The organism is Dactylosporangium sp. NPDC049742 (assembly GCF_040674675.1).
In the GTDB taxonomy this organism is placed as follows: Bacteria; Actinomycetota; Actinomycetes; order Mycobacteriales; family Micromonosporaceae; genus Dactylosporangium; species Dactylosporangium maewongense.
In genome coordinates this window covers 173015-230685 of the sequence record NZ_JBFANF010000012.1, presented here as the reverse complement: position 1 = coordinate 230685, position 57671 = coordinate 173015, and the positions used below count along the sequence as shown (strand labels likewise).

Here is a 57671-nt window from a genome sequence, read left to right as displayed (position 1 = left end):
TGTTGGCGGCGCTCGCGCTGTACACCGAACGCGGCTACGAACAGACCACCGTCGCCGACATCGCCCAGCGCGCCGGCGTCACGGAGCGCACGTTCTTCCGCCACTTCGCCGACAAGCGCGAGGTCCTCTTCGACGGCTCCGGGATGTTGCAGGACACGGTGGTCGCCGCGATCGCCGCGTATAAGGAGGCCCCGCCGCTCGACGTCGTCGGTGCCGCCATGGAACGCGCGGCCGTTGCGATGCAGGACCGCCGCGACTTCGCCCGCCAGCGGGCCGCCATCATCGCCGCCACCCCCAGCCTGCACGAGCGTGAGCTGCTGAAACTCGCCACCCTCGGTACCGCGGCCGCCGCAGCGCTCCGAGACCGGGGCGTGCCGCCCGTTGCCGCCGCCCTCGCCGCCGAGCTCGGTGTGGCGGTCTTCAAGGTGGCGTTCGAGCAGTGGATCACCTGCCAGTTGGACTTCCCGGCGTGCATCCGCGCCACCCTCGACGAGCTCAGCGCACTGCACAGCCCATCGCCCGCGCCGCGACCGTGACGAACGCCCGCGCCAGCCGCACCAGGTCCTCGGTGGTCGCCACGATGTGAGGCTGAACGAACCATTTGGCGGCGCACCTAGGATGGGCCGGTGAATGAGCCTCAGCAGGGCTTCGCGATCGGCGTCGACCTCGGCACGTCCAACACGGTGGCCGTGGTGCGCTGGCCCGACGGCCGCACGCGGCCGCTGTTGGTCGACGGCGCGCCGATCATGCCGTCCGGGGTGTACGTCGACGAGCACGGCCGGCTGCACGTCGGCCGCGACGCGGCCCGGCTCGCGGGGCTCGACCCGTCGCGCTTCGAGCCCAACCCGAAGCGCCGCATCGACGAGCCGACCGTCCTGCTCGGCGACCGCGAGATCCCGACCGTCGACCTGCTCGCCGCCATCCTCGCCGCCGTCGCCCGCGCGGCCGTGGAGGCGGTCGGGTTCCTGCCCACCGCGGTCCTGACCTACCCGGCCGCGTGGGGCACCCTCCGCCGCGACACCCTCGCCACCGCCGCCCGGCGCGCGGGCTGGCCACCCGTCATGCTGGTCCCGGAGCCGGTGGCCGCCGCCCGCTATTTCGCCGATGTACTGCGCCGCCCCGTTCCTGTGGGCTCCGCCCTCGCCGTGTTCGACTTCGGCGGCGGCACGCTCGACATCGCCGTCGTCCGCAACGACAACGGCCGCTTCACCGTCATCGGCTCCGGCGGCGTCGAGGACCTCGGCGGCCTCGACATCGACGCCGCGCTGGTCGAGCACCTCGGCCAGGTCATCGCCGGGTTCGCCCCCGCGACCTGGGACGCGCTGCGCAACCCGATGACGACGACGCAGCGCCGGGACCGCCGGCTCTTCTGGGACGACATCCGCGGCGCGAAGGAGATGCTGTCCCGCTCCACCGTCGCGCCGATCACCGTGCCCGGCGCGGACCAGGCGATCCACCTCACGCGCGAGGAGCTGGACCGGGTCGTCGGGCCGCTGATCCACCGTGCTGTCTGGGAGACCGGATCGGTGATCGCGTCCGCGGGCCTGCGGGGCGACCAGCTTGCCGGCCTGTTCCTGGTCGGGGGATCGTCCCGGCTGCCGCTGGCGGCGAGGCAGTTGCATGCTCAGTTGGGGATTGCGCCGACTGTACTGGAGCAGCCGGAGCTTCCCGTCGCCGAAGGGGCGCTGGCCGAGGTGGCGCCCCCTGCACAGGTGGGCTTTGGCGGTGCCGAGGTGACCTCCGCGACCGGCTACGGCGCCAGCCCGACGGGTTTCACTGCCGGCTCTCCGGCGCATCCTTCGACTGGTGCCTTCAGCGGTTCGCCGGTTGCCCCGGTCTCGCCCGGGTTCGGGGCGCCGACGTCGGGTGGCGCGCCCACGTCCGGCTTGCCGATGTCGGCGGCGCAGGTCATCCCGCCCGGCCAGTACGGTGCCAGCGCTCCGCCGACCGGGTCGATCCCCGTCCCCCCGCCCGCTGCGCCGCAGCGTTCCCGCCGCGGCCTGCTCGTCGCCGGGATCGCCGCGGTCGTCGTGCTCGCCCTCGTGGCGGCCGGCGGCTGGTTCTGGTTCTTCCGCGACGGCAACACCGCCGTCGACTTCGCCACCCTGAAGGCCGAGAAGTCGTTCGAGATGGACGACCCCTCGAAGATCGACGCCACGCTGTCGGTCACGCTCAACGAGCGCGCCGTCATCGGCTGGCAGGTCGACAAGCAGTTCTTCGTCCAGGCCATCGACCTCGACGGCATGAAGGCCGCCTGGTCGAAGGTCACCCTCGACGGCAACTACAGCAAGTGGAGCCTCGCGGCGTACCAGGGCGGCATCGTCGTCACCGCCACCGGCTCGGACCCCGGCAAGATGTTCCTGCTGGACTGGAAGAGCGGCAAGAAGCTCTGGGACGCCCCGTTCAACTCCTACGACGAGCTCTATGGTCTCGGCCCGGTGCTGGCGATCCACCGGTACGAGGGGAAGAAACTCGAAACGGTCACCTGGGCCGGCAAGGACAGCTGGAGCCGGCCCGACAACGCCAAGGGCTCCGCCATCTACAGCCAGACCAGGAACACTGATCTCCGCGGCCCGAGCAACTTCTCAGGCGGGCCCGCCGTCCGCGACATGAAGGCCCGCGACGACCTCGTCAGCGTCGACGGCGACGACACGATCCGCCTCATCAAGGCCTCCGACGGTACCGAGATCCGCAGCTGGAACAACATCGGCGACTACGGCGCCAAGTACCTCGCCCACGAGGACAAGCTGTTCGTCGCGGGCGGCAGCACCAAGTACAAGGTCAGCGTCTACGACCTGACCGCTTCCGGTCAGCCGGCGCAGATCTACAGCTTCTCCAACGACAAGGTCCAGATCGTCGACATGGCGCCGTGCGCCGACGACCGGCTGTGCCTCATCGACGGCCCGTCCGGCGGCAAGGAGAACAAGGTCCGCGCCATCTCCGTCGCCGAGAAGAAGCAGGTCTGGGAGGCTCCCGCCCCTGGCTCGACGGTGCTCATCCCCGCCGGTCGCCAGGTGTTCGCCACCGACTGGGACAAGCCCGCCAGCGTGCTGCTCTCGCTCGACGGCAAGCAGCTGCTGCGCGACGAGGACAAGGCCTCCTACGGCGTCCGCGTGACGGCCGGCAGCCTGATGTTCTTCACCGGCACCCTGAGCGCTTCCTCCGCCTACGACGTCTCGCTCGTCGGCGTCACGTCGTCCTCCGGCGAGCGGATCGCCCTGGGTCCGCTGTCCTCGAAGGTGGCCGGCCTGAGCTGCTCGTGGAACGCCTCCGTGATCCTGTGCGCGTCGGAGGGCAAGTTCCAGGTGTGGCGGTTCGCCGCCTCCTAATGAAAGAGGCCGCCTCCGTGGAGGCGGCCTCTTTGTGGCTAGCTCAGATGCGCAGGCCCGTCGCGGCGTTGAACGCGTGGTGCGTGTTGACGTGCGGGCGGACGTACACGATCTCCGTCAGGCGCGGCGTGCGGCGCGGGTCGGCCCGGACGACGAAGCGCTCGTCCTGGCCGTCGAGCGCGACGGTGCCGTGCACGTACGCGTCCGAGCCCAGCTCCTCGACCAGGTCGACGGTGATCGGGATGCCACCGTCGTTGGGGCCGACCAGGTCCGTGTCCTCGGGCCGGAACCCGACCGTGACGCGGTTGCCGCCACCGTCGGCCTGCGCCGCGGAGATCTGCTGCGGGGTCAGCGGCAGCGTGACGTCGCCGAAGCGGCCGCCCTTCTCCGTCAGCGGCACCGTCTTGATGTTCATCGCCGGCGAGCCCATGAAGCCCGCGACGAAGACGTTGGCCGGGCGGTCGTACAGCGCACGCGGGCTGTCGACCTGCTGCAGCACGCCATCCAGCAGGACGGCGACCCGGTGACCCATGGTCATGGCCTCGACCTGGTCGTGCGTGACGTACACCGTGGTGATGCCGAGCTTCGCCTGCAGCGTGGCGATCTGCGAACGCGTCTGCACACGCAGCTTCGCGTCGAGGTTCGACAGCGGCTCATCCATGAGGAAGACCTGCGGCTCACGCACGATCGCGCGACCCATGGCGACACGCTGCCGCTGACCACCGGACAGCGCCTTCGGCTTACGGCCGAGGTAGTCCTCCAGCTGCAGCATCGCCGCGGCTTCCTTCACCCGCCGGTCGATCTCGTGCTTCGGCGTCTTGCGCAGCTTCAGCGCGAACGCCATGTTCTCGTACACCGTCATGTGCGGGTACAGCGCGTAGTTCTGGAACACCATCGCGATGTCACGAGCCTTGGGCGGCAGGTGCGTGACGTTGCGGTCGTTGATCAGGATGTCGCCCGCGTCCACGTCCTCCAGACCGGCGAGCATGCGCAGCGAGGTCGACTTCCCGCAGCCCGACGGGCCGACGAGGACGAGGAACTCCCCGTCACCGATCTCGAGGTTGAGCTGGTCGACCGCGGGACGCGGCGTCCCCGGGTAGATCCGGGACGCTTTCGCGTACGTGACCGTAGCCATGACAGAGTGCCACCTTCCACCGGCAGGAACGTGCCGGACGATCCGAGTAGAAGCCCCAGGCAGCGTCACTGCACACCCAGAGTTCCCGTAACACTAGGCGCCGTTCACCGCTCTGCCAAGGTCGCCAGCCCCTTTTGCCCACTTTGCTGCCAACCCGCCCGACCCGTATGTCGGAGGCGCCCCACCCAGCCCGCCCGGTAGGATCAGTCCCACCAGCCGACGTGGCGCAATTGGTAGCGCACCCGACTTGTAATCGGAAGGTTGCGGGTTCAAGTCCCGCCGTCGGCTCTCGTTCTACCCCTGCTGGTCTGCGGCTTCTCCGGCTGGATCGCGTTCGTCGCTGCCCCAGTTGCATGATCAGGTGCAGAATTGCCCGGAGTTGGCGTCCGGCGAGCTGGAGTTCACGCATGTCGATGGTGTCATCGGATCCGTGTCGGTGAGTGTCTACGCGGCGATGAGTGCGGGGGTCACCGCGTCGTCGTCGGTGTCGAGGCCCAGCGCGGGGCCTTCGCCCCAGCAGTACAGGTGTGTGTTGCGGATGCCGCAGGTGTGGCCGAACCCGGCGGACAGGCCGGTCCACGGGCCGTCGAACACGGCCGAGGGGGTCGTCCGGGTCGCCAGGTCACCGACGCCGAGCCCGGGGGCGCCGAGCCCCCAGCAGTAGCGGACGCCGGCCGCCTGGCCGCAGGCGTGCCGGCCGCCGGTCGCCATCGCGACGCGGGTCCAGCTGGTGCGGCTGCTCACCATGACCGGGGTGAGCCGGTCGGTGGCCGTGCTGTCGCCGGTGCCGAGCTGAAACCAGGAGTTGTCGCCCCAGCACCACAGTGTCCCGTCGGTGCGGATGCCGCACCCCGTCGGGTAGCCGTTGGTGATGGTGCGCCACGCGGGTTCACCGACCACCCGCCGCGGCGCGGTGCGGCCGGTCGTGTCGCCGATGCCGAGCTGCCCCGTGTCGTTGGCGCCCCAGCAGTACCGGGTGCCGTCGGTCTTGAGCGCGCAGGCCATGTTCTCGGCGGTGGACACCATCGCCCAGTTCGCCTGCGTGCCGACCTGCGCGGGCCGGGTGCGGCCGGTGGTGTCGCCGACGCCGAGCTGCCCGTCGGTGTTGCGCCCCCAGCACCAAAGCGTGGCGTCGGTACGGATCCCGCAGGTGGCGTACGTCGTGGCGGACACCGACAGCCAGGCGGCCTCGCCGATGACCCGGCGCGGTTCGTCGCGGGTGGTGGTGTCGCCGAGCCCCAGCTGGCCGTCGGCGTTGCGGCCCCAGCAGTACCGGGTGCCGTCGGTCTTGAGCGCGCAGGTGTGGTCCAGTCCCGTGTCGACCGACGCCCAGGCGGCGCCGCCGACCTGCGTGGGCACCCGCCGGTCGGTGGTGTCGCCGACGCCCAGCTGCCCGCTGCTGTTGGCGCCCCAGCACCACAGCGTGGCGTCGGACCGCACCGCGCACGTGTGCCAGCTGCCGGCGGACACTTGCGTCCAGCCGGTCACCGCCGCCGCGGCCGGTGCCGTGGGGGCCACCGCCAGCCCGGTCGTCACGGCCAGTGCTGCGAACCCGCGCCACCACGAACTCCGCATGAGCACTCCTCCGCCTCCGCGGCCCGCCGCCGGCCGACCGACGAGGTGCCGATGTGCCGATGACGCGCCGACCCTGGGGAGCCGGGCGCGCCGAGGATGCTGAGCCGGGACCGGCCCCGTCAAAGACCGCCGACGCACGCGCCACTGACCTGGCGGCCGCCATGAAAGTTTCGCGCCCGACCGTGAGCGTCCGCTCCGTGAGCGCCCGGCCCCGCAAGCGCCCCATCCCGGGACCGCGTTCCGGGAGCCGGCTGCGGGTTCAAGTCCCGCCGTCGGCTCTCCTGATCAAGCCCTGAGCCGGACGGCCGCCGCCGGTCAGGGCGCCTCACGGGCTGGTTCGCGGACGAAGTCGCCCGGCGTGTGCTCGTAGATGATGTTGATGTCGAGCCCGGTCAAGAGATCGACGAGATCCTGCTTCGGGCGGGTCGGTAAGAGCACGGCCCGGGAGCGGGGCCGGACGAAGCGGGCGTAGTCGTAGAGCTGGCCGATGGCGTGGCGGATGTGTTCGCGGCCGGCGGTGGACTTGGCCTCCACAAGCTCTTCGACGTCAATCTCGAAGACGTCCGTGAAGAACGTGTCCAGGCCGCCCGGCAGGGTGATCAGGTTCCGGACCGCTCGGCGGCCGAGGCCGGCCAGGTAGGCCTCGTAACGCGTCACCAGGTCGGCCTCCCGGCGGGTGGAGCTGCGGGACTCGCCCGGGCGGCGGACGAAGGTCCGGGTCATGTTCCGCTCCAGCGCGATGGTGCGGACGACCGCACCGGTGGCCAGTGGCTGGTCAGGCATGATCGGCTCCGGGTCGGCCAGCGGCGGTCCGAGCACCGGCCACCCTTTCTGCAGGGCCGAGTGACGGATCGCTCGAATGGCGTCTTCGGACAGGTCGGACGCCGGGATCGGCCCGAAGGTGTCGTCCGGTTCGTCGGGCTCGAGCGTGACGCGGTACGGGTACAGGTCGTCGGGCCAGACCGGTTTGACGTGGTCCACGTACAGCGGGGCGCGCAGGAGCCGCTGGGTCACCGAGCGGAAGGTCGCGCCCGTCCAGGCATCGAAGTCCTCCTCACGGGTGCGCGGCCAGCCCTTCGGCGCCGGACGCGGCGGCTCGATGCCGCGAACGAAGATGATCCACGTCGGTTCGTCCCGGTCCGGGTCGCGAAGCCACTGTTCGGCCTGGGCGACCAGCGGCCCACCGCCGTCGAAGGTCTTCCACCCCCAGATGTTGCCGCTCATACCGATCTTGAAGTTGCCGTCAGCACGCTCGCCGACGTACACATACGCGCTGCGGCTCATGCGGGACGGCCCTCGATCGGCGGGAAGCGCTGCTCATTGCGGGCGATCTTCGCGGCCACGGCCTCCGCCACGTCGACGCCTGCGACATCGGCGAAGCGCAGCAGATAGATGAGGACGTCTGCCACCTCTTCCGCGACGCGGTCCATGGGCGGCGGCTCCGGCGGGTCCCACTGGTACAGCTCGGCGAGTTCGCCAACTTCACCAACCAGCGCGAGAATCAGGTTGCGCGGAGTGTGATACCGCGGCCAATCACGGGCTTCAGCGAAGCGGCGCAGCTCCCGCTGCACCTGCGCCGGCCAGTCGTCAGGCAGTTCGTCGTTCGACATCGCCGCCAGTCGATCAGCGCAACGACCGCAGCGAAGCGATGGCCTTAAGGCCGTCAGTCCCGCTTGAGATCGAGTGGCCTTCAAGCGCCTTGAGGGCGACCTCACGGTCCGCTCGCATGATCGGTCGCCGCCATGGGTTGCTCGGTAAATGTCATCTCTTGCGGGCAGCTTCGCGAGTGAGTGCCCGGGCAGTCGGAGAAGGCGAAACCCACACCTTCGACGCTCGCCTGCTGGACGTGGCTACCGATCGTGGTGGGGAGGCAGCCCTTCGCCGGCAACCGAACTGCCAGATGTTGTTCCGTTGAAGACCTAGCGATACTGCTCTCGATCGCCGCGCCCGGTCACCCGCGACTCCGCACGGCGTCCCGTAATCAGTGGCCGGATGCTGGCGGGGTGGTGCTGTCCGTAGTGGCGGCGACGTAGCGTTGGCGGAGCACCGCTGTTGTTGGCTCTCTTGCGTTGACGTACGCCAGAGGAGGACACCATGCCCTTGGACAAGATGATGGAGTCCGCCAAGCGTGGCCTGGCGACGAGTCGGGCCCGGATTGATGAGACACGGGCCCAGCGGCAGCGTGACAAGCTGCTGTACGAGCTCGGTAAGGCCAGCTACGCCGAACACGCCGGCCATGCGACGCATGAGGCCGTGGCACGGAAGCTCCGCGCTCTGGATGACCATGAGCAGGCGCTTCGCGCGAAGTACGAGCGGCGGGCGAGAGACATCATGCACCCGGGAGCCGAGTGCGTTAACGAGGGCGAGAGCGTCGCGGCCGCCGCGCGGAAGATGCGCGATCTCGGGGTCGGCTCCCTGCCGATCTGCGGTGGGGACGACCGGCTGCACGGCATCATCACCGACCGCGACATCGTCGTGCGGTGCATCGCTGAGGGCCAGGATCCCGGTCAGGTCAGCGTGCGCGACCTGACCAGTGGTGAGCTGGTCTGGGTCGATGCGGGCGCCGGTGTCGACGAGGTGCTGCATCAGATGGAGGACCGCCAGGTCAAGCGGCTGCCGGTCATCGAGAACCACCGCCTGGTCGGCATGATCAGCGAGGCCGACCTGGCTCGCAACCTTGACGAACGCCGACTGGCCGAGTTCGTGGGGAAGGTCTACGCGACGTCCGACGTCCCCTGACCCTAGGCCGACGGGCTGGGCGGCCCAGCCGACGCGGGGGAAGGCAGGTTCGCCCCGAGCTGGTCGGCCGGGGTGAGGACCGCCGTGTACCCGGTGTCGGTGAGTGTGCCGTTCCGGTGCAGCTCGTTGAGCCGGGCGCGCAGACCGGCCAGCTCCATTGCGGCGAGGTCGTTGTTGCCGCGCGCGAGTTGGCCGGCGAGGTTGTCGAACCGGCGGTTCAGCTCACGCGCGGTCTCGCGGTCCAGGCCGCCGCCACCGGCCTGGGCCTGAACGGCGGCGCGAGCCGCAGCCAGCGTCGCCTCGACCGGGTCGTTCGTCGGGTCGCTCGGGGTGCCGGTCGGCGTTGGGCTCGGGGTGTCGGTCGGCGGGTCACTCGGCGCGGTGCTCGGGGTTTCCGTGGACGGCGTTTCCGTGGACGGCAGGGAGCGGGTCGTCTCTGCGGGGGTGGTGGGCGCCGCGGCCGGGTGGCCGGATCGGTCCGGGAGGACACCGAGCGCAAACACGGCGACGGCCGCCGCACCGAGCGCCGTCATGGCGATCCCGGTCGAACGACCCCGCCGCCGGGCAGCCGGTTCGGGTGGCTCGCCGAGCGCGGGCAGGCTCCGCGTTGCCGGCCGCACCTGGGCGCGGCCGCGGATCGGCGCCACGCCTGGTCCTTCATTACGTGCGAGCACAGCCGTTCCGGTCCCGCCGGCGGTGCCGGACAGCGCCGCGCGGACCTGCGCCGCACTTGCCGGCCGGTCCCTCGCACGCTTGGCCAGCAGCGCGCCGACCAGCCCGGCGAGCTGCGGCGGCAGGCCGGGCCGCAGTACCGTCACCGGAACCGCTGCCTGGTGAATCTGCTGCCAGGCGATCTGCACCGGCGAACCTTCGGTGAACGGCGGACGGCCGGTGAGCATCGCGTACAGCACACAGCCCAGCGCGTACAGGTCGGTCCGGGCGTCGACAGGCTCGCCGAGGACCTGCTCCGGCGCCATGTAGGAGCTGGTGCCGACCACGGTGGCCGGCGCGGTCAGCGCTGCCTGTGCCCGGTCGGTGATGCGGGCGATGCCGAAGTCGCAGACCTTCACCCGGCCCTCGTCGCTGATGAGGATGTTGGCCGGCTTCACGTCCCGGTGTACGACTCCGGCGTCGTGCGCGGCTGCCAGGGCGTCGCACACCTGCTCCGCGATGTGCACCGCACGCCGCGGGTCCAGCGGGCCCTTGGCCAGCTCGTCGGCGAGGCTGTGCCCTTGGACCAGCTCCATCACGAGGTACGGCGTACCGCCGTCGACCCCGACGTCGTACACAGCGACGATGCTCGGATGTGACAGCCGCGCAGCGGTGTGCGCCTCGCGCTCGAACCGCTCCGGTATCGACGGATCCGCGCCGCCCTGGTCGTGCAGCATCTTCACGGCCACGGGCCGGTCCAGCCGCCCGTCGACGGCCAGCCACACATCGGCCATACCGCCCCGGCCGATGACCGATCGCAGCTCGTACCGGCCGTTCAACAGACGCCCCACCATGGTGGTTAACCTTGACACAATCGTCCGAATCACCCCAAAGGGGCGTCACGACACGTCACGGTGGCCGGACGCTCGGCGTCGTCCTGCCCTGGCCGGACAGCCGGGTGGCCGCGGATGCTTGAAGCCGTAGAGATCGACGATCATCGGCGCGTGCCCGCCGCTGGTGACGCCGTTCAGGCGTCCTCCAAGTCCTCCGGGAGCAGGGTGGTCAGTGCCTCCCTGTCCATGTTGGCGGTGCCGCGCAGGCGCATCGCTTGGCGGCCGGTCATCGACTCCAGGAGCTGCCGGGCGGCGCGGGCGTTGCCGAAGGAGTCGTCGGGTTCGCTGGTGTCCGACGTGCGGGCGGCGAGCGCTGCCTGTACAGCTGCCAGGGTCTGCGGCGGGCACTGGTAGTGCTGCTCGGACGCCATCTGGTGGAAGATGGCGACCAGCTCGTCGACGGTGTACTGGGCGAATTCGATCCGCCGGCCGAACCTGCTGCGCAGGCCCGGGTTGGTGATCAGGAAGCGGTCCATCTCGGCCGGGTAGCCGGCGACCACGACGACGACCTCGTCCCGGTGGTCCTCCATCAGCTTCACGAGCGTGTCGACCGCTTCCCGGCCGAAGTCGTGGCCGGGGCCGTTGTGTGCGGAGAGCGTGTACGCCTCGTCGATGAAGAGGACGCCGCCGCGGGCCTCCTCGAACCGTGAGGTCGTCTTGAGCGCGGTCTGGCCGACGAACCCGGCGACCAGGTCGGCCCGGCTGACCTCCACCATGCCGCCGTCGGCGAGGACGCCGAGCGCGGCGAGCAGGCGCCCGTACAGGCGGGCGACCGAGGTCTTGCCGGTGCCCGGCGGGCCTACGAAGATCAGGTGCCGGCTCAGCGGCTGCGCCGGCAACCCGAGCGCGGCGCGGTGCTGGGCCATCTCGACCTGCGCGACGAGCGTTGCCACTTCCCGCTTGACCGCGCTGAGGCCGACCATCGCGTCGAGTTCGGCGAGGAGCCGCTGCGTCTCCTCCTGGTCGGCGACCCCCACCCCAGCGGCGATGCCAGAGGCTGCTCGGGCCGCCGTCACGTCCTCGGGCAGCAACGTCGTCAACGCCGCCACGTCATAGGCGTCGTTGCGGGCTGAACGGCGGGCCAGGTTCTCCCGCATAGCTTGGAACAGCATCCGGGCCGCCCGGCCGTTGCCGAAGTTGGCGGCGCGGCTGAGCTGGATCATCGTCGCGGTCAACGCGGCGCGGGTCTCGGCGGGCATGACGTAGTCCTCGTCCACCGCGAACTTCTCGACGATCTCGACGAGCTCCTCGACCGTGTAGTGCGGGAAGTTGATCGTCGTGGTGAACCGGCTGCGCAGGCCGGGATTGACGTCCAGGAGCTTGCGCATCTCGTTCGGGTAACCGGCCATGATGACGATGACCTCGTCCCGGCGGTCCTCCATCAGCTTGATGAGCGTGTCGATCGCCAGCCGGCCGAAGTCGTTGCTGTCCTCGTTGCCGGATGCGGGCGCGAGCGCGTAGGCCTCGTCGATGAAGAGGACCCCACCCCGAGCCCGCTCGAACGCGGCGAGCGTGCGCTTCTCCGTCTCGCCGATGTGCGAGCCGACCAGCTTCGCCCGGTCCGCTTCCTCGACGTGGTCGCGCGCGATGAGGCCGAGGGCGGAGGCGATCGCCGCATAGCGCCGCGCCACCTCGGTCTTGCCGGTGCCCGGCGGTCCCGTGAAGATCAGGTGCCGCTCCAACGACACCGGTGTCAGCCCACGCTCGGCCCGGCGCCGCTGGTAGTCGGCGAAGTCGACCAGCTTGCGCACCTCCTCCTTGACCCGCCCCAGGCCGATCATCGCGTCGAGCGCAGCGAGTGCCGTGTCGAGCCGGGGGCCCTGCTCCGCGGGCGTGGCCTGGTCCGAGTTCTGTGTCGCCGCTGTACTGGTGGTGTCGCTGCGCGTGGCCTGTCGTTGATCGGTGACCGGGCCCTCGCCGGCGGGCGCCGACATGCGGGCACCCTCGGGCAACGGGCCGACATGACGTGCGAACGTGACCGGTTCGCCGCCCCTGAGCCAGACGTCGTCCTCGGCGTTGCCGGTGGCGGTGCAGTCGGTCACCTGCATCTCGCCGCACGCGTCGAACTGGATGCCGTCGCGGCGGTTACCGGTGGTGGCGCAACGGATCAGCTCGCCGCTCGTGCCGGCTCCGACGTAGATGCCCACGATGCTGTCGGTGACGCTGACACCGGTCAGCGTGGCGCGCGCGTTGCTCAGGGCGATACCCGTCTGCCCGCCGGAGTTGATCCGTACGTCGCTGGCGACCAGCCGGGCACCCTGAACGACGATGCCGGACCCCTCGGCCCGCTCGATGCTCACGCCCGACATGGTCGCGGCGCCCTGGGAAAGGACGACGCCGACGCCGACATCGCGCAAGGCCAGGGTGTCCAGCCACACCTCGGTCGTAGGCCCCTGGATGCCGATCGCCGGCACGCTCTTGTCCGCGACGTCGCGGACCGTCCAGTGGGAGTACCTTCCCTTGGCGTTGGTCACGCCCAACGCCTGGGACGCGACCGACTCCATGGTCACGTGCTGCATCACAGGTGCCGCGTCGCCGCTCACCTGTACCCCCAGGCCGTTGATGCGCCGCAGCTGGACGTGCTCGAACCGGGGCGTCGCGCCCGCTTCGACCGCGATCGCGCTGGCTCCATCGACCTGCTCGACGGTGCACTCCTCGAACGTGCCGGCAGCGCCGCGGACCACGATCGCCTGCGCGGCGAGCTCACGCAGCCGCGCCCGCCGCACGACCGGCCTGGCGCCGTTCGCCACCATGATGGCCGGCATCTTGCTTCCGGTGACGGTCACATCGACGCACTCGCCGGACGCGCCGTTATGCCAGTACAGACCATTGCCGGACGCACCGGTGACGGTGCACGCGGACACCGCGACCGCCGCGTTGTCGGCCACGATCCCGCTCACCCCGACGGGGCCGATCATGCACCGCTCGATGACACCCTTCCCGTCGCGAACCTGAATGCCGTCCGCCGCAATCGAACGCAGCGAGCACCCACGCACGGTGGCCGCGCCACCCCGCACGAAAACCGCCGAAGCGACGCCCTCCAACTGGCTGTCTTCGACGAGGATCTCGCCGGCGTCAACCAGCACCGTGGCGAAGTCTCGGTCATCACCAGCGATCGACAGCCCACTCAGTACCGACGAACCACCGCGGACGTGAACAGCCGCTCCCCGCGCCGAGCGCCACCGAACAGAACCTGCACCGTCGCGGGCCATGATCCGAACCGCCCGGGTCAGCACCACCGACTCCTGGTAATCACCCGGAGAGACGAGGACCGTCGCACCTGCCGGCGCCGCGGCCGTCGCCGCCGCGATCGACGGATACCCACCCGGCCACCCACGCGCGACTTGCAGCGCCACACTCATCTGTGCTCTCCCGTGCGCTGCACTGTACCGGGACGGGCCACCCGTGGCCGCCACCGGAAGACGGGCGCGGACCAGCTCATGCACGAAACCCGCGATCCACTCACCTCGGAACGAGCAGCGCGACGGCAGTACTGAACGGCGCGCCACGAAGCCGAAGAGCCGCAACACCGTGAAGAGCGGCAGCACCTACCGCACCGGCCTTTCGCGGTTGGCCTTGGTGGAAACCGTTTGGGTGGCACCCCGCGGCGACAGTCGTCGACGCTGCGGGGTGCGATCTCTGCAGGAGTTACGGGTTGACCCAGTAGGCGAGGGTCTCGAACGCCGGGGCGAACTGCACCTGCGCGCCCTTCGTCTGTGCCGCGCTGCCCTCGAAGACGAGGTTGCCGGTGACCGTCTGGCCGGCCCCGATGGTGCCGGAGTTGAGCTGGTTCTTCACGCCGATGTCAAAGCCGGTGTCGAGCTTGGTGCCGTCGCCGGCCAGCATCGACCAGTGGAAGGTGTTGTAGTCCATCGATCCGGTCTTGCAGGTGATCGAAACGGCCGCAACGATCACCTTGCCCTGCAGCTTCACACTCTTGACGACGACTTCGCCGGTCGAGCCGTCCGACATCGACAGGACGCCCACCTCGCCGACGGCGAACTTCTTCGGGCCTTCCGGCGCGGCGGCAGCGGTGTTCTGCGCGGCGTTGGCGGCGGGCGCGCCTGAGCCGGTCACGGCGGGCGCCTTGCTCACGGTGTCGCTCTTCGGGGCGGCCCCGCACGCGATGACAAACAGCGCCAGCGTGGCGGCCAACCCGGTAATGATCTTGCGCATGATGCGACTGCTCCTTTAAGGGGTGGAAGCCGGGCGCACCCGCCCCGGCAATGAGTCACATGGCGCTCAGACCTGGGGTCACATCAGACCCGAGCTCTGTGACGATGTCAATGAGAGCATTGTCTGTGAACTCTGTCAACGGAGAAAACTCGTGACACCCTTGACGCCAGGTTGCGGGTGCAGATGAATTGACCATCGAGGCGGCAGAGATTGCCCGGCTGGCCGGGGTCGGTCGCGCCGCCGCCAGCAACTGGTGCAAGCGGCATGCCGACTTCCCGCCCAGGTCGGTGGGACTTCGACGGGTCGGGCGTTCGCCCTGACCGATGTTGAGCGCTGGCTGCGTCAGCAGGACAAGCTGATTGAGGTATCGGCGGTGGACAAGCTCTGACGGCGAATCCTCGCGGCGGCCGACAATCCCGCGGCCGCTATGGCCTCGTCGGCGCCATCCTGGTGGCTCTCCAGCGGGGCGAGCAGCTTCCCGCCCGGCAAGACGTTCAGCACCTGCTGCGAGAGATCCAGAATCTGGCCGACGAGTTGGGACCCGAGCGGCTTTCACTGGCGACGGTCTTCCGACTCTTCGGCCGGTTGCCTGCGAGTGACGCCGGATGAGCTGGCCGACCTCATGGTCAGCCTGGCCCAGGTCGACGGTGGCACGGTTCTCGACCCAACCGCCGGTGCGGGTGGCACCCTGCGGGCCGTCGCTTGCGCGGGGTGCAGCGCAGCGTTCGGGCAGGAGTTGCGCGAGCCATTCGCCCGGCTCGCGACCCCCTGGCTGGCGCTGTGCGATGTACCGGGCGAGGTCATGACCGGCGACTCGCTGCGGTCCGATGCGTTCTCCGAGCGCCATTTCGACGCGGTCGTCTGTCACCCGCCGTTCGTGGTCACCAGCTGGGGCCAGGACAACGCATTGGCAGCGGACGAAGGCTATGGAGGCGGTGTGAATCCTGGAAGGCAGCTGTGAAGGATTTTCCAGCGTAAGGGGGCGCGGAATATATCGATGGTGACGGCCGGAACTGGGGAGGCCATCCCTGGCCCGGTGACCGGCGCGTGTCGCTGGAGCTACCGCCCTTACCGGGAATCGGGAAGTGGGTGGTGGGTCGGGAGGGCGTCGGAGACGGCAGTGGCGCCGGTTGAGTCGAGCGGACAACACAACCGCTGGTGAGGGAAGGGCCACTACTTCATCGCGTCCCGCAGAGACTCAGAACCTCATCCGCGGTACCGGCAGAACTGTTGCTGTGTTCATCAATCCGACCAGAGCCCTCTCGCCCCGATGGACGAGGCCGACATGCGGCCGGCGGAGGGTCATCAATCACTGCCCTGGCTGGGTAACGTCGGAGCCGGCACCACCGGATCCCTCGGCCGTGCGCGCCGCCACAGCGATCCCTCGATCTCGGTGTGCGGCTCCTCGTCGCCGGGCTCCCATGGGTGTAATCGGATGCTGACGAACCTGCCCAGCGTGGGCACCGGGAGTTGGAGTTCCGCGGCCATCCGAGGATGCGGCGCGTAGTGGCCGAGGATCACGATGCCCTCGGGCTGGAGTTTCCTCCGGGCGTCTCGCACTCGCTTGGCGCTGTCGACCTGCTGGGCGGCTGTGAGTACGGTCGCTCGGTTGATCAGCTCGCCGGTCAGCTCTCTGAACAGGTTCGTGACCGCCGTCTGCCCGTGCGTGGCGTATGCGATGATCTTGAGCTTCCTCGGGTCGCTGATGTGCAGAAGGGTGTTCTTGACCAGATCCGCGCCGGGATGGATCCAGAGAATGCGGTCTCGGCCTCGATCGTTCAGCCGGCGCTTGCCGTCACGCTGTCTCCCCAATGGGCGGAGCACCTCCTCGCTGATTCGGATGAGGCCCGACGCCCAGCGGGCGGTGTACTCGTTCGCCCAGACCACGAGGGCGATCTTGTCGCCCCGGCTGTTCATCTCCTGAGGGATCTCCCAGTCGTACAGATTCAGTGACCATTTGCAGTCCACGTCGACGCTGGCAATTCGGTAGTCGAGTTCCTCGCCGTCGTCGAACCCGAACTCCCGCTGTAGCCAGATCTCGACGAGAGTGCCGACGTGCGTCTTCTCCGTCTTCAGCAGCTGTGTGTAGTCCCACCGCCCGGTGCGCTGGCCGTCGTAGATCTGGTCGAGCGCTTCCCGAATGGCGTATCCCGTCCGGACGCCGTCGGGATCGAGCGACCGAATCACTGAATGGACCGCCCAGATCTCGGGATCCTCCTCAGGCGACGGCGGTCGAGCGTCGGTGTGGAACGGCGATGGCCCGGTCATCATCCGCGGCCTGCTGGCAGTCGACGGCCGGACCGGCAGAATCCGGCTGCGGTGGACGCGCAGCGTGCGTGGAAGTCCGGCCGAGATCTCATCGTCTTCGAATAACTCACCCTGGACCATCGACACGTGGGCAGGGTGTCAGAGGGACCAACCGTCGGTCAACAGCGAGGTACCCGAATGCCGCTGCCGCGCCGGCGGGTCAGTCCAGGTAGTTCTTGAGGTGTTTCGCGATGGCCGCGGCGAGACCCGAAGGAACTGCGTTGCCGATCTGCTTAGCGATCTCCGTCTTGGATCCGCACCACTTGTAGTCCTTTGGGAAGTCCTGCAGCAGCGACGCCTCGTAGTGGGTGATGACCCGGTTCACTCGCCGCGCCGGGCGGTCCGGTTCCCATTGCGGGTGCAGGTATTGGCCCTTCTCCGGCTTGAAGAACTCGGTACGGATCGTCAATGACGGCGCATCCCAGCGCATACGACCCATGACGTCGGTCGTGCCGGTCTTCTTCTCCCGCCAGCATCGCGACAGCAGGTGATCCGGCAGGTTGAACCGGCCGCCGCCGGGAGGGATGTGGTCGTAGCGCTCGAGCGACATCGGGGTCGGCTGCCGTCCGAAGTGGATGTCATATCCCGAGAAGTCGCCTCGGATACTCTGTTCGAAGAACACCGTATCCTTCTGCGGGAGTTCGGTGGTCGCCGGGTGTTCGTCGACCCACCCGATCGCGTCTCGTACTGTCCTCCACGGCTTCAGATCCCCGGTGGGAACCTTCGCGTGCGTCGGTTTCGGGAGCGGGATCTCCCCGATCCGGGACCCGATGACGATGGTGCGCGGCCGGCGTTGCGAGACGCCGTAGTCGGCCGCCAGCAGGACGCCGGCGGTGAGTTTGTAGCCTTTGAGGATGCCGTGGTCGGCCTCTTCCATCAACAGCTGGAACTCGTTGGTACGCGAGAACCGTTCGACGTTCTCGATCACGAATACCTGCGGATTCGCCTTGACGACGAAGCGTAGGTACTGCTTCCACAGCTTGTTGCGTGGGTCCTCGACCGACTTGGTCCCGAGGTTGGAGAAGCCCTGGCACGGCGGTCCACCGATGATGACATCCGCATCGGGGATCTCGTCATCCTCGATCTTCTCGATGTCCTCCCACCGCGTGTGCTCCCTACCGAAGTTCGCGGCGTAGGTGGAGGCCGCGGCACGATCCCACTCGACCGAGAGAATCGGACGGAAGCCCTCATTATGGAAGCCGACGGTCATGCCGCCGCACCCCGCGAAGAGGTCGATCATGCTCAAGCGATCACTCACCTGCGACATGATAGTGGGCCTCCCGTCTGCGACAAGCCAGCCGCGCCGGTGAGGTAGAACGCATGTCCGAAAAATCTTGGGCGTCCTCGATCGGCGTACGCAAGTCGATGCAGGCCAACACCGGTCGCGACACCAAGCCCGAGCTGGCGCTGCGGCGTGCCGTCCACGCGCTGGGTCTGCGCTACTACGTCAATCGCCGGCCGATCAAGGCGGTGCGACGTACCGCAGACCTGCTGTTTCCGAAGCTCAAGCTGGCGGTGTTCCTCGACGGCTGCTTCTGGCATGGATGCCCCGAACATCACACCGTCGCCAAGACCAATGCGCCGTTCTGGGCGGAGAAGGTCGCCACGAATCGCCGCCGCGACGCCGACACGAACGAGCGACTGGCCACCCAGGGCTGGACCGTCATCCGGATCTGGGAGCACGAACCGATCGGCGAGGCTGCAGCCCGGATCGCTGAGACGGTTACCGCGATGCGTAGCGTCTCCTCGCATCGTTGACATCGACTCTCCTCCCGGGTCGGCATGGCCTTCTGCGCCGCCATCGGTCCGACGACTTTCCGTGGCCGCGCTGCCGCCAAGGCGTTCACGCTCTCGGCGTCTGGGTGACCAAGTCGGAACCCTGACCCTGTGGAGGCAGGGATCGACATCCCGATCTGCGGTCTTGGGAGGAGGCGTGGAGCGATCGGAACGGGAGGTGAGTCTCTCGGCGGATCGCGGTTTGCTCTGGTTACCGGCGTCGGTGACCCGTGTCTGCTGACAAGCCGTCGCATCGATGTGTCGGTTCCCGCGAGTTCGGACCGGGTCGTGCAGCTCCGGTGAGTGTGAGCGTGGTGTAGGCGGGCAGGTCGAAGACGGGTTCGCCCTGCTGATGTCATCGAGGTTGATCTCTTCGAAAAGCAGCTGGCTCTCGCCGTTGGCGTCTATCGCCGTGGAGCTTGGAGGAGTGCTCCCACCGCCGAGTCCGATCGGCATGAGGGCGACAGCGCTGCCAGCGATCCAGGGCCAACTCGGCTTGCGCTTGGTGGAGGCGGCAGGTGTGAAGTTCTGGGAATCGGTCATGGAACACTCACGGTGCGATAACGGTGTTCACGATGTGTTGAGCGGCGCAACGCCAACGGTTAAAAATTGCACGAGATCTGCGTCAACGGACGAGTGGCTTGACGGCAATGTACACTCGTGCCGTGCATCAGAGAGCGAGAGTCACCGCGGCTGACATCGCTCGTCTCGCCGGGGTAGGGCGGGCGGCGGTCAGCAACTGGCGCAAGCGGTACGACAACTTCCCGGTGCCGGTGGGTGGGACCGCCGCGTCCCCTCAGTTCGATCTCGAACAGGTCGAGGAGTGGCTCGCTGGTCAGGGCAAGGCTCCCTCGGTCGCGGACGAGGACCGGCTCTGGCGCAATCTGCTGACCGCAGCCGCCGACTCCGCGGGGGCGCTCGCCGCAGCCGGTGAGCACCTACTCGGCCGACGAGCGCTGCCGTACGACTTCCTGCGGCCGGAACTCGACGATCTCGCGAAGGTTCATGGGCCGGAGGCGACTTTCGACGAGCTGTGGTATCGCTACGCCGCCCTACCCGCGCAACGTTCTGTGGCTACCCCCGACGATCTGGCCGACCTGATGGCCAAGGTGGCGGGTGCCGCCGGAGGGAGCGTGTTCGATCCGGCTTGTGGTAATGGTGGCATGCTGCGTGCCGCCGCCCGGTCCGGTGCCGCACACCTGTTCGGGCAGGACAACGACTCCACCTTGACCCGCCTTGCCGACCTCTGGCTCGCCCTCAACGGGAAGTCCGGCGAGATCCGCACAGGTGACTCTCTACGCGCGGATGCCTTCGCCGGCCTCGCCGTGGACGTCGTCCTGTCGAATCTACCGTTCGGCCAGACCAACTGGGGACATGAGGAGTTGAGCCACGCACCTTGGGAGTTCGGGCTGCCGCCTCGCACCGAACCGGAACTGGCCTGGGCGCAGCACGCGATCGCTCACCTGAGACCGGGAGGGCTCGCCGTGCTGCTCATGCCGCCGTCGGTGGCGGGGCGGCGTGCGGGGCGCCGCATCCGCGCCAACATGTTGCGCCGCGGCGCCCTGCGCGCGGTGATCGCAATGCCACCCGGCGCCGCACCACCGCATGCGGTGCCGCTGCACCTCTGGATCCTGCAGAAGGCGAACCGGGCGACTGCGGAGGTGTTGCTGCTCGACACCACCGACTACGAACTCGACGAGGCCTACCGGTGCATCGCTGAAACCGTCACGGCGCTCCTGAGTTCCGGAGACCGTTCGGAACGCGTCGAAGCGCACACGGTCCCAGTGCTTGACCTGCTCGACGAGGAGGTCGACCTGTCGCCCGGGCGTCGCCACCTCGGCGACGCCGACGAGGCCGACGTGGGACCACGACTGGCCGATGCCAGCCGGCGTCTGAAGAAGTCCTCCGAACGGATACCCGGCCTGCTGACCGATCTGGTGGACGGTTCGGTCGAGGCCGGTGCCTCTCCGGTCACCGTCGGCGACCTGCTTCGCAGCGGATCGCTCCAGATCCTTGGACCCGTTCGTGGTGGTGAGGGAGAACGGGCCGAAGGAGTCACCCTCACCGTGCAGGACCTGACGGCCGGCAGGCCTGCCTCGGGAACGGCGGACAATCGACTCACCCCGCGGATGGTTCTGCAGCCGGGGGACGTGGTGTTGTCTGTCAGCGAACGACGACTCGTCGCCCGGGTCAACACCGAGTCAGGTCCGCTGCTCGGCAGACACCTCTGGCTGCTGCGCCCGGACCCGCAGGCTCTCGACTCCTGGTTCCTCGCCGGCCACCTGCGTACCACGGTCAACGAGAGACTGGCCGGCAGCCTGTTGGGCACGTCGCGTTTCGATGTGCGCCGGATACAACTGCCGAGGGCGGCACTCGGCGAGCAGCGGCGACAGGGCGAGGTCTTCCGCCGCCTGAATGAATTGAACGAGACGATCCGCGAGGCAACGACCCTCAGCGCCGACATCACCCGGCTCACGGCGGACGGTCTGGCCTCGGGCAGGTTGCGGCCGATCTGAGGCCGTACAACCGAACCTCGTCCTCGCGGCGTCTCCGGTGTGAGGACGGGTCAGCCGCGTGCGCCCCGCGCGGGTGGACCGTAGCGACGTACGGGTGCACGTACGAGCATCAGCGCGTCGACGGTCGCGAAAACCTGTTCGCCGTCGACGTGTGCCGCATCGCGCAGGTCCGCGAGCAGCTCTGTCAGGACTGCTTCGGCCCCGACCCTGTCGCCCGCGCCTGCCTGAATGATCGCAAGCTCGCGTGTGGCGGTCGCCCGTTCGGAACGCGTCGACGCCTGCCCGTCGAGATCTTTCGCGACCGCGGCGTACAGGCTAGCGGCCGTCGTAATGTCACCGCTGCAGGCATGCAGCCGGGCCAGCTTCAGACGCAGGGAAAGGACTGCGGGGTGGTCCGCAGGAAGCTGGTGGGCCATGACAGCCAGCGCGTCGTCGCAGGCACGTACGGCTTCGCCGGTCTCACCGGCCTCGACCTGTAGGTTTGCGAGATCACGGCGGACGTCCATGAGGGCGTCCCCCGATGCGTGGCGGTCGTCGAGAATGCTGCGCAGCAGATCGATCGCCCGGGCAGGTCGGCCGTGCTCGGCGTGCTCGGCGGCGGCGGCGCGCATCCGTCGTACCTCCGCCGCGGTCCACTCAAGGTGGCCGGTCTGACCGCGACGGGAGGCGCCGCCGGCCAGAGTGGTGGTGATCTCGGCGTAGCCCTCGGGTGCCGTGGCCGTGACGAAGCCCGGCAGCGGTGACGGACGGCGCAGCAGAGGCGTCAGTCGCGCGAGGACGTCGGTGGCGTCCTTGGGCCTGCCCTGAGGGTGGTCCTGGGTGAGCTCGCCGGCCAACTCCCATAGGATGTCGTCGGCGGGTGTCTCCTCGAGCAACTCCTCGAGGATGCGACCGACGGCGTACAGGTCGGTGCGTGACGACACCATGCCCAGGTCACATTCGGGTGCCCGATAGCGCCAGTCGCCGGTCACCACTCCAGGCGGAGTCAGGTGGGTCGAGCTGCTGTCGGTGACGATCGCCAACCCGAAGTCCACGACCTTCACCGTGCCGTCAGCGCACAGCAGCACGTTGTCCGGCCTCAGGTCACGGTGCACTAGCGACAACTCGTGCGCGCGGGCCAGCACGGCACAGATCTGCGCGATGACGTATACCACCCAGTCCCGGGGGACCGGTTGCACCTCGTCGATCAGATTGCGCAGCGTCGCACCATCCACGTACTCCATCACAAGGAACGGTCGACCGTCGTCTTCTCCGGTGTCGAACACCGCAGGCGTCCCGGGATGCCGCATCCTGGCCAGCAGCCTTGCCTCGCGGCGGAAACGGCGCACGAGTTCGGTGTGCTGGTCACCGTCGGCCAGGTCGGCGCGCACGACCTTGACCGCGACCTCACGGTCCAGGGACAGGTCGTAGGCCCGATAGACCTCGCCCATGCTGCCGCGCAGCGGGGGGCCTGACAACTCGTAGCGCTGCGCGATCGTCTGCGGGCGTGTCAACGGTATCCTCGCCTGACCGGATGGCGTAACGCTCATGCGCCGGTGACCTGACGGTGGGTCAGGAACGGGCTTGGGGTGGCGTGCCACGAGATCACCAGGTCGTCACGGGCGCGGGTCGCGGCCACGAACAGCAGGGAGCGGTAGCGCTGTCGTTCCCGCTGGTAGCGGGTGGGGTCCGACTCCCGGAAGCCGTTGATGCGCTGGTGCGGGACCAGACCCTCGCGGATTCCAGCGATGATCATCCGGCGATACTCCAGGCCCTTGAACCGGTGCATCGTGCCCAGGTGCACTCCGCCTGTACGGACGGGACCGTCCGAGCCGACCTCGACGACGTCCACGCCGTCGGCGGTCAGGCGGGCCGCCAGATCGGCGGCCAGTTCGTGGGTGGGTACACATATGGCGACCGAGCCGTCGGACTCGTCGCCCCAGGCCTTGAGCTGTCGCCGGATCAGGTCCGTCTCCTGCGGCCAGTCGGCTGCTCGGCGCAGGGCCGGGCGTCCACCACTGAGCACGGAGCGGTAGCCGTCGAGCGTGTCGGTCGACCCGTTCATGTCGTCGTACTGTTCGCCGCTCATCAGTTCCAGAGCCGTGGCGAGGATCTGACGGGTCGTGCGGTAGTTGAGGGTGAGGCGATGCGAACGGCCGCGGATGTCGATGCCCAACCGGGACAGACTGACCCGGTTGTCGTAGATGCGCTGGTGGGTGTCGCCGACGAGGAACAGGTCGTCGGGTCCGACCGGTGCCATGCAACGCAGCAGGCGCCAGTGCGCGGTGCTGAGGTCCTGGGCCTCGTCCACGACGATGTGGCGGTAGCGGGCGGTCGTGCCGGGCCGTCGCATGCGTGCCTGCTCGGCGCGGGCGGCGTGTACGGCGATCTGCGGATGCGTCCAGATGCCCTGCTCGGCGGTCCAATCCTCGAAGCACCGACAGAGCTCCCAGATCCTGGCCCGGTCCGGTCGGCTCAGCGGACGTCCGCGTCCCGGCCGGCGTGCGATGGCGTACTCGTCGCCGCTGTCGAGCATCTGTCCGAGCACGACCTGGGTCCACTCGGCGGACAGGAACTCGGGCGTCCAGCCGGGATCCTCGCGGCCGAGGAAGGCCCGCCAGTAGTCGACGATGCGATGGTCGTCGACAAGGGTGCGCCCAGCGTCGACCGGAGGCTCGGTTGCGATCCTCCTCGCTAGCCGGTCGATATTGATCACGTCGACGTGCTGCAGCGCCTCGACGCTGGTCAGGGTCTCAAGGCGGTTGCGTAGATCGACGGCGAGGTTCCGGCTGAAGGTGGTCAGCAGGATCCGATCGTCGCCCGGCTTGAGCTCGGCGGCCAGGTGCGCAACGCGGTGCAGGGCCACGATGGTCTTGCCGGTGCCGGGCCCACCGCTGACGCGGGTGGGCCCGCTGGTCACCCGGTCGACGAGCCTGCTTTGGGTGGGGTGCAGGAACACTTGCCACGACTCGAACGACTCGGACAGCACGGCCTGCAACGCCTTGTCGTCTGAGGTCACCTGCGTGGCGGGGCGTACCAGCGCAGCGGCGAGGTCGTCGGGGTCGACCTGCTCAGTGACGCGCACGGGCTCGGTGATCAGCCGTCGCACGTCCTCGACGTGCATGCCGTCGTAGAGCGAGAGCAGCACGTCCGCGGTCAGTTGCGGTGCGCCCTCGACGAGCTCCAACAGTTCGTCCTCGGTGCACAGGGAGCGGATCCGTGGCAGTAGTGGTTCGGCGACACCGAGGTCCAGCAGCACGGTGTCAGCGTGGTCGTTGAACAGTGGGGGCGCCTCGGGCGGCAGGACGTCGACGAGCACGGTGTCGGGCACGGGTTCGAGGTCGACCACCTCGAGGGCACCAGTGACCCGGTTGACCCGGTAGGCGTAGCGGTCCAGCTCCTCGTAGACCTCGCCGCGGTGTTTGACGTCGACCAGCAGGTACTCGCGTTCGACGATGTGCAGCAGGATAGCGCGCAGGTCGGCGTTGACTCGGGCCGACCATAACCGGTCGCCGCCCCTGAGCTGTTTGAGGCGCAGTCCGGGGTTGTCGGGGTTGGAACGGAACTTGTGTTGGAACTCGTAGACGGCACCGACATCCGCCCGGGAGAGTTTGAGGATCTCCTTCTCGGCGCTCTGTAACACGCGCAGTCGTCCCCCTGCGGTCATGGGCTGCTCCTTCGACGGCGTGGGCGATCTGTGGTGCACGGTCGTGCGAGGTGCCCGGACTGGCGTACGGGTGATGACTAGTTCGGTGGGTCCCTCCGGCCACGGGTCGGTCTCGTCGGTGAAAGCGACGGACCGAAGCGACTCGGGAATCGGTTCGGCGGGAGTGTGAGCCTGCAGTCGGCGACGTACGGCGGCGAACCCGCCTGGTTGGGCCTCGACGATGCGGGAGAATTCGGTGATGAGGTCGGCGACGCCGGGGCGGGCGCCGGGATGGTGCGCCAGCATGGCGGTCAGCAGCGGGCCGAGATCGCGGGGCACTCCGGTCAGGTCGGGGGCGTGCGCGGGATCAGTGATCCAACCGGCGAGCACGACGGGGGTGGCGTGCGGATAGGGGTGGCGTCGGGTGCTTGCATACAACAGTGTGGCGCCGAGGGCGTAGACGTCGACCGCCTCGGTCAGCTCGGTCTCTCCGACCGCCTGTTCCGGAGGCATGTAGGCGACGGTGCCGACCGCTTGTCCGAGCTGCGTCAGACGATCGTTGCGCTCACGCAGTACGGCGAGGCCGAGGTCGATGATTCGTGGACTGTCCGAACCCAGCATGACATTGCTGGGTTTGAGGTCTCGGTGCAGCAGCCCGACGCTGTGGATGGTCTCCAGGCCTTCGGCGAGCATTGCGCCGAGTGCGGCGGTGGCTGCGCCGTCGAGGACGCCGTTCTCTGCGACGTACCGGCGCAGTGTGCAGCCGTTCACGTACTCCAGCGCCAGCCACGGGTTCTCCCGGTTCAGCTCGCAACCGCGGTAGTGCGCGACGCGTAGACCCTGGGCGCGGCGCAGGTGCGCGATCTCGGCGCGGAAGCGGCGCAGGACGGCGTCGTCGTCCAGCAGGTGGGGCTGGATGACCTTGACGGCGACCAGTTCCGCGGTGCGTGATCTACCGAGGTAGACCTTGCCCATGCCGCCGGCGCCCAACTCGGCGAGGATCTCGTATCGCCGGTTACGGCCGATCCAGCGTGGGTCCTGCGCCGTCAGCGCTCGCACTCGGTTCCTCGCCCCCTGTCGACCGACCGTTCACCGAGCGCCTGCGGTTCGCAGCGCGGTGATGTCTCCGCCGAGCAGTCTCCCGTATCCATCACCGGCGAGGACGCCGCCCCGTGACGCGTTCGGTGCACGGCGTGGCGCACTCCCCAGGCACGTGGTGGGCGGCCACGCCGACAGTCCGCCCCCGGATGCCCGAGGCGGTTGCATCCCCGGCCCCTTGGGATGATCGTCACAGTGAGACGATACGGCGGTCTCGTTCCGTGAAGTCGAGGTGCTCCTGTGCGGATCGCGGTCTTCGGGGCGGATCGAGTTGCAGTGGGTCGGCCGGATGTGGCCGGTCCCCGCGGCCGGTGGGAGTCGTGGCGGTGCGACGCGCTCAGCGACGCACGTGTCGGCCCGGCTGGTCGATTCCGCTCCGGTGCGGTGACCTCTACCGTGAACCGCATCGCGTGCCCCCTCGGCGGACTATCGCTGAGATTCTACCGACGTTACGGGATGCACTCCAGATTCGTCCGTTGACTCAGTTCACAGACGGGTTTATCGTGAACACGATGCTGCGGCGAAGCGGTTCTATCGATCGGTCGAGCCGCTGAGACGACACGGACCCGCGCTCGCTGCCGATCGAGCTGGGTGTGTCGGTGCGGAGGACGAAGGAGTCAGCCCGACGGTGACGTGTATAGACGAACGGGCACGGACCACCGGCCGGGCTGGCTGCGGCCAGCTGATTCCCGGCGCCCGCGGCGAGGACTCGAACTACGGTGAGGAGCTGGTGTTGGCGGACTTCGAGAAGACGTGGAGCGTTCTGTGAGCGTCGGCCGAGTCGCTGCGGACCAGACGACCACCGAGCAGCAGCGGCTCGTAGACCAGCCGTGGGACGCCCGCGCGCTGCTGATCGCCCCCGCGGGTACTGGCAAGACGTTCACACTGGTACAGCGTCTGGACCGGTTGTCGGCGCAGGGCCTCGACGCCGACGAGGTGTTGGTGCTGTCGTTCTCACGCGCCGCCGTGCAGGAACTGGAGCGGCGATCGAGCCGATCCGCCGGCGCAGGTCGGTTCGTCAGCCCTCGGACCTTCGACGCCTGGGCGTTGGAGCTGTTGACTCAGACCTACGCGGGGGAGTGGCAGCTGCTCGGCTTCGACGAGCGGATCCGCACTGCGACGGAGGCGATCATCGCCGGGGATGCCGAGGAGTTCCTTGAGGGCGTCCGACACGTGATGCTCGACGAGGTCCAGGACCTGGTGGGTGACCGCCGACGGCTCGTGCAGGCGCTGCTGGAGGCCGTGGACACCGGCTTCACCGTCGTCGGCGATCCGGCTCAGGCCGTCTACGATTTTCAACGGCGTGGCGAGCACGAAACCGGCGACGTCTTCTCCTGGATTCGAGGCCGCTACCGAAACGACCTCGTCCAGTTGTCGCTGACGCGCGACTTCCGGGCCGCGTCCCCGCGCCCGGCGGGACTGATCGCATGTGGGGACGCGCTGCGTTCACCGACCGGGGTCGACCCACAGCAGATCGCCTCGTCCATGCGGCGCGAACTGCTCGACGTGCCCTCGGCCGGAGCGTTGCAGGAGATCGTCACCGGCTTCTCATACCTGGATGGGGACTGCGCGGTGCTGTGCCGCGACAACGGCCAGGCTCTGGAGGTCTCCGCCGTCCTGCATGCAGCCGGTGTCGGACACCGGCTGCAGCGACGATCCGGCGACGATCTCAACCCCCGCTGGCTGCTGGAGCTGTTCCGCGGCGGATCCGCGCTCAGCATCACCCACGACGAGTTCCTCGCCGCCAGCGGTCTGGACGCAGACACCGCGGAGGCGGCCTGGCAGGCGCTGCGGGCGCTCGGGCGCGGTCGTGACCGCATCGATCTGGCACGGTTGCGTGCCCTGATTGCCGCACGTGGCATCGGTCGCTTGCGACTGCCCGAACCCTCGGTCGCGGTGACCGTCTCCTCGCTGCACCGGGCCAAGGGTCTGGAGTTCGATCGGGTGTTCCTGCTCGACAGCGACCCCCGCGACGACGAGGACCCGCTGGACCAGGCCCGGCTGACGTACATGGCCATGACCCGATCGCGTGAGGACCTGTTCCGGCTCACGGCGCTGGCACGCCAAGGACCCGTCTACCGCAAGAAGTCCGGGGAGTCCGAGCGGTGGGGACTGGCCATGTTCGGCCGCAATGTCAGTCGCCGCCCCTGGCTGGGGATGGCCGTCGAAGGGCACGACGTCGACCACGAGTTCCCGGCGGGTGCGCGCGGCTTCAGCGACGACCCCGGCGCTGTGCAGCAGTACCTGGCCGACGTGGTCCGGCCGGGCGACGAGGTGCGGATGATTGTGCTGGCCCGCGATGTCGACGACTGCCCGGCACCGCTGTACGGCGTGGAACACCAGGGAAGACTCATCGCGGTCATGTCGCGGGCGTTTCGTGACGCTATGGGCAGGCACCTGGGCGGCCGCAAGGCAGGGGATCGTCGGGACTGGCCGGCGACGATCACCGACTGCCACGTCGAGGCGGTCGAGGTGGCTGTTGGCAGCACCGCGGAGGGCGCCCGCGCAGGTCTCGGCGAGTACGGGGTCTGGTTGGCTCCACGGATCAGCGGCCTGAGCCGGTTCCATTACGAGAAGGCGGAAGGGTGAATCGCCGGTGAGTGATTTCGACGAACACTACGAGCTTCGTGACAAGCTGACGGAACGACTCGTGCTCGACCTGCTCGGGCCCGCCGGCGGCGACGAGGAGATCCTGACCGATCCACCGGTCAACAGCTACCTGACCGGGGTGCTGTTCCCGCAGCGCGACATCGAACTGCGGATCGAGGACGCGGCCGAGTCGGACGTGGACTTGGCCTCCGCCCGACTCGACACCGACGAACAACCGGACACCGGCGTGTCGATGGCCAACGTGCAGAGCCCATCCTCGATGGGGTTGACCTTCGTGGCGGATCCGCGTGCCGGCTCGCTGGAGGTGCGGGTCGAGGCGGGCGTGTACGAGCCGATCGACGAGGCAGGCCGTCCGGCCGAGGCCCAGTCGGAAGCGGCCCGCTCCACCGGGGAATCGACAGTGCGGTGGCGTCGACGCAGCGTGCCGGTGCAACCGACCCCGCTGGACCTGACCCGGACCGGCGCCTCCACGGCGGTGGTGGCGCCCGGACTCGAGGTGCGCTCCCTGGTGCGGCCCGCCGACGAGTGTGGCTTCGTCACCGTCACCGTCACCGTCGTCGACGTCCACGTCGCCCCCGGGACGATGCGTGACCCGTACTGCTTCTTCCAATGCGAATTGACGGTGGCATCGCAGGACACCGCACCAGCGATCATCCAACAGTCGGCGCCGATCGTCGGTGACGACCAGGAGACGTTGCTGGCCGAACTGCTCTACCGGCACGCCCCGTCCTTCGCCACCGGGCACGGCTGCGCGGCCGAATGGAGCGATCCGATCGAAGCGGACGGCGCCGACCGACGCCGGCGGGTGGCTGAGGTGCGCTCGTCATTCGCGCCGTCGTTCGACGTGCAGCTGTCGGAGTCCAACAGCCGCATCGACGCCTCCGGGCTCGGCATGTACGCGCTGGCCACCAGCGACCGAGACGACGTCGTCGGCCGGCTGCGGATGCTGCTGTCCGGATACGGGGAGTGGGTCGGTGAACTCGAGGACAGGGCCGCGGCGCTGGCAGACACCCCCTACGTCGGCGTCGCCGCCGAACAGGCGCGGCTGTGCCGCACCGCGCACGACCGGATGGTGGCGGGCATCGACCTGCTCGCCCGTGACGGCCAGGTGCTGCGAGCCTTCCAGCTGGCCAACCACGCCATGGCGCTGCAACGCGCCCGCACGCTGCACATGCGCGACCGCACCGCGACCTTGGACCTGAGGGCCGGGCAGTGGTATCCATTCCAGCTCGGCTTCATCCTGCTGTGCCTTCAGGGGATCGCCGAGCCGGACCACGAGGACCGGCAGGTCGCCGACCTGCTGTGGTTCCCCACCGGCGGTGGCAAGACCGAGGCCTATCTGGGGCTGGTCGCCTTCACCGTCTTCCTGCGTCGCCTGCGCCGAGGTGACGGCGGCGCCGGGGTGACCGTACTGATGCGCTACACGCTGCGGCTGCTCACTTTGCAACAGTTCGAGCGCGCCGCGACGCTGATCTGCGCGATGGACCGGATCAGAGACGACGAACCGGACCTGGGCGATGAGGAGGTCTCCATCGGCATGTGGGTCGGCTCCAGCGCCACCCCGAACAATCTCAAGGACGCCGAGACTGCGCTGCGCAAGCTGCGCAACCAGGAGACCCTGCGCGAGGAGAATCCCGTCCAGCTGCGGCGCTGCCCCTGGTGCGGGATCGAGATCGATGCGGTCCACTACCGCGTGGATCACCAGAACACCAAGCTGGTCGTCGCGTGTGGCAGCGCCGAGTGCGAGTTCCGCGACGGTCTGCCGGTGCACCTGGTGGACGAGACGGTGTACGCGTACCGCCCGACGCTGGTCATCGCCACGGTCGACAAGTTCGCCCAGATGGCATGGAAGCCCGAACCGGCGGCGCTGTTCAACCGGGTCGGCGCGCCTGCGGGGACACCGCCCCCGGAGCTGATCATCCAGGACGAGCTGCACCTGATCTCGGGCCCGCTCGGCACCCTGGTCGGGTTGTACGAATCGGCCCTCGACATCGCCGCCGACCGGCCCAAGGTGGTCGCCTCGACGGCGACGATCCGGCGCGCCAGGGAGCAGGGCAAGGCGCTGTTCGACCGCGACGTGCACCAGTTCCCGCCGTCCGGGCTCGACGCCCGTGACTCGTGGTTCGCTGTGCAGGCTCCGGCGGACCGCAAACCGACGCGTCGCTACGTCGGCCTGTTCGCCCCGGGGACCAGCCAGGCGACGCTGCTGGTACGGGCGTACGCCGCCCTGCTGCACCACGCCGCACAGATCGACGCCAAGGACGAGGTCCGGGACGCCTACTGGACACTGATCGGCTACTTCAACAGTCTGCGCCTGCTGGCGGCCGCCGAACTGCAGGTCAACGACGACGTGGTGCTGCGGTTGCAGCGCCTGGCCGGCGAGGGCAAGCAACGCGACGTCGAGACAACCGAGTTGACCAGCCGGGCCAACGCCAGCGAGATCCCGAGCCGGCTGCGCCAGCTCGACGTGCCGCACGGGGAGTCCGGCGCACTCGACGTCGTGCTGGCCACCAACATGATCTCGGTCGGGGTGGACGTTGACCGGCTCGGCCTCATGGCGGTCACCGGTCAGCCACAGACCACCGCCGAGTACATCCAGGCCACCAGCCGGGTGGGGCGTAAGCACCCTGGGATCGTGGTGATGCTCTACAACGCCGCACGGTCGCGCGACCGTTCGCACTACGAGAACTTCCGCTCGTATCACTCCGCGCTGTACCGGCAGGTGGAGTCGACCAGCGTCACGCCGTTCTCCGCCCGTGCCCGTGACCGTGCGCTGCATGCTGCCCTGATCAGCGCCGCCCGGATGACGGTCGCCGACGCCCGTGACAACGACGCCGCCGGCAACCTGGACCTGTTCGAGGCCGACCTGAGGGACCTGGCCGACCGGATCCTGGAGCGGGTCCGCCGGGTCGCCCCCGATGAGGCGAAGGCGACCGCGGAACACCTCGACGAGATCATCCAGGGCTGGGCCGAGATGGTCGACTGGAACAGCGGCCTGAAGTACCGAGTCGGCAGGCGCCGCGGCGAACGCAAGGCCAGACCGGACAACTCCGCTCTGCTGTGCACCTTCGAGGACGACGACCTGCCGCACTCGTTCGCGACTATGAACAGTCTCCGCGACGTCGACGTGGAGACAAGCCTGTTCCCACGAGAGGGGCGATGAGCATGCCCGGACGCAGGCCGCAGCGGCCGACACGGAGTGCACCGACCACGAAGCCGCCGATCGGCAAGGCCCGACGTGCCCAGATGATCACGACCTACGGAGTCGGATCCATGATCGCGATCGACGAGGCGTCTTACATCGTGTTGGGCCTGGACAGCTGGCGGATCAACGACCGGGAGGAGACGAGTGAGCCGCGACTGCAGCGGGCGCTGCGCGTCGACAAGCTCTACCTGCCGCCGGCGGAGAGCGACTACCACGGCGCGGGCCTCAAACGCTTCCCCGAGTTCTACACCTGCCAGGACTGCCGGCTGCTGCAGCCCTACGGGCGGTTCGGCGGACGCGGTTCCAAGTGCGCCTGCAACGGCTCACTCATCCCGAGCCGATTCGTGCTTGCCTGCGACGACGGTCACCTGGAGGACTTCCCCTATCGCAAGTGGGTGCACCGCGGCTCCCAGGACGGTGCCGTGTCGTGCATGCAGGAACTGAAGATGATCACCACGGGACGCACGGCGAGCCTGCGGTCCATCCAGATCGAGTGCGGATGCGGCCGCAAGGTGTCGATGGAGGGCGCGTTCCGGCGCAGCGAACTGCGCAGGCTGGGGATCCGCTGCTCGGGAGCACGGCCGTGGCTGCGCGACGCGGCCAAGGTCGACTGTGTCCGACCGCCGCGGACCCTGCAGCGGGGATCGTCGGCGGCGTGGTTCGGCATGGTGCGTTCTTCGTTGGCGATCCCACCGTGGTCGGAGAAGGTGCACTCGATCATCGATCGCTACTACTCGTTATGGCGCAAGTCCAGCGACGAGGTCATCGCGGAGCAGGCCGAGGCCGCCGGGGTCCTCAAGAAGGGCATCACGAGCGAGCAGGTCATCAGCGCCGTGCGCAAACGGGCCCGCTTCGAAGATGAGGCGACCATCGTGGAGCCGAGCGACCTGGACGCCGAACTGCGCGCCGAGGAGTACGAGCAGCTGTGCACCGGCACCACCGGTGAGCAGGAGTACGACGACTTCGAGTGCCACCCTGCCGAGGGCGGCCCGCCTATGCCGCAGATCGAGCACGTGATGAAGGTGACCCGGCTGCGCGAGGTGCGCGTCCTGCAGTCGTTCACCAGAGTGGAGCCGCCGAGCGCGGCGGACGCGGCCACCCGTCACGCGGCGCTGACCTTGGGGGACCCGGAATGGCTGCCCGCGATGGAAGTCGTCGGCGAGGGCGTCTTCCTGCGGGTCAGTGAGCAGCGGTTGCGGGAATGGGAGCAGCGCGACGCCGTCCGCAAGCGCGCCGGCCTGCTCATCGCCAACCACGCCGCGCTGCTACAACGGCGCGCCGAGGCGGCCGGTCGCCTCGCCCCGCCGACACGGCTGACGGCGCGGGCGATCCTGGTGCACACCCTGTCACACGTGCTGATCAACGAATGGAGCCTGGACTCCGGTTACTCCGCATCGGCGATGCGCGAGCGGCTCTACACCGACGGTGAGACGGCCGGTCTGCTCATCTACACCGCTACGAGTGATTCCGCTGGGAGCCTCGGCGGCATCGTGCGTCAGGCCGACCCGGACCGTCTGGCCCGCACGCTGGGTTCGGCGCTGCGACGGGCCGAGTGGTGCTCGGCCGACCCGCTGTGCATGGAGTCGGAGACCGGCGGCGCCGACAGCCTCAACCTCGCCGCCTGCCATGTGTGCAGCCTGCTGCCGGAGACCAGCTGCGAACACAACAACACACTGTTGGACCGGGGCCTGCTGATCGGCTGGCCGAAACATCCCGACGACGGATTCTTCAGCATCCGCTGACACGCTGAGAGAGGGAGGACGACCGTGTCGAGGAAGCCCGCCGTGTCAAGGAAGAACGTGGCAGATCACCTGGACATGTTGGAACGCCGGCTGAGGGAGGCGTTAAACCTGGTACACCGTGCCCAGCGAACCGAACAGACGGCCACCGGATGGTTGACGACCTCTGCGGAGATCGGGCGTCTGGTCGCAGCCGAACGCGACGCCTTGAGCGGGGTACGCCAGGAACTGCTGGGCGGGGCACGCACGGCCGTACTGGCATATCTGCGGCAACGGGTGGGCCACGCGGTCACCGCGGGGGAGCTGGAGGGCGTCTCCGGGATCGAGGAGTGGACGCGTCGTGTGCGCGAACTGCGTGACCTCGGCTGGGACATCGAGGCACTCGGCAGCGGACCCGGGCGTTCCTACCGGCTGAAAGCCGACCGCCTGGACCAGTCGGTCGTCGACGACGACAAACTGATCGCACAGATCAAGGGTGGTAACCCCAAGGACCGTCTGATCGAATACCTGTTCCACGTCGCGCCCTGGCCGGTCGCCGCGGCCCGACTGGAACGCGTGGCGAAGTCGGCCACGTGGCGCACCGACCTGCAGACGTTGATCGACGAGGGCTGGCTGATCCAGACCCACGAGGACGACCGCGAGATCCCACCGGGTTTCTACCGGCTCGCCCGCCTGGAGGACTGAGACGATGGCACCCGAGCCGCTCTGGGAGGGACCCGACGGCGCCGTCGCCCGTCGGGTGACGGCGCTGTCGGATCAGTACCTGCGGGCCTGTGCGGTCCATCCCGGACTGATCGAGGAACACGCCAACATCGAGCGTTCGATCACCCAGGGCGGCTACGGCCGGCGTCAGCTCTACGAACTCATCCAGAACGGCGCCGACGAGCTGCAACGCGAACCCGGCGGCGGAATCCACGTCGTGCTGACCCCCGATGCGCTGTACTGCGCCAACCGCGGGACGGCGATCACGCATGATGGCGCGGAGACCATCCTGGCCTCACACCTGTCCCGCAAACGCGGGACCGAGATCGGCCGTTTCGGGCTCGGATTCAAGTCCGTGCTGTCGATCTGCGACAGCCCGGACTTCTTCAGCCGCAGTGGATCGTTCGGGTGGGACCGTTGCCACGCCGAGGCGACGATCCGAGCACACACGCGTACGACGGGGCCGACGCCGGTGATGCGAGTGGCGCGGGTGCTGGACGCGGACGCGGCTCGCGCCGGCGACCCGGTGCTCGACGAGCTGATGCCCTGGGCGACGACGGTGATCCGGCTGCCCCTGCTGGAGGGACACCTGGACCGGCTCGCCCAGGACCTGCGCGACTTCCCCAGCGACTTCGTGATCTTCTCGCCGCACATCGGCCGCCTGGAACTCGACGACCGGACCGAGCTCGTCTCGCGACGGCGGACCATCACCGTCAGCGGCGACGGCATCGATCGAGTCGTCGTCGAGCAGGCCGGCGGTGCCGAGCGCACCGTCGCGTGGAAGGTCTTCGAACGGATCCACACCCCCAGTGAGCAGGCGCGCCACGACGCCGGCGAGTTCCACGACCGCGACGAGATCCCGTTGTCCTGGGCAGTGCCGGTTTCCGGCAGCCCCCAAGGGACCGGTGCGTTCTGGGCCTTCTTTCCGACGACGTATGAGACCACCCTCAGCGGCATACTGAACGCACCGTGGAAGACCAACGAGGACAGGCAGAATCTGCTCAAGGACAACCTGTTCAACGACGAGCTGATGACGGCCGCGGCGGAGCTGATCGTGGACTCGTTGCCGGAGCTGAGCACCGACGAGGACCCTGCCCGCCACCTGCTCTACATCACCGCCCGTGGCCGCGAGTCCCGCAATTGGGCCGACAAGGAACTGACCACCGAGGTCTACCGACTCGCCGCCCGACGTCCGAGCCTGCCGGATCAAACCGGTCGTCTGCGCACCCCCACCGAGGTCCGCCTGCATCCCGCCCGGCTCGATCCCGAGTGGCTTTCGCTGTGGCGCGGCGTGCCCGGACGTCCCGACGACTGGTGTCACCACAGTATCGAGGAGACGGTCCGGCGATCACGGGCGGAACAGATCTTGGCCAGTGCCGGCAGAGGACCGTCCACGCTTCGACACTGGTTGGAGGCTGTGGCGCTACCCGGCTCCCGGCCGGGTTCGGCCGCGGCACTCCACATCGTCGCGCACATGAACGATCGCAGGCATCCCCTACTCGACGATGGTCACCTCGCGCGGATCGTGCTCGTCGCCGACGGCCGGCTCCTGACATTGTCGGACCAGATCTTCCGCCGCACACCGGGCGAGCCTGAAGCCGAAGGCCTCACCTACATCGACCGGCGCCTCGACGAGAACCCCGATCTCGACGATGATCTGACCGATCTCGGAATTCACGAGGCCGATGCCGCCGGGCGACTGCTCTCACTGCTGCAGAGCGACCTGCCGGGATTCGACGAGGAATCGTGGGAGACGTTCTGGGCCCTGACCCGACGCATCGCCCCCTCCCTCGCCGCCGAGATTATCGACGAGCAGGACTTCACCGCACAGGTGCGTGTCCGCGTCGGCTCGGGTCTGTTCACGGGGCTGCGTGAGTGCCTGATGCCCGGTCGCGTGTTGCGGCCCGGATCCCCGGCCGCCGTCGACCTCGACTTCCACCGCGAGGACCTGCCGCTGCTGGGACTGCTGGGTCTGAGCGACGTGCCGAGGGAATCCGACGATCCCGGCCGGGACGGGTGGCTCGACGAGTACCGGCGGGAGATGATCTCCGTCTTCTACGCGTCACTGCCGCCGGAGGCGAGCAGACCGACCGAACGCGGTATCAAGGTCGGCGGCGTCGCACCCGCAGGCCCCCTCGGCCTGCTGCGTACCCTCACCCCGTCCGAGACGGCGCGGTTTCTACAACATCTGCCACCCACCGGCGTCGTCACGACGTGGCACGTCAGCGCCACCACCCGCGTCGACCGCAGGATCGACGTGCCGTCGCCGCTGCTGTGGGGGGCGCGTCGCTACGGACATCTGCCGACCGCTTGGGGTGTCCTGCCGGTCGACGACAGCGTAGGTCCCGCGCTGGCTCGCCCGACGGGAGTGCTGCCGTCCGCCGACATCGACGTCGGCCTGGCGACGGCCCTGAACCTGCCGCAACACATCGACGAGATCGGCATGGCCCGGTGGCGGCGGCTGGTTGCCCATGCCGAGGAGCACCTGCAGGTCGAGCAGGTGGGTGAACTCTACGGACTGGCCTGCTCGTATCTGCCCGCAGCAGCCAGGATCCGTTGCCTGATCGGATCCGAACCCGGATGGGCCGCGGCCGGCGAGGTCACCATGGCCGTCGATGCCGGCCAACGACGGCGGCTGAGCGACCACGGCATCCCGGTGCTGCCAGTGCCGCCGGAGGCCTTAGAGAGGTTGAGAGCCGCCTGGAGCCTGTCGGTCCTCGACGATGTGCTGAGCAACGAGGTGCGAGCGGTGCCCGTGCGTGAGCCGGTACCGGTCGAGGACCTGTTCCCGCGCCTACGCTTCCTTACGGGACGTCCCCTCCACGGCGTGCAGGTCGTCGCATGCAGTGAGTTGGAGGAACTGATCAGCGGGCCGAACGGTCGGCGGGCACAAGCCGCGTCGATGCTGCGGTACGACGACGTCGTTTACAGTCTGGAACCCTTCGACGACGCGACGTTGCTGCGTCGGCTTCGGGACCGGTTCGGTCTGCAGCTGACCGATCAGCAGGTCGAGCAGATCCTGGCCCACAACGACCAGGTGCGACGTGACGCGCGCCTGGTCGCCGCCCGTGACCAGCCCGACGACGCCGCTCGGCTGCTCGTCCTGCTCGGCGCCGACGTTCTGCGCACCCGGATCCCGCAGCCGGTCCTGGAAGCCGTCGCCGCCTCCGAGGGGCCGCTCGACGACCGCACGGTAGCCGAACTCGCCCTGGACGTGTTCGGTTCGGCGGTCCTGCGCGAGTACCGCAACGACCTGGACCGTCTGAGTCTTGACGTGCCGGAGCAGTGGGCCGGCGGTCATCGGGCCCGGCGGCTCGTGACCGACCTGGGCTTCCCCGTCACGTTCGCCGGCGAGCGACAGCCCGCGCTGGAGGCCAGCATCGTGGTCGACGGGCCGGCCGCGTTCCCGCCGCTGCACGAGTACCAGGAGATCATGGTCCGGCGGATCCGTTCGGTCGCCGAGTCTCGACCGCCACTGCGCGGCATGCTGTGTATGCCCACAGGAGCCGGCAAGACCCGCACCGCGGTCCAGGCCCTCATCGAGTCCATGCGCGACGAGGCGTTGCAGCGATTCCGGCCGATCCTGTGGATCGCGCAGTCGGAGGAATTGTGCGAACAGGCGGTGCACAGTTGGCAGAGCGCCTGGCGCAGCCTCGGCGGCGCCGCACGACTGACCATCAGCAGGCTCTGGTCGGGCAACACGGCCGATCCGACCACGGACGGCTTCCATCTCGTGGTCGCCACGGACGCCAAACTGGCCTTGATCATCGACTCGCCCGACTACGAGTGGCTGCGAGACGCCCAGTGCGTGATCGTCGACGAGGCGCACACGTCCCTGAGCCCGCGTTACACGTCCGTGCTGGATTCGCTCGGTATCACGCCATATCGCACGAGGTGCCCGTTGATCGGACTGACCGCGACCCCGTTCATCGGCAACAACGCACCGGAGACCGAGCGTCTGACCCGCCGGTACAACCGCAATCGGCTCGACTTCGACGTCGACGGACGAGAAGTCCTGGGGCCGCGGCCGTACCGGAGCCTGCAGGAGATGGGCGTCCTGGCCCGCATACGCCATCGTGAATTGAACGGGGCGACCATTCAACTGTCGGAGAGCGAACGCGCCGACGCGGCGGATCATCCCTGGCTGCCGACCAGTGCGGAGAACCGTCTCGCGGCCGATCGCGAGCGCACCACGATGCTGGTCAAGGAGATCACCGCACTGCCGCACCAGTGGCCGATCTTGGTGTTCGCGACCTCCGTCGAGCACGCCCACGTCCTCGCCGCCCTGTTGAATCGACGAGGGGTGAGGTCTGCGGCCGTCACCGGGTCGACCGAGGACGGTCTACGACGGCGGACGATCCGTCGCTTCCGTGACGGGGAGATCGGGGTGCTGACCAACTACAACGTGCTCACCCAGGGCTTCGACGCCCCGGCGACCCGGGCCATCGTCGTGGCCCGGCCCACTTACAGCCCCAACGTGTACCAGCAGATGATCGGGCGAGGTCTGCGCGGTCCCAGGAACCGCGGCAAGGAGGAGTGCCTGGTGTTGGACGTGGCCGATAACATCACCTACTTCGGTGCGGAACTCGCCTTCCGCGACTTCGAGTATCTGTGGCGCTCTACAGGATGAAGCGCTGCCTTCGCTCGATCGACCCGAGGCCGCGCCCGACCATCGGTGAGGTCGCCGGAGGTGAGCCCCGCTCCTCGACGGCGGCGCGGAGCGTCGCGCTCGCCGTAGCGGCAGCCCACCTCGCCGTGCTGACGCGCTGACGCGGGAATTCTGATGTCGACTATATTCGCAGAGGTCACGGCGAGTGTGCGTGGAGCTAGAGATGTCGGCCGATCGGTTTGGGTGGGACATCCGGACGGCGGAGCCGTCAAGGTCGAGGTCCGCGCGCGCATCCGGAGAATCGATGTCGCGCTGTGCTCCGTGTGACTGTTCTTGTTCGGCTCAAGGCGGGATCTGATGAGCTCTTCCACCCCATCGTCATACGCGTCCGTGCGTCAGGCCGTCGAAGCGCTCTCCGCCGTTGCGCTAAGGCACTACGAGATCGATCCCGGGATGGTCCAGGAGCACGCCAATGGCGAGCGACGCATCACCCAGGGCGGATACGGCGACCGCCAGGTCTACGAACTGGTCCAGAACGGCGCCGACGAGATGCGGGGCCTGCCGAACGGTGAGATCCGCGTCATCCTCACCGACGACTACCTCTACTGCGCCAACGCCGGTAACCCGATGACCCCCGCAGGAGCGGACACGATCCTGCGCATGGGAGTCTCCCGCAAGCGAGGCGGACAGATCGGGCGTTTCGGCGTGGGTGTCAAGTCTGTGCTCAGCGTCAGCGACACCCCCCAGTTCTTCAGCACCACCGGCTCCTTCGGCTTCGACCGTGCCTGGGCCGAACAGACCATCCGCGCCGTGGTCCCCGGCGCCGTCGACATCCCCATCCTGCGGATGGGCAGAGTCCTGGATGCTGCCCAGGAGACCGCGTCCGATCCGATCCTCGCCGAACTGCTGGAGTGGGCCGCCACCGTCGTCCGGCTGCCGCTGCTACCCGACAAGGCCGCCCTACTAAGCCTCGACCTGCACAACTTTCCGGCCGAGTTCCAACTGTTCTCGGCCCACGTCCGGTCGTTGACCCTCGAGGACCGCTCAGGCAACCGCCTGCCTATGGTCCAGGAACTATTCGTGCGCAACGACGGCAACCACTTCACCCTCCAGAGCAGTGCCAGCAAGGGCAAGGGAAAGGACGAGACCACCCGCTGGCGGGTCTTCACCCGCACGTTCCACCCCTCTGAGACCGCGCAGCAGGGTGCCGGTGAACTGCACGACCGCCCGCAGATCGACATCTCCTGGGCGGTTCCGGAGGACAAGGGCCGGAGCGAGCGGGGCACCTTCTGGGCGTTCTTCCCCACCAACTACGCCACGACACTGCGCGGTCTGCTCAACGCGCCGTGGAAGACCAGCGAGGACCGGCAGAACCTGTATGACAACAATCCGTTCAACGAAGAATTGATCGTGCAGGCGGCGCGGCTGATCGTCGAGTCCTTGCCGGAACTCGTCGACACCGCCGATCCCGGCTCCTACCTGACGCTGCTGCCCGGTCGGGGCAGGGAGGCGCCGCAGTGGGCCGACGACAGGTTGACCAAGCAGGTCTGGAAGACGACCGCGGTGTGTCCGTCATTGCCGGACCAGCTCGGTGTGCTGCGTAGGCCCAACGAGCTCTTCATGCCCCCGGAGAACATCCCCGCCGCCCTGATGCAGCTGTGGGTCGGCTACACCGGACGCCCGCACGACTGGACCCACGCGTCGATCGAGCAGCGCGAGCGCCGTGCCCGGGCGCGCCTGATCTTCGAGAACGCCGGCCTGAGTGAGGCGTCGGTCGTGCAGTGGCTGCAGGCACTGGTGCACGACGGCACCGCCGAGGCGTCCGCCCGCGCGATCCGAATCCTCGCCGGCCTGCAACGCGACAAATACGAGCACGCCGTCGCCGCGCGCAAGGCCCAGATCGTGCTGACCGAGTCCCACGGGATGGTCTCCATCGACCACCCCGGCTTATACCAGCGCAGCGGCCTGGACGAACTCGCCGACGACCTGGTCTACGTCGATGCAGGTGTCACCGACGAGATCGGTCTGCGCAGTGACCTCAACGAACTGGGGGTTCGGGAGGCGACGCCATTGGGCAAGCTCAAGGCTGTCCTGGACCGCGGCGTCGACGGCTACGGCGACAAGGACTGGCAGGCCCTGTGGGGGCTCGTGCGCAGGGTGACACCCCACGACGCCGCCGACGCCGTACGCCAGGCCCTCGCCGACCCCATCCGGGCGTTCCGGGTGTGCACCATGGCGGGACGGTTCCGACCCCTGGCGGAGTGTCTGCTGCCCGGGCGAGTCATCCCCGCGGACGGCAGCCGCGACCAGGGTCTGGTTGTCGACCTGCGCGTCCACGGCGCCGACCGGCCGGCTCTGACGGCACTCGGCATGTCCGACGTGCCCGAGATGATCGTCGACCCGCGCGAGGACGTCTGGTTCGAGGAGTACCGAGAATTCGCGCTGCAACGTCTGAACGACAGCTTGGACAAGAACGTCAGGCTGCGCAAGCTGTCGGCACTCGAGGTCGACGGGACCACACCACCCGGTCCTCTCGGTGTCCTCGCCACACTCAGCGACGAAGGTAAGGCACTGTTCGTCAAACACCTGCCCGCCGGGCGACTGGTGCGCGACTGGACCGCCCGGGCTCACAGCAGCACACTTCACGTCCCGTCACCGCTCGTGTGGATGGTGCGCCGGCACGGCAAGGTCGACAGCAGCCAAGGACTGCTGCCCGTGCCAATGACGGTCAACCCCGGCCTACAGCAGTACGCCGACGTGCTGCCGGTGGCGCGCGTCGACCGCAACGTCGCCGACGTCCTAGGCCTGCCATCCACGGTCGACCGGATCCCAGCGCCGCTGTGGCGCTACGTGGTGGAGACGGTGGAGAACTCCCAGGACGATGTCGTCCCCGGCAAGGCCTACGCGCTCGTCCTGCGCTCGGGCATCGAATGGCCCGGAGGCGAGACCCGGTGCCGGATCGGGGACACCTGGGGCACGCGACCGGACGACCAGATCTGCGTCACGGCCGACCGCGTCGAGTACGACACCCTCGTCATGGAGCGGGTCCCCGCACTGCTGGCACCCACTGTGGCCGACGTCGAGAAGATGGTCGAGACCTGGGCGATGCTGCGATACGCCGACGCCGTCAGCATGGAGGTCCGTACCGCCGAGGAGACCGAACCGGTCGTCGTCGTCACGGAGTTCCCGCACCTGACCGTCCTCCGCAGCCGGCTCGCCAACGGCTGGTCGTACGTGGTGTGCGGCGAACTCGACGAGGTGAAACGCACCCCCGCCGGCATGCGGACCACACCGCTGGAGTCGGCGAACCGCGACCGAGTGGTCTACGTGCGCCACCCCGCCGACGAACGACGCATCCTGCAGGCCGTCTCGAAGGAACTCGACCTGCGCCTGTCACCCGCCGAGGTTCAGAAGATCCTCGACATGCGGGAGGAGGCCAAGAACCAAGATATCCTCAAACAGGTCCGGGCCACGAAGATCGTCATCGAGAAGATCTTGCTGCTGATCGGTGCCGAACGGCTGCGACGTGGACTCCCGGAGGGCCTGCACGCCTGGGAGCAGACGCAGAAGGGCGGAGTGGTCGAGGACCGGCGCGTCGCCGAGCTCGCATTGCACGCCCATGGTGACGGCATCCTGCGCCACCACCGCGACGACCTCAAACTGATCGACGAGAGCCTGAAACTGCCGTTCACTGGGGACACCAAGTCCCGGCAGAAGGTCGCCGACCTCGGACTCCCCGACCGGTACGCGGGCACCAAGGAGGAGACCCCACCGCCGCTGGAGACCGCCGAAGGACCCACGCCGCACTTCCCGCTGCACGACTACCAGGAGGTGCTCGCCTCCCGGATGCTGCAGCTGCTGATGCAGACGCAACCGATGCGCGGCATGGTCAGTCTACCCACCGGCGCCGGCAAGACCCGTGTCGCGGCCGAGGCCGTCATCCGCTACCTCAAGACCTTCGGCGCCGAGGGCCCCGGCCGGCCGATCCTGTGGATCGCCCAGTCGACCGAGCTGTGCGAGCAGGCCGTACAGAGCTGGAAGTACGTGTGGGAGAAGACCGGTCTCGGCGGCACCCGACTCAGCATCAGCCGATTCTGGGGTAGCCGCGACGCGACCCAAGTCACCAGCAACCCGCACCTGGTCGTGGCCACCGACGATCAGCTGACCGCCCGGCTGCATCAGCCTTCCTACGAGTGGCTGCGAGACCCCTTGCTGGTGATCGTGGACGAGGCCCACGGATCGACCACCAAGGGTTACACCGCGCTGCTCGAACAGATGGGCATCACCCACCACCGTCTGACGCGACCGCTGATCGGACTGACCGCCACACCCTTCCGCGGCAAGAGCACCGACGAGACGAAGCGACTGATCACTCGTTACGGCAGCAACCGGCTCGACGAAGGTGCGCTGGGCGAGGACCCCTACGGCCGGCTTCAGGAAATGGGCATCCTCGCCCGAACCGACCACGATGTTCTGGAAGGCAGCAAGCTCGAGCTCACGTCCCAAGAACTCGACCTGATGTCCATGGGGCGAGGAACCCTCCCGCCCAACGCGGAGCGGCGCCTCGCCGAAGACCACTCTCGTAACCGGACTCTGATCAAGGCCCTGCTCGGCCTCGACCGGGATTGGCCGGTGCTCCTCTTCGCCACCTCCGTCAACCACGCGAGATTCCTGGCCGCCGTCCTCAACGACCAGGGCGTGCACTCCGCCTCCGTCGACTCCGAGACGCCGACGATGCGGCGGCAACAGATCATCGAACAGTTCGGCAAGGGCAGGATCAGAGTCCTCACCAACTACGGTGTTCTCCACCAGGGCTTCGACGCGCCGGCGACTCGAGTCGTGGTCGTGGCCCGGCCCACATACAGCCCGAACGTATACCAACAGATGATCGGTCGTGGCCTGCGTGGACCTCGAAACAACGGCACCGAGCGCTGCCTGATCCTCAACGTGGGTGACAACGTGATCAATCATCAGCAACAGCTCGCCTTCACCGACTTCGAACAGATGTGGCGGAATTCCTGAGTCCCTGCACCCGTGCCGCTGGCCGTTGGCCTGGGCGGTCCCGGCAAGCGTTTCGTCGGGAAGCCGGTGGCGCTGTCAGCGCTCACGTAATTGGCCTACCGCTCGCTCGTCGTCCCCCATCTACGAGGCACGGCGTCCGCCGGCAGTTCGCTCGTCACGCCCGCGACGGTCGCGACGAGCGGGCAGAGAAAAGCAGCAGCGAGGAGGAGGTGCGTGGACGGGCAGGCCGGTCGGCCAGTCGCGGTCATCGGTGGCTTGATAGCCGCCCCGACGCCCGCGATCTGCCTGGGGTGCGACGAGCGGCGACCAGAGCAATTACGTGAGCGTCCACAGCGCATATACGAAGCGTGGCCGTTCACATCAGAAAGTGGTGATGAATTGATGGCGGGAACGGTGTCGTCGGAAGAGCGCCGACATCAGCGCTGAAGCGGGTGTCGGGTTCAGGCGATCCTCGAGAAGCACGCTCCGGGGTCGGCCTGATCACTGATGGGGCGAACCAGAGTGAGTCGAGGCGCCCGTTAGATGTACCTCGCCGAGCTCGTGCGGCAGGCAGCCGAGCGAGGTGAACCGTAGGCGCGCCAGACCCGAAGCCAGCCACGCCAGCGGGTCAGCTCCGCTCGGCAAGGATGCCGGCTTGCGCGCGCGTAGGAACTTTTGTCAGACGTGCGACCGTCGATGCTCCCGGCCGGGAGACGCGGCACTGCAGCCAGCACTTCGCAAGCCCGGTTGGGCACGCGAGCACTGGCGGCAGGCTTACCAGATCCCTACGAACTGCTGGTGCGCTGCCGCGCGCCACCGGGGCGTCGTTGCGAGTACTACGGCCGGTCCGTTGACGGTAAGGCGCAACGACGTTCGACCAGCGTGCAATCGGGGCAGCTCCTAGTCAATGGAGCTCGAGGCATACTCGGCAGGGCCTGTCGTTGCCTCGGGGCCAGTCGGCTTCGTAGGTGTCGTGCCGGTGATCGCGCCCTTGCTGCCCGCCCCGATGACGGCGTGGCTCCGACGTTGAAGCGCTTCGCGTTCGACGTCCGGGATGGTCATCGACTCCGCGAGCACGGCGGCAAGCGTGTCCACCTGCGCGTTGTCGATGTCGGCGGAGAAGAGCCATCGGATGTTCTCGTCGCGCGTGATGAGGTCGATCGCCGAACGCTCGCCCTTTGTCTGTGTGGTAGCTGCTCGGACGTATCGCACTCGGCTGATCGGGATATCCTGCCGGATCTCACCTTGCTCGAGGAAGGTGTTCGTCTTGGCCGTGATGATGCGGCGATCAGTGACGGCGACCAGTGTCTTTGCCGCCGCCTTGTCCTTAGCCCCTGTCAGCATCCCCTTCGCTCCGCTGAAGATCGCAGAAATTGTGTCGGAAGCATCGGGCTCATCGGGAAAGCCGAGGACACGCAGAGTCTCACCGTCTTCCAGGAACCAGCGCAGAATGCGAAGGTACGGCTCGATGTCCAGCGATTCGGGCACGCACACTGCGCCCGGAGCTTGCAGCGGAGGGGACGCCGGGTGAAGAGCATCGGCAAGTGGCTGGATCGCCTCCAGTAGACCGGCGGAGGTTTGGCGGACCGCGGTCGAGTCCTTCCGCTTGCCCGACAGTGGCAGTGTTGCGCGTCCGGGGAGCTCGACGATGATGCGCAGCTCCCGTGTCAGCGAGTCGACGAGGCTGCTTGTCTCGGCGAGAGCGGAGTCGAGTGCCGTGCGGGTGTCGCGCGCGATGACGTCGACGAGCCGTGCCTCGTGGGCGTCATCGGCCCCAGCGGCGCTCGCCCGCGCGGCGTGCAGCGCCTGATACCCCGTCCACGCCTTGAGGGACGACAGCAGGGCGTGTGCGTCGAAGACGATCGCCTCGGCGTTCGCCTCGAGATACGCACGGCGACCCTGCGTGTCGTGACGGATCTGCTGGATGTGGTTGCTGACGTTCAGCCGATACAGCTCAAGCTGCTTGAGCAACGATGCTTCATTGCCCGCGACGCTGTTCCACAAGGAGGTCGGGACCGATTCAATCTCTCGTGCCCGGTCGACCGCGCGATCGATGCTGGCGACGAGTGCCGTCAGCTCGGCCCACTGTTCGTGGCGGATGGTCGTGAGCACCTGGCTCGTCAGCGCAATGTTGGTTCGCGTGAGGCCGGTGATGTCACTGAGCTGCATCTGCAAGGCGATCATGGCCAGCGCCGGCCCGATCGTGGCCGCGAGCTGCGCCGCGCCGACGGCGGTCACAGGGATGAGGCGGGCCTGGCCGACTATCTTGCCGTTGGTGAAAATCGCGCCGAGGTTCGCGCCGTCCGTGACCGCGAGCGCTCCGCCGGACTTCAGCAGAGCCTGTGTCGTGCTGCTGAGCCTGTAGAGCCCCTGCATGCCGGCAAGTGCGTTTCCGAGGTTGCCGGTCACGGTCGACGTGTTGCCGATCGAGGCGAGGAATGTGGAAATCCGCGTCCGATCAGCGGCCGACACGAGCCCGAAGTCGATCAGATCGGGCTTGAGCTCTGTTGGAACTTCACCGAAGACGACAGCAACCCCTGGGAGCACCTCCGCCAGGACCGTCGATGCCGTCGTCGAGTCCATGTCCGCCTCGGGTGCCGGGTCGTCCGAATCAGGCGAGTCGGCGGCTTTGCGCTGGCCGTTCTCCTCAGGCCCGGCGATCTCCGTCGAGTCCGATGGATGTTGCATGCGATCTCCTCCCACGCGGCCCGCAACGGCCAGACGTCGTCATCGATGTGTCTTTACTTGGGTGTCCAGCGTTGGAAGACTCTTCGAACCTCTTGCGGCCACTCACGGACTCCGTTGCTCCAACCGGGACCCGGCTCGCCCGTCTCCTTGTTGACCACGAGGGCCGCGAGGGAGCAGTCCTCACCTCGAGCTCGGCAGTCCTCCGATACGTCATCCAGAACGTGTCGAAGTTGGTTCCGAAGGCTGACGCCTTCCATCCCCAAGGCCATGCCGAGCTCACCGTAGGTGAGGAGCGTGCGTCGTGTCGCAGCGACGATCAATGCAGCCCGGGCTTGGGAGGTCCACTGAGCCCGCATCTCTGATGGCATTAGACGACGATGTCCCACCGAAGGCCTGAATGCATCGTCAGTGAAGCCGAAACAAGTCACCCTGTCGTCCGAGATGTGCACTCCCATGCCGCCGATGGTGGACGGCACCGCTGGAACTTCGTACGGTCCATGCCGGCCTGCCGAACGACGAGCGCATGTCACCGAACAGTTCAAGCGCATGACCGATCAGCTCGGTCACGACCGGCCCAAAGTCCGTACGGTAGCGATGTACATCCTCGAACAGGTCACTGCGGCGCGGCGCGACTGCAGAAGCGTCTCGTGATCGCCCGGTCCATCTCTGGCCTACCTGGGCGGTAAGGATGACTACTGGTCGGCGTTGGTCTCGAGTGCTGCGTTGCGTCGGCGTCGAACGGCCTGGCGTCGGAGCTCGCCGATGGTGGCGACCGCGACTTCTGCGGCACCGAGCCATCCTTCACCCTCGTCGTAGGCAGGTGACGCATTGATCGGCACGCCGTCGACCTGGATCATGCCGTTGTCGTAGGCGACCACCTCGATGGTTAGCCGGAGCCCTTTGTCCCGAGCCGTAGGCTGTACTTTCATCGACTCGCGGATGCGGTCCAGCGATGCTGGCATCGGCCTCTCCCATCTGTGTCAGGCCCTGGAGTGCGGCCCGGGCACGTTCGGTCTCATGTTGGCGCACATCCGGTGTGAGGTACAGGTGGACCGACGACTCAGTTGAGTGGCTGCACGCCCCAGCGTTCGTTGCCGCCAGCTATCTCCGGCTGTGACAACAGCGCTCAGCGCGAACAGCAGGAGCATCGCCAGCCAGCCCAACTGGACCGCCCCGAATGCACAGGAGCGGTCGGTCATCGCTCACCGGACCAGAATCCTCACCCCGGAAGTGGACGACCGCGTCGTCAACCGCTGCGACATGCGATGCGGTGATTCCGCTCAGCAGCTTGCATCGAGGCACGCCCCGCCCGCGCGACCGCGAAGAGCGGTCCGTCCATGTGTGCCGGAGCGCCGCCACGGCACGGTCCAACTCACCTGGGCTCGGCGAATGGCGCAGCAGCATCACCTGGTGAGGTGACCACCGGCCGTCGCCAGCGCCGATCTCAACCTCGGCGCTGCCCGTGATCCGCCGATCCAACCCGGCATCCAGCAGCAGATCGACGCCGTCGCCACTGTCCAAACTTCCTGAATGTAACCGACCTAGAAAATTTCTAGGTCGGTTACAAAGCGCAGGTCGGGGGCTTGCCCACCTTGTGGTGGCAGACTCTCGCGGTCAAGCGTCGACCAGTTCGGCGAGGGCACGACGGGCGGCGTCGGCTGTGCTGCTCGGAAGCAGCAGCTCCCGGCCGGCGATGGGCTCGGTCAGGTGCCACGGCTGGCCGCCGGACAGTTGCAGCATCGACAGCTCGATGTGCTCCTCGGTGCCGTCGGGGTCGGCGAGTTTGCAGATGACGAGGTTGATAGCCGGGTCGTCGGTCTTGAGGAAGAGTGGCTCGGAGCGGTGGTATTCGTCGCCGTCGGGCAGGTAGGCGGTGCACGCGGTCCGCGAGCACCAGTCTCGGTGGAACTCAGCGTTCACGGTTCTCCTTGCGGTGTGCGGCTACCCGTGAGCCCGGCCTCGTTGAGGCTGCCCTTCAGGTCGCGGTGTGAAATCTCGATCGAGCCGGGCCATCACCACTTGCCTCCGTTCGCCCGCCAGATGCCGCCTCGGGTCAGCAGCGGGATCTCCTGGAAGCGGTGCGTCGGGGTGTTCCAGTTGAAGGACGGAACGGCTCGGTTGTGGAGTTCGCAGGGCGTCACGGCGTCGCGGCAGGGCCAGTCGCCGCCGCACCAGCAACGGGCGCGCAGCCACCACCAGCGCTTCATCCGGACATGCATGATCACCTCCCAAGGGCCGGTAGACGGCGAATAGGGCCACTGGATGAGATCGTGGTGCAGTCGAGGCGTTCGATGCAATACTTCTGAATGAGAATCCCGTTTGTGGCGTTCGCTGTCCCTGTTCGACTCCAGTAGGTGTTTCAAGCAGGACCGATGCGGCGTCCCCAAATGAGACAAGGAGGTGGGTCAGTGTCGAACCCGGCAGGTTCGTCTGTCCCTCGTCGTCAGCTCGGCAGGCTGCTGAAGGACGCCCGGGAGAAGGCCGGTGTCACGGTTCCCGCCGCGGCGTCGGAGATCGAGGTCGGCCGGTCGAAGATCTACCGGATCGAAGGCGGCGAGGCGCCGCTGAAGAAGGTGGAAGTCCTTGCACTCGCCGCGCTCTACGGCGTAGAGACGTCGATGACGGAAGTCCTGGTCGCTCTCGCCGCGGAGACCAAGGCGCAGGGTTGGTGGGCCACCTTTGACGGTGCGATACCCGATTGGTTCGAGCTGTACGTCAGTCTCGAGGCCGCGGCGAGCGAGCTACGTCAGTACGAGCCCGTGATCATCCCCGGTCTGCTCCAGACCGAGGAGTACGCCGCCGCACTCTTCCGGGCGTTCCCGGAGAACGACGAAGAGAAGGTCGCTCGGCTGGTTGCTTTGCGGATGGAGCGGCAACGGCTGCTCGCACGACCCGCCCCCCGCCCACCGGCACTGGACGTCATCCTCGACGAGGCGGTGCTCCGGCGGCCCATCGGCGGCGCCGCCGGCATGCAGGCCCAGCTCCGACGCCTCGCTGGGGCATCGGACGCCAAGAATGTCCACGTCCGGGTGCTACCGCTCTCGGCAGGCCCCCACCGCGCGACGCAGAGCGGTCCGTTTGTGATCCTCGACTTTCGGGCGGAAGGGCATCGACCGGCGGAGCCGACCACGGTGTACAGCGAAGGCCTGACCGGCGCCGTCTACCTCGATAAGAAGGCCGAGGTTGAGACGTACGAGAGAGCGTGGAACGTCTTGGACGACCTAGTCCTCAGCGTGGAAGATTCGAGAGACCTCATGAGCTCGCTCGCCAAGGAGTACGACGATGCATGACCTCACGGGCGCCCACTGGCGCAAGAGCACGCGCAGTGGCGGCAACGGCGGCAACTGTGTCGAGGTGGCCGACAATTTGTCCGGCATCGTGGCGGTGCGGGACAGCAAAGACCCGAACGGGCCGGCGCTCATCTTTGAGACCGCTGCCTTCGTGGCGTTCGTCGATGGGCTGAAGGGCGACCGCATCTGACGCGACCGGCACAGCGATGTGGCGAACCGGCTGATGTCGGATGACCACACGGCGTGACGGTTCGCGGGTTTGACTGAAGGCTGGGCAGCGGGTCCTGCGGTTCCATGAGGCATGCGCTTATACCGCTCGCGTCGTGTCCTGGCAGGTGCCTTGGCGGGTGCCGTTGTCATGGCGACGTTGTCGTTTTCCGAGACCGCTGCGCTGGCCGATCCGGGGGACCGGCCCATCGCTTTTACGAGTAGCAGCACGGGATATCCGGCCGACAGATGCAACACGGACCTTGGGCCGGCGCATCTCGTCATGGACAACATCAGTGCAGGTGCGGAAATGTCGGGCACGGCCACCATGGCGGGCCGGGGTTCCAACGACTTCTATTTTGAGCTGAAGTTCGTCGACAACTCGTACGGCGTCGTCGAGGACCTTGCGAACGTCGGGTATCAGCGTGTGCAGGGTGTGTACACGTCGGTCGATTTCTCGTTCACGGCGCCTGTGGCTGGGAAGCTTGTGGGGTGCCGGTCGGCGGAGGTCGATGAGGCGGGGGTGTCCGGCCCGGCGGGGAAGGTCACCGGGACGGTCAAGGGTGACGGCGGGCCCAGCGCGACGCCGGCCATCACCGTGACGGGCACGTCGGTGGCGTTGAAGGCGGTCGACATCGCGCCGAACACGGGCCTCATCAGCTGGGACGTGTACGCGGAGGGCGCGGCCGAGCCGGTCGCCGAGCGGGACGGTGTCGAGGCGACCGTCGACGGGCTGGCGCCCGGCAGGTATGAGGTGAAGCTGAGCTTCTGCACGTTGTCGCCGCCGCTGCACTGCGGTTTCGCGACCGGGACGTTCACCATCACGGCGCCGGTGGATTTCGAGGTCGTCGAGATTCCCGGAAGGGCGTTGTCGCGTCGGTTGGTGGTGTCGAGTGCGGCGGCCGACACCTCGTACACGTGGAGCGTCAACGGCACGCCGCTCGGTGAAAGCGGACCGAGTGTGGTGTGGAATGCGCCGCTGCCGGGGACCTATGAGATCGCGATGACCGCCACGAAGAACGGGGCCGGGCGGACCGTGCGGCGGCAGGTCACGGTCGGCTATCGCATCGACGTGGTTGACACGCTTGCCAATGGGCTCATGAAGGGTCTGGTCGCGGATCCGAAAGCGCCGTGTGACGGGGACCGGACGGTGCTCACCGTGACGTCGGACATCGGGATCTGGGCGACGCTGCGGACCGCGTCGTCTGCGGCATTGACGAATCCGCCTGTACCGGGTGGCACCGCGGAGCTCGGACTACTGCCGCCGAACGGGGTCGCGACGTGGACCGGTGGGTGTTTCAACAAGGCCGGGCAGAGTTTCTGGGTCGACGCCGACATCGCCGACAGGCGGGCGCTCGCGGCGACGGCGCTGGCCGGGTTCCTGAGCTCCGTCTCGGGCGGCAGAATCGACGTGAACGCGATGGCACGCGCCATGTCGTACTGGGAAAGCGTCTCCGAATGGCCGCTGCCGAACACCCGCGCCGCCATCGACGAGATGGTTCGGATCGCCCAAGGCAAGGGCAAGCTCGCCATTGCGGGTGGATATCTGTATGCGGCGCTGACGCTGGAGCCTGAGGCGACCAGGCTGCGTGAGTTCCTGGCCTCGATCCTCGGGGCGGTGCCGGTCATCGGTGACTTCGCGCAGCTCGCGGAAGAGGTGGCAAAGGCGTGGCTCGGGCTCGGCGCTGACCCGTACAAACTCGGCGACCGCGCGACCAAGGAGCAGATGGAACGGCGCCAGGCAAACCTCCAGGAACGCCTGCCGGACCAGGAACAGAACGTGCTCGACGCGACCACCAAGAAGGCCGAGAAAGACCTTCGGCTCAAGGAGATCGACGACGACATCAAGGCCGTCAGAACGGACCTGGACGCGCGCAAGGCCGAACGCCTCGCGCTCGTCTGCCCGCCGAAGGTGCAGCAGTGCCTGCTCAAGCAGCGGCAGCTCGACGGCGAGATCCAGCGGTTGACGGCGAAGCTGACGAACCTCGTGGAGAAGGCCCGCCCGCCGGCGTTCGAACGGGCCACCAAGGCCGCCGCGAAACTGCTCGAAGAGGAGAAGGCCCTGGCCGCGATGACCAAGGCCATCAAGGTCCTCGGCACGGTCGTGCAGCTGCTCAACCAGCTCGCCATGAACGCTGAGCTCGCCATTCGCGTCATGCAGGGCCAGCGCAAGGGCACCATGGAGTTCCGTACGGGCATCTGAGACTGCTCAAGACTTGGTCAACCCGTCGGCCGAAACGGCCACTCCTTCGACGGTTGTCCCTACCTTCATCGGTATCGGGGGCTGTACCCGCGGCATGCCGGCGCTGCCATGCCGCGGCGGCCTCCACCCCATACGCACAACGGGGGGATCCGATGAAACGCATGCTTGCGATGGCGGCCGTACTGTTCGCGCTGGCCGGCTGCTCGGACCAGCTCGGCGACCGCGGCGGCGACGAGGGCGCCGCACCCGACAAGATCTCCGACGTCGACTACATCGAGGTGTACCGCAACGCGGACAACTTCCCGAATGTGGCCCGCGTGTGCATTCGCGGGATCGCGTTCGCGGCCACCTCGAGCGGTGCCCGCGGCGAGGATTCCTACGCCGCACCGGACCTCGTCCGCGTCCCCGAATGGGACCCGACCTGCCCGGCCGCGAAATGAAGCGCCTGGCGCTGGCGGCGGCATTGGTACTGGCGCTGGCCGGCTGCTCGGAACAACTCGGCGACCGCGGCGGCAAAGAAGGCGCCCCGCCCGACAAGATTTCCGACGTCGACTACATCGAGGTCTTCCGCAACGCCGACAACTTCCCGAACGTGGCGATGGTCTGCGTGCGCGGAATCGCGTTCGCGGCGACGGCGAGCCGGGAGGGAATGAGCGCGCCGTCGCTGCTACGGGTGCCGGAATGGGACGCGCGCTGCAAGACGGTGTCGCCTTCTTCCGCGAGCCCGTCCCCATCCGGGTGACCGGCGGAGTCCGGCAGGGCCGCGGTACGCGACGCCGCCGGACTCCGCCGGCTCAGGTCAGTACACCTCCTGGTATCCCACGTTGCCCTCGTCGTAGCCGAGAATGAACGCCGGGTCGGTCTGCCATGCGATTCGGCCGGTGTACTTCTCGATCATCTTGAGCCGCAAGGGCTTGCAGTGCTCCAAGGTGAGCTTGTACGTCTGGCCGGGGGCGATCTCGCCGAAGCTGCCCAACGGCTGGTCGTTGGCGTCGTAGTAGTAGAGGTACATCGCGTTCGTCTTGCTGGTGTTCTTGAACTCGATGCTCTTGTACAGCGGCAGGCTGGTCGTCCGGGCGACGGTGACGGTCTTCGTCGTCGTGCGGCCGTCCGGGCCGTAGGCGGTCAGCGTGTAGGTCACGTTGCCGTCGTGGGTGCCGCCCGAGGTTGAGTCCGACCACTGGAACAGGTCCCTGGTCTGGTCGTACAGGACGCTGCCGTTCCGCGAGACCACGACCCGGATCGCGCCGGTGGTCGTCCAGTTCAGGGTGACGGAACGCGGTGCACACGCCTCGACCGACCCGAGCGACGAGGTGAACGTGTTGACCACCGGCGCCCCGCTCGTCCCCCCGGTGCCCGACACGGCGTCACCGGTGTCGTAGCCGGCCTTGATCGGGAATACGTAGAACCGGTACCCGGTCAGGGCCGGCAGGCCGGTGATCGTGTACGTCACCTCGCCGCCGGTGCCCGGACGAGCCGCCACGGTCGCGGAGCCGGTCACGGTGGTGTCGGTGTAGCGGCCCCACGTGACCAGGTAGTGGTCCTCACCGTCGGCGTTGTCGGTCCACCGGATGGTGATGCTGTTGTCGGTACGACTGGCCATCGTCAGATTGGTCGGGCGGGGCAGCGCCGGGAACCTGGTGGTCGCGCAGACCTCGGCCGCCGCCTCGCTGATGTCGTTGAACGCGATGACCCGGTAGCAGTACCGCGTGTTCGGCGTGACGGCGCGGTCGGCGTACGTCCGCGAGACGTTGCGCGTGTCCCGCCAGATCTCCTGCCACGGCCCGCCGGCCACCGACCGCTCGATGCGGTGCCCGGTCTCGCTGGACGAGTTGTCCGTCCACTCCAGCTCGACGAAAGTGGACGTCAGGTCCCACTCCTGGAAGGGCAGGATCGTCGGGGCCACGACCGGCGCCGGCACGTTGTAGGTGCGGCATCCCAGCAGGGTGTTGTTGCTGCCGTACGAGCGGTTGATCGCGTACGCGCAGAACGAGTGATCGCCCGCCGTCATGCGCGCCGGCAGGGTCAGGTCGTAGCCGTGCGCAGCCCCGTACTCGCCGGGCACGTCCGGGCGGTTCCCGTTCGCGGTCACCGAGCCGGCGTACACGCCGCTGTCGTAGAAGTGCACGTCGGTCGGGGTGCGCGGCTCGTCCGGGTCGACCGACCACCCCCACACGCGCACCTTGTCGCCGGTGCGAGTGACGCCGTCGAGTGCACCGAACGGGTCGTGTTTCACGGTGTACTGCCGGCAGCCCAGCTGCGTGTTGACACTGCCCGCACCGACGTTGATGGCGTAGACGCAGATCGTGTGCGCCCCGTCGCCCGGCCGCTCCGGAATCCGGACCGTGTAGCCGTGCGCGGTCCCGTAGTTGGGGTAGCCGGCCGGCGTCGTGGCCAGCGGGCCGTCGGCCCGAACCGTGCCGGCGAACGCCCCGTCGTGGTACAGGTGCAGATCCACCGCACCCGTCGTGTCGCCGTCGATCGCCCAGCCCTTGAGGATCAGGTCGGTCCCGGACCGGTCGAACGAGTCGATCCCGCCCACCGGGTCGACCGCGACGGCCAGGCTGACACAGCCGAGGTGGGTGCTCCCGCCGACGGGGCTGGTGGTGACCGCCAGGGCGCACACGTTCGAGCCGGCCCGCGCCGGCACAGTGCCGGAGAAGCCCCCGGTCTGAGCCGCGTCCAGCGTGCCGACGATGACGTTGTCGATCATGACGCTGACCCGGACCAGATAGCCGCCCGGATCGGTGGCCCAGCCGACGACCGCCACCCCGCCCGGCACCCGGGTCGCGCTGGTCAGGACGCCCTCCGGATCGACCGGCTCGGTCGGGTTACAGCGCGGAGGCGGCTTCGGTACATCGCAGTTTAACGCCGCCTGCGCCGGACTCCCCGGCACCACCAGCCCCACCCCCAGGGCCAGCAGCCCCACGAGCGCGGCCCGAATTAGCCGTTTCAATCGATTCTCCTCGAAGTGTCGAACTCACACTGCCGCTTGCGCCGCCAGCGTGACCCCGCCCACATTCAGAACCCGTGCATTCCACGTGCACGCCCGATCCACGCCCAGCTATGGGCAGTCCCGGACCGGGGTCACCTGCGCCGACGTGAAGCTCGCCAACCCCGGTTGACCACCAAGGCACGGGAACGGCGGGCGGGTTGACCAACGAGTTGGCGGGTACCGGCGGTGGGAACGGGCCTACCAGGCTGGTTGGACAACAGGTTGGGCAACCCCGTTCGTCAACTGGGTACGGGTACGGCGACCGCCACCAGACGTTGTCCAACCAGTTGGCGGGTACGAGCGGGCCGGTACGGGCGTGTTGGTGCTGGTTGGACAACGGGTTGCCCAACGCGTTGGGCAACTGCGGTTTGGAGCGGTACGGGCGGCCGGTACGGGACGAGGGCGGAACGCCGTACGGTCTCGCGAGCCCGCACAACCAGCGGTTATGCGCTTCTCGTACCTGGATGCGCACCGGGCGTTCCCGCCTGCCGTTCCAGTTCCGCGTACCGCGCCGTCCTGTGTCCCTTTCCCCGTTCCCGACCTCGCCCCGTACCGCGTACCGTTCGTTCCCCGGTACCGCGTCGTGCCCGTACCGGCTCGTACCCGCCGCCCGGAACGCCGGCCAGCGGTACGGGATCGAGCCGCATCGGGAACGGCGCAGCTACGGCGGCGGAAGGATCGACCGTACCCGTGACGTGGCGCCTGTACGGCTGCCTACGGCCGGGAACTGCCGACGGTACTAACCGAAGCGCGTGTTCTGCCCGTTCTGGCTGGAGCGGGCTTCTGGGCGCGTCGTGCGATGCCGGAATGAGCGCCCGGTGACCGGGCTGCTGTTGTCCGTACCGTCAAGCCCGGAAGGTCACGCGGTGCGAGTCTTGCCGCCGAGAGATTGAGGTCGAGGAAGCCCCTACGCACCTTCCTCTCCTCGGGAATGACTCTCTATGGAGACATTCTCGGGTTTCCGAACGCCGTCCCGTAGGCCTTTTGAGCTGCGACGTTGGGTCCTGTTGGCGCCGAAATGCAGGGCCTTGACCCGCCTAGGGGTACACCTACCCATCCGCCTGGGGCAATACCCGGGGCAGCGAAGATCCAACAGGCGGCTCGCCGGCCATGGACCGGCCAGCGAGCCGAGTGCCTGTTTACTGCCCGAGCGGGCGGCGGTCCAGGCGCAGAAGTGCGCTGTCGTCCGCGGGGTCGCCGAGCCGGCCGAGGTCGATCAGGCGGCGCGGCGGCTCCGGTGCACCCGCCGCGCCGGTCGGCAGCCAGACCGCGTCGGCGACGCCCGTACCGTCCAGCAGGCGGTCCCGGGCGACCGTTGCGACCGGCACCGCTCGCGGCTGGCGGCCGAGGGCCTGGTGCAGCTGCTGCTCGCGGTTGCGGTCCGGCAGCGAGAACAGCACCGGCCAGGCGGGACCGCCCTCGGTGACCAGCTGCTCGTACCGTTGCACCTTCTCCACCAGCGTCGGCACGGACTCGGTGGCGCGGTCGAGCTCGAGGAAGAACGCCACCCGGCGGTCGCCTTCCTGGTAGATGCCGTGACCGTCGGCGCTGACCCGGTGCATGCTCACCGAGCCGAACCGCAGCGGGGCCGCGCACTGCCGCTCCGACCACCAGCGCAGCAGGGCGTCGTCGGGGCGACGCCGGGCGTACGCGATGAGATCGACGAAGAACTGGTTCACGCCGAGCAGGTGCGGCAGGTTCGCGCTGGCGGCGATGCGCCGGCGCTGCGCGGTGACGTCCACGCGCCGCGGGACGGCCTCGCCGCGCAGCGCCGCGACCAGCTCGACACCGGCCTGGTCGAGGACGTGGTGCCAGCCAGCCGAGGCCAGCCGGGCCGAGCGGAACCGCTCCAGCAGCCGCAGCAGACGCTCCTGAGCGGCGTCCTGCCGGTTGAACAGCGCCGCGGTGATCTGCGCCGTGCTCAGGACCTGGTGGTCATACAGCCAGTCGAGCAGCCGATGGTCCCGGTCGGTGAGGAACGACTGTGCGTAGAGCACCGGGTCGTGGTGAAGCTGTGTCATCCATGCCTCCGAGGCAACAGCGGTGCCGCGCGTGTGCGACCCCTCCTGCCCGGACATGGCCTCCAGTTGGGTGCCTTCGTGCGTCGCGCAGCCCCAACCGCGATCAACCGCCGCCAACGGCATGCCAACCGGTTGGTGGCGGTTGGTTCCCCAACCGGATCGGGACGCACCAACCAGACCAACTGGAGGCCATGCACATGTAGGAGGCGAGTCGAAACGCCACTGCGGCATCGATGGAGCACACTGTTTGCCGTGAGGGCTTACGTGGGCGTGACCGACGGCCAGTGGTACAGGTTCCTCGCCGAGCGCCCGCAGCTGCAGGAGGTCAACTTCTGGCGGCCCGCCAGTGACAAGGCGTTCCGGGCGCTGCAGGTCGGCGAGCCGTTCTTCTTCAAGTCCCACGCCCCACACAACCGGGTCGTCGGCGGTGGCTTCTACAGCGGCTTCGCCCGGCTGCCGATCTCGGAGGCGTGGGAGCTGTTCGGCGAAGGCAACGGCGCCGCCAGCCTCCAGCAGATGCGCGATGCCATCAGCCGGTACCGGCATCAGCCGATCTCGCCGCGCGAAGACCCGATCATCGG

At 68.2% G+C, this 57671-nt stretch carries 35 protein-coding genes and 1 tRNA gene (2 of these 36 running past the window's edge); 19 read left to right on the top strand and 17 right to left on the bottom strand.

The window, feature by feature from the left end:
- On the top strand, positions 1 to 536 hold the 3' portion of the coding sequence (locus tag AB0J72_RS18080; protein ID WP_363400021.1) for a helix-turn-helix domain-containing protein. Its footprint begins 37 nt before the window's first position; the window shows 536 of its 573 coding nt (coding positions 38-573); its start codon lies off the left edge, out of view; its stop codon occupies positions 534 to 536.
- Between the two features lie 90 nt (positions 537 to 626).
- The gene (locus AB0J72_RS18075) at positions 627 to 3329 is read left to right on the top strand and encodes an Hsp70 family protein (RefSeq protein ID WP_363400019.1); all 2703 of its coding nucleotides are present in this window, start codon (positions 627 to 629) and stop codon (positions 3327 to 3329) included.
- A gap of 43 nt (positions 3330 to 3372) precedes the next feature.
- On the opposite strand, the gene ugpC is transcribed toward AB0J72_RS18075, so the two are convergent.
- The gene (gene ugpC, locus AB0J72_RS18070; protein ID WP_344509242.1) at positions 3373 to 4464 is read right to left on the bottom strand and encodes a sn-glycerol-3-phosphate ABC transporter ATP-binding protein UgpC; all 1092 of its coding nucleotides are present in this window, start codon (positions 4462 to 4464) and stop codon (positions 3373 to 3375) included.
- A gap of 215 nt (positions 4465 to 4679) precedes the next feature.
- On the opposite strand from ugpC, the gene AB0J72_RS18065 reads away from it, so the two are divergent.
- Positions 4680 to 4752 (top strand) — tRNA-Thr (locus AB0J72_RS18065).
- Between the two features lie 156 nt (positions 4753 to 4908).
- On the opposite strand, the gene AB0J72_RS18060 is transcribed toward AB0J72_RS18065, so the two are convergent.
- From AB0J72_RS18060 to AB0J72_RS18050, 3 genes are all read right to left on the bottom strand, one after another.
- Positions 4909 to 6039, bottom strand: coding sequence for a hypothetical protein (locus tag AB0J72_RS18060; RefSeq protein WP_363400017.1), 1131 nt, complete (start codon positions 6037 to 6039; stop codon positions 4909 to 4911).
- Positions 6040 to 6354: 315 nt separating this feature from the next.
- A complete protein-coding gene (locus tag AB0J72_RS18055) occupies positions 6355 to 7323 on the bottom strand; it encodes a hypothetical protein (protein WP_363400015.1) in 969 nt (322 codons plus the stop codon).
- Positions 7320 to 7649 (bottom strand): nucleotide pyrophosphohydrolase, encoded by a 330-nt coding sequence (locus tag AB0J72_RS18050; RefSeq protein ID WP_363400013.1) that lies wholly within the window; start codon positions 7647 to 7649, stop codon positions 7320 to 7322. The genes AB0J72_RS18055 and AB0J72_RS18050 overlap by 4 nt, the downstream gene beginning before the upstream one ends.
- A gap of 484 nt (positions 7650 to 8133) precedes the next feature.
- Here AB0J72_RS18050 and AB0J72_RS18045 point away from each other — a divergent pair, with 484 nt between their 5' ends.
- On the top strand, positions 8134 to 8778 hold the full coding sequence (locus AB0J72_RS18045) for a CBS domain-containing protein (protein WP_363400011.1): 645 nt from the start codon (positions 8134 to 8136) through the stop codon (positions 8776 to 8778).
- A 2-nt stretch (positions 8779 to 8780) separates the two neighbouring features.
- Here the strand turns inward: AB0J72_RS18045 and AB0J72_RS18040 are convergent, their stop codons facing one another.
- The 3 genes from AB0J72_RS18040 to AB0J72_RS18030 form a co-directional block, all read right to left on the bottom strand.
- Positions 8781 to 10283 (bottom strand): protein kinase, encoded by a 1503-nt coding sequence (locus AB0J72_RS18040; RefSeq protein ID WP_363400009.1) that lies wholly within the window; start codon positions 10281 to 10283, stop codon positions 8781 to 8783.
- Positions 10284 to 10456: 173 nt separating this feature from the next.
- Positions 10457 to 13534 (bottom strand): AAA family ATPase, encoded by a 3078-nt coding sequence (locus AB0J72_RS18035; RefSeq protein ID WP_363400045.1) that lies wholly within the window; start codon positions 13532 to 13534, stop codon positions 10457 to 10459.
- A gap of 436 nt (positions 13535 to 13970) precedes the next feature.
- A complete protein-coding gene (locus AB0J72_RS18030; protein WP_363400007.1) occupies positions 13971 to 14498 on the bottom strand; it encodes a hypothetical protein in 528 nt (175 codons plus the stop codon).
- 595 nt (positions 14499 to 15093) lie between these two features.
- Between AB0J72_RS18030 and AB0J72_RS18025 the strand changes: the two genes are divergently transcribed.
- On the top strand, positions 15094 to 15459 hold the full coding sequence (locus AB0J72_RS18025; RefSeq protein WP_363400005.1) for an N-6 DNA methylase: 366 nt from the start codon (positions 15094 to 15096) through the stop codon (positions 15457 to 15459).
- Between the two features lie 344 nt (positions 15460 to 15803).
- Here the strand turns inward: AB0J72_RS18025 and AB0J72_RS18020 are convergent, their stop codons facing one another.
- Positions 15804 to 16886 carry a NaeI family type II restriction endonuclease gene (locus tag AB0J72_RS18020; RefSeq protein ID WP_363400043.1) on the bottom strand — a complete coding sequence of 361 codons (1083 nt, stop codon included), beginning with the start codon at positions 16884 to 16886 and terminating at the stop codon, positions 15804 to 15806.
- A gap of 79 nt (positions 16887 to 16965) precedes the next feature.
- Positions 16966 to 18072 carry a DNA cytosine methyltransferase gene (locus AB0J72_RS18015; protein WP_363400003.1) on the bottom strand — a complete coding sequence of 369 codons (1107 nt, stop codon included), beginning with the start codon at positions 18070 to 18072 and terminating at the stop codon, positions 16966 to 16968.
- A 53-nt stretch (positions 18073 to 18125) separates the two neighbouring features.
- On the opposite strand from AB0J72_RS18015, the gene AB0J72_RS18010 reads away from it, so the two are divergent.
- Entirely contained in the window at positions 18126 to 18563 is a 438-nt protein-coding gene (locus AB0J72_RS18010; RefSeq protein ID WP_363400001.1) for a very short patch repair endonuclease, read from the top strand.
- A gap of 683 nt (positions 18564 to 19246) precedes the next feature.
- On the top strand, positions 19247 to 21097 hold the full coding sequence (locus tag AB0J72_RS18005; RefSeq protein WP_363399999.1) for an N-6 DNA methylase: 1851 nt from the start codon (positions 19247 to 19249) through the stop codon (positions 21095 to 21097).
- A 50-nt stretch (positions 21098 to 21147) separates the two neighbouring features.
- On the opposite strand, the gene AB0J72_RS18000 is transcribed toward AB0J72_RS18005, so the two are convergent.
- Together AB0J72_RS18000 and AB0J72_RS17995 are read right to left on the bottom strand one after the other, a co-directional pair.
- Entirely contained in the window at positions 21148 to 22590 is a 1443-nt protein-coding gene (locus tag AB0J72_RS18000; RefSeq protein ID WP_363399996.1) for a serine/threonine-protein kinase, read from the bottom strand.
- A gap of 32 nt (positions 22591 to 22622) precedes the next feature.
- Positions 22623 to 25781 carry a protein kinase gene (locus tag AB0J72_RS17995; protein ID WP_363399994.1) on the bottom strand — a complete coding sequence of 1053 codons (3159 nt, stop codon included), beginning with the start codon at positions 25779 to 25781 and terminating at the stop codon, positions 22623 to 22625.
- A gap of 804 nt (positions 25782 to 26585) precedes the next feature.
- Here AB0J72_RS17995 and AB0J72_RS17990 point away from each other — a divergent pair.
- The 6 genes from AB0J72_RS17990 to AB0J72_RS17965 all read left to right on the top strand — a co-directional run bounded on the left by AB0J72_RS17990 (position 26586) and on the right by AB0J72_RS17965 (position 43707).
- Positions 26586 to 28409 carry a UvrD-helicase domain-containing protein gene (locus AB0J72_RS17990; protein WP_363399992.1) on the top strand — a complete coding sequence of 608 codons (1824 nt, stop codon included), beginning with the start codon at positions 26586 to 26588 and terminating at the stop codon, positions 28407 to 28409.
- 7 nt (positions 28410 to 28416) lie between these two features.
- Positions 28417 to 31593, top strand: a complete 3177-nt coding sequence (locus AB0J72_RS17985) for a helicase-related protein (protein WP_363399990.1) — start codon at positions 28417 to 28419, stop codon at positions 31591 to 31593.
- The gene (locus AB0J72_RS17980) at positions 31590 to 33377 is read left to right on the top strand and encodes a DUF1998 domain-containing protein (RefSeq protein WP_363399988.1); all 1788 of its coding nucleotides are present in this window, start codon (positions 31590 to 31592) and stop codon (positions 33375 to 33377) included. The genes AB0J72_RS17985 and AB0J72_RS17980 overlap by 4 nt, the downstream gene beginning before the upstream one ends.
- Positions 33378 to 33434: 57 nt before the next feature.
- A complete protein-coding gene (locus AB0J72_RS17975) occupies positions 33435 to 34058 on the top strand; it encodes a hypothetical protein (RefSeq protein WP_363399986.1) in 624 nt (207 codons plus the stop codon).
- A gap of 4 nt (positions 34059 to 34062) precedes the next feature.
- A complete protein-coding gene (locus AB0J72_RS17970) occupies positions 34063 to 38706 on the top strand; it encodes a DEAD/DEAH box helicase family protein (RefSeq protein ID WP_363399984.1) in 4644 nt (1547 codons plus the stop codon).
- Between the two features lie 369 nt (positions 38707 to 39075).
- Positions 39076 to 43707, top strand: a complete 4632-nt coding sequence (locus AB0J72_RS17965; RefSeq protein WP_363399982.1) for a DEAD/DEAH box helicase — start codon at positions 39076 to 39078, stop codon at positions 43705 to 43707.
- A gap of 879 nt (positions 43708 to 44586) precedes the next feature.
- On the opposite strand, the gene AB0J72_RS17960 is transcribed toward AB0J72_RS17965, so the two are convergent.
- From AB0J72_RS17960 to AB0J72_RS17945, 4 genes are all read right to left on the bottom strand, one after another.
- Positions 44587 to 46374: a hypothetical protein gene (locus AB0J72_RS17960; protein WP_363399980.1), complete on the bottom strand. Its 1788-nt coding sequence runs from the start codon at positions 46372 to 46374 to the stop codon at positions 44587 to 44589.
- Positions 46375 to 47066: 692 nt separating this feature from the next.
- Positions 47067 to 47336 (bottom strand): hypothetical protein, encoded by a 270-nt coding sequence (locus AB0J72_RS17955; RefSeq protein WP_363399978.1) that lies wholly within the window; start codon positions 47334 to 47336, stop codon positions 47067 to 47069.
- A 652-nt stretch (positions 47337 to 47988) separates the two neighbouring features.
- Complete coding sequence (locus tag AB0J72_RS17950) at positions 47989 to 48294, bottom strand: hypothetical protein (protein ID WP_363399976.1); 306 nt, start codon at positions 48292 to 48294, stop codon at positions 47989 to 47991.
- A 92-nt stretch (positions 48295 to 48386) separates the two neighbouring features.
- Positions 48387 to 48593, bottom strand: coding sequence for a hypothetical protein (locus AB0J72_RS17945; RefSeq protein WP_363399974.1), 207 nt, complete (start codon positions 48591 to 48593; stop codon positions 48387 to 48389).
- 189 nt (positions 48594 to 48782) lie between these two features.
- On the opposite strand from AB0J72_RS17945, the gene AB0J72_RS17940 reads away from it, so the two are divergent.
- The 5 genes from AB0J72_RS17940 (at position 48783) to AB0J72_RS17920 (ending at position 52816) form a co-directional block, all read left to right on the top strand.
- The gene (locus AB0J72_RS17940) at positions 48783 to 49664 is read left to right on the top strand and encodes a helix-turn-helix transcriptional regulator (protein ID WP_363399972.1); all 882 of its coding nucleotides are present in this window, start codon (positions 48783 to 48785) and stop codon (positions 49662 to 49664) included.
- Complete coding sequence (locus AB0J72_RS17935; RefSeq protein WP_363399971.1) at positions 49657 to 49854, top strand: DUF397 domain-containing protein; 198 nt, start codon at positions 49657 to 49659, stop codon at positions 49852 to 49854. Before AB0J72_RS17940 ends, AB0J72_RS17935 begins: the two co-directional genes overlap by 8 nt.
- Before the next feature lie 168 nt (positions 49855 to 50022).
- Entirely contained in the window at positions 50023 to 52074 is a 2052-nt protein-coding gene (locus tag AB0J72_RS17930) for a hypothetical protein (RefSeq protein WP_363399969.1), read from the top strand.
- Between the two features lie 152 nt (positions 52075 to 52226).
- Positions 52227 to 52514 (top strand): hypothetical protein, encoded by a 288-nt coding sequence (locus AB0J72_RS17925; protein WP_363399968.1) that lies wholly within the window; start codon positions 52227 to 52229, stop codon positions 52512 to 52514.
- Complete coding sequence (locus tag AB0J72_RS17920; RefSeq protein ID WP_363399966.1) at positions 52484 to 52816, top strand: hypothetical protein; 333 nt, start codon at positions 52484 to 52486, stop codon at positions 52814 to 52816. Before AB0J72_RS17925 ends, AB0J72_RS17920 begins: the two co-directional genes overlap by 31 nt.
- A 57-nt stretch (positions 52817 to 52873) precedes the next feature.
- Here AB0J72_RS17920 and AB0J72_RS17915 read toward each other — a convergent pair whose 3' ends face one another.
- Together AB0J72_RS17915 and AB0J72_RS17910 are read right to left on the bottom strand one after the other, a co-directional pair.
- Entirely contained in the window at positions 52874 to 55030 is a 2157-nt protein-coding gene (locus tag AB0J72_RS17915) for a fibronectin type III domain-containing protein (RefSeq protein ID WP_363399964.1), read from the bottom strand.
- 1178 nt (positions 55031 to 56208) lie between these two features.
- Positions 56209 to 57090 carry a replication-relaxation family protein gene (locus tag AB0J72_RS17910; RefSeq protein WP_363399962.1) on the bottom strand — a complete coding sequence of 294 codons (882 nt, stop codon included), beginning with the start codon at positions 57088 to 57090 and terminating at the stop codon, positions 56209 to 56211.
- A gap of 252 nt (positions 57091 to 57342) precedes the next feature.
- Here AB0J72_RS17910 and AB0J72_RS17905 point away from each other — a divergent pair, with 252 nt between their 5' ends.
- Positions 57343 to 57671 carry the start of an HNH endonuclease gene (locus AB0J72_RS17905; protein ID WP_363399960.1) on the top strand. 607 nt of this gene lie beyond the right edge of the window, so the window shows 329 of its 936 coding nt (coding positions 1-329); it begins with the start codon at positions 57343 to 57345; its stop codon lies off the right edge, out of view.

Coding starts and splice junctions, on each gene's coding strand:
- ugpC (WP_344509242.1), bottom strand. CDS start 4,464: ATGGCTACGGTCACGTACGCGAAAGCGTCCCGGATCTACCCGGGGACG.
- AB0J72_RS18060 (WP_363400017.1), bottom strand. CDS start 6,039: ATGCGGAGTTCGTGGTGGCGCGGGTTCGCAGCACTGGCCGTGACGACC.
- AB0J72_RS18055 (WP_363400015.1), bottom strand. CDS start 7,323: ATGAGCCGCAGCGCGTATGTGTACGTCGGCGAGCGTGCTGACGGCAAC.
- AB0J72_RS18050 (WP_363400013.1), bottom strand. CDS start 7,649: ATGTCGAACGACGAACTGCCTGACGACTGGCCGGCGCAGGTGCAGCGG.
- AB0J72_RS18045 (WP_363400011.1), top strand. CDS start 8,134: ATGCCCTTGGACAAGATGATGGAGTCCGCCAAGCGTGGCCTGGCGACG.
- AB0J72_RS18040 (WP_363400009.1), bottom strand. CDS start 10,283: ATGGTGGGGCGTCTGTTGAACGGCCGGTACGAGCTGCGATCGGTCATC.
- AB0J72_RS18035 (WP_363400045.1), bottom strand. CDS start 13,534: ATGGCCCGCGACGGTGCAGGTTCTGTTCGGTGGCGCTCGGCGCGGGGA.
- AB0J72_RS18030 (WP_363400007.1), bottom strand. CDS start 14,498: ATGCGCAAGATCATTACCGGGTTGGCCGCCACGCTGGCGCTGTTTGTC.
- AB0J72_RS18020 (WP_363400043.1), bottom strand. CDS start 16,886: ATGGTCCAGGGTGAGTTATTCGAAGACGATGAGATCTCGGCCGGACTT.
- AB0J72_RS18015 (WP_363400003.1), bottom strand. CDS start 18,072: ATGTCGCAGGTGAGTGATCGCTTGAGCATGATCGACCTCTTCGCGGGG.
- AB0J72_RS18010 (WP_363400001.1), top strand. CDS start 18,126: ATGTCCGAAAAATCTTGGGCGTCCTCGATCGGCGTACGCAAGTCGATG.
- AB0J72_RS17980 (WP_363399988.1), top strand. CDS start 31,590: ATGAGCATGCCCGGACGCAGGCCGCAGCGGCCGACACGGAGTGCACCG.
- AB0J72_RS17970 (WP_363399984.1), top strand. CDS start 34,063: ATGGCACCCGAGCCGCTCTGGGAGGGACCCGACGGCGCCGTCGCCCGT.
- AB0J72_RS17960 (WP_363399980.1), bottom strand. CDS start 46,374: ATGCAACATCCATCGGACTCGACGGAGATCGCCGGGCCTGAGGAGAAC.
- AB0J72_RS17955 (WP_363399978.1), bottom strand. CDS start 47,336: ATGCCAGCATCGCTGGACCGCATCCGCGAGTCGATGAAAGTACAGCCT.
- AB0J72_RS17945 (WP_363399974.1), bottom strand. CDS start 48,593: ATGCATGTCCGGATGAAGCGCTGGTGGTGGCTGCGCGCCCGTTGCTGG.
- AB0J72_RS17935 (WP_363399971.1), top strand. CDS start 49,657: ATGCATGACCTCACGGGCGCCCACTGGCGCAAGAGCACGCGCAGTGGC.
- AB0J72_RS17930 (WP_363399969.1), top strand. CDS start 50,023: ATGGCGACGTTGTCGTTTTCCGAGACCGCTGCGCTGGCCGATCCGGGG.
- AB0J72_RS17925 (WP_363399968.1), top strand. CDS start 52,227: ATGAAACGCATGCTTGCGATGGCGGCCGTACTGTTCGCGCTGGCCGGC.
- AB0J72_RS17920 (WP_363399966.1), top strand. CDS start 52,484: ATGGGACCCGACCTGCCCGGCCGCGAAATGAAGCGCCTGGCGCTGGCG.
- AB0J72_RS17910 (WP_363399962.1), bottom strand. CDS start 57,090: ATGACACAGCTTCACCACGACCCGGTGCTCTACGCACAGTCGTTCCTC.